The sequence below is a fragment of the Ensifer sp. R-19 genome, assembly GCF_049905105.1.
GTDB lineage: Bacteria > Pseudomonadota > Alphaproteobacteria > Rhizobiales > Rhizobiaceae > Ensifer.
This window is the reverse complement of record NZ_CP184570.1, coordinates 1,716,780-1,773,619: the sequence shown is the minus strand read 5'-3', so window position 1 is coordinate 1,773,619 and position 56,840 is coordinate 1,716,780. Positions and strand designations below refer to the sequence as shown.

The 56,840-nt window shown below is 62.9% G+C and carries 49 protein-coding genes and 1 pseudogene (2 of these 50 cut by a window edge); 18 read left to right on the top strand and 32 right to left on the bottom strand.

What is annotated here, in order from left to right; translation table 11 throughout:
* The 6 genes from ACN9MO_RS27395 to ACN9MO_RS27370 form a co-directional block, all read right to left on the bottom strand.
* Positions 1-50, bottom strand: partial view of a hypothetical protein gene (locus tag ACN9MO_RS27395; protein WP_113133315.1) — the 5' portion only. Its footprint begins 166 nt before the window's first position; the window shows 50 of its 216 coding nt (coding positions 1-50); it begins with the start codon at positions 48-50; its stop codon lies beyond the left edge, outside the window.
* 52 nt (positions 51-102) lie between these two features.
* A complete protein-coding gene (locus ACN9MO_RS27390; RefSeq protein ID WP_162733682.1) occupies positions 103-798 on the bottom strand; it encodes a helix-turn-helix domain-containing protein in 696 nt (231 codons plus the stop codon).
* 92 nt (positions 799-890) lie between these two features.
* Entirely contained in the window at positions 891-1,286 is a 396-nt protein-coding gene (locus ACN9MO_RS27385) for a hypothetical protein (RefSeq protein ID WP_162733683.1), read from the bottom strand.
* Positions 1,287-1,474: 188 nt separating this feature from the next.
* On the bottom strand, positions 1,475-2,980 hold the full coding sequence (locus tag ACN9MO_RS27380; protein ID WP_112994029.1) for a tripartite tricarboxylate transporter permease: 1,506 nt from the start codon (positions 2,978-2,980) through the stop codon (positions 1,475-1,477).
* Positions 2,981-2,990: 10 nt separating this feature from the next.
* Positions 2,991-3,452 carry a tripartite tricarboxylate transporter TctB family protein gene (locus ACN9MO_RS27375; RefSeq protein WP_058322686.1) on the bottom strand — a complete coding sequence of 154 codons (462 nt, stop codon included), beginning with the start codon at positions 3,450-3,452 and terminating at the stop codon, positions 2,991-2,993.
* A gap of 228 nt (positions 3,453-3,680) precedes the next feature.
* Positions 3,681-4,658: a tripartite tricarboxylate transporter substrate-binding protein gene (locus ACN9MO_RS27370; RefSeq protein ID WP_113133329.1), complete on the bottom strand. Its 978-nt coding sequence runs from the start codon at positions 4,656-4,658 to the stop codon at positions 3,681-3,683.
* 332 nt (positions 4,659-4,990) lie between these two features.
* On the opposite strand from ACN9MO_RS27370, the gene ACN9MO_RS27365 reads away from it, so the two are divergent.
* Positions 4,991-6,793 (top strand): adenylate/guanylate cyclase domain-containing protein, encoded by a 1,803-nt coding sequence (locus ACN9MO_RS27365; protein WP_113133318.1) that lies wholly within the window; start codon positions 4,991-4,993, stop codon positions 6,791-6,793.
* Positions 6,794-6,809: 16 nt separating this feature from the next.
* On the opposite strand, the gene ACN9MO_RS27360 is transcribed toward ACN9MO_RS27365, so the two are convergent.
* The 3 genes from ACN9MO_RS27360 to ACN9MO_RS27350 all read right to left on the bottom strand — a co-directional run bounded on the left by ACN9MO_RS27360 (position 6,810) and on the right by ACN9MO_RS27350 (position 11,055).
* Positions 6,810-7,595: a pseudouridine synthase gene (locus tag ACN9MO_RS27360; protein WP_113133319.1), complete on the bottom strand. Its 786-nt coding sequence runs from the start codon at positions 7,593-7,595 to the stop codon at positions 6,810-6,812.
* Between the two features lie 81 nt (positions 7,596-7,676).
* Positions 7,677-9,239, bottom strand: coding sequence for a D-aminopeptidase (locus ACN9MO_RS27355; protein ID WP_113133320.1), 1,563 nt, complete (start codon positions 9,237-9,239; stop codon positions 7,677-7,679).
* Between the two features lie 97 nt (positions 9,240-9,336).
* Entirely contained in the window at positions 9,337-11,055 is a 1,719-nt protein-coding gene (locus ACN9MO_RS27350) for an ABC transporter ATP-binding protein (protein ID WP_113133321.1), read from the bottom strand.
* A 333-nt stretch (positions 11,056-11,388) separates the two neighbouring features.
* Here ACN9MO_RS27350 and ACN9MO_RS27345 point away from each other — a divergent pair, with 333 nt between their 5' ends.
* On the top strand, positions 11,389-11,688 hold the full coding sequence (locus ACN9MO_RS27345; RefSeq protein WP_082615860.1) for a DUF6074 family protein: 300 nt from the start codon (positions 11,389-11,391) through the stop codon (positions 11,686-11,688).
* Between the two features lie 12 nt (positions 11,689-11,700).
* Here the strand turns inward: ACN9MO_RS27345 and ACN9MO_RS27340 are convergent, their stop codons facing one another.
* The 3 genes from ACN9MO_RS27340 to ACN9MO_RS27330 all read right to left on the bottom strand — a co-directional run bounded on the left by ACN9MO_RS27340 (position 11,701) and on the right by ACN9MO_RS27330 (position 15,726).
* Entirely contained in the window at positions 11,701-12,921 is a 1,221-nt protein-coding gene (locus ACN9MO_RS27340; RefSeq protein WP_112994027.1) for an adenylate/guanylate cyclase domain-containing protein, read from the bottom strand.
* A gap of 68 nt (positions 12,922-12,989) precedes the next feature.
* Positions 12,990-15,056 (bottom strand): pyridoxamine 5'-phosphate oxidase family protein, encoded by a 2,067-nt coding sequence (locus tag ACN9MO_RS27335; protein WP_113133322.1) that lies wholly within the window; start codon positions 15,054-15,056, stop codon positions 12,990-12,992.
* Between the two features lie 58 nt (positions 15,057-15,114).
* The gene (locus ACN9MO_RS27330) at positions 15,115-15,726 is read right to left on the bottom strand and encodes a glutathione S-transferase family protein (RefSeq protein WP_057251266.1); all 612 of its coding nucleotides are present in this window, start codon (positions 15,724-15,726) and stop codon (positions 15,115-15,117) included.
* A gap of 146 nt (positions 15,727-15,872) precedes the next feature.
* Between ACN9MO_RS27330 and ACN9MO_RS27325 the strand changes: the two genes are divergently transcribed.
* Entirely contained in the window at positions 15,873-16,766 is an 894-nt protein-coding gene (locus ACN9MO_RS27325; protein ID WP_057251267.1) for a LysR family transcriptional regulator, read from the top strand.
* Positions 16,767-16,794: 28 nt separating this feature from the next.
* Here ACN9MO_RS27325 and ACN9MO_RS27320 read toward each other — a convergent pair whose 3' ends face one another.
* Together ACN9MO_RS27320 and ACN9MO_RS27315 are read right to left on the bottom strand one after the other, a co-directional pair.
* Positions 16,795-17,598 carry a LytR/AlgR family response regulator transcription factor gene (locus ACN9MO_RS27320; RefSeq protein WP_057251268.1) on the bottom strand — a complete coding sequence of 268 codons (804 nt, stop codon included), beginning with the start codon at positions 17,596-17,598 and terminating at the stop codon, positions 16,795-16,797.
* A complete protein-coding gene (locus ACN9MO_RS27315) occupies positions 17,595-18,689 on the bottom strand; it encodes a sensor histidine kinase (protein WP_057251269.1) in 1,095 nt (364 codons plus the stop codon). The genes ACN9MO_RS27320 and ACN9MO_RS27315 overlap by 4 nt, the downstream gene beginning before the upstream one ends.
* Positions 18,690-18,724: 35 nt before the next feature.
* On the opposite strand from ACN9MO_RS27315, the gene ACN9MO_RS27310 reads away from it, so the two are divergent.
* The 3 genes from ACN9MO_RS27310 to ACN9MO_RS27300 all read left to right on the top strand — a co-directional run bounded on the left by ACN9MO_RS27310 (position 18,725) and on the right by ACN9MO_RS27300 (position 22,853).
* Entirely contained in the window at positions 18,725-19,048 is a 324-nt protein-coding gene (locus ACN9MO_RS27310; RefSeq protein WP_162733684.1) for a hypothetical protein, read from the top strand.
* A gap of 188 nt (positions 19,049-19,236) precedes the next feature.
* Positions 19,237-22,314 carry an autotransporter domain-containing protein gene (locus tag ACN9MO_RS27305; protein WP_162733685.1) on the top strand — a complete coding sequence of 1,026 codons (3,078 nt, stop codon included), beginning with the start codon at positions 19,237-19,239 and terminating at the stop codon, positions 22,312-22,314.
* Positions 22,314-22,853 (top strand): invasion associated locus B family protein, encoded by a 540-nt coding sequence (locus ACN9MO_RS27300; RefSeq protein ID WP_112994024.1) that lies wholly within the window; start codon positions 22,314-22,316, stop codon positions 22,851-22,853. Before ACN9MO_RS27305 ends, ACN9MO_RS27300 begins: the two co-directional genes overlap by 1 nt.
* Positions 22,854-22,894: 41 nt before the next feature.
* Here ACN9MO_RS27300 and ACN9MO_RS27295 read toward each other — a convergent pair whose 3' ends face one another.
* Both ACN9MO_RS27295 and ACN9MO_RS27290 read right to left on the bottom strand, forming a co-directional pair.
* Positions 22,895-24,688, bottom strand: a complete 1,794-nt coding sequence (locus tag ACN9MO_RS27295) for a PAS domain-containing sensor histidine kinase (RefSeq protein ID WP_057251273.1) — start codon at positions 24,686-24,688, stop codon at positions 22,895-22,897.
* 203 nt (positions 24,689-24,891) lie between these two features.
* Entirely contained in the window at positions 24,892-25,650 is a 759-nt protein-coding gene (locus tag ACN9MO_RS27290; RefSeq protein WP_057251285.1) for a sulfite exporter TauE/SafE family protein, read from the bottom strand.
* A gap of 239 nt (positions 25,651-25,889) precedes the next feature.
* Here ACN9MO_RS27290 and ACN9MO_RS27285 point away from each other — a divergent pair, with 239 nt between their 5' ends.
* On the top strand, positions 25,890-27,233 hold the full coding sequence (locus tag ACN9MO_RS27285) for a PLP-dependent aminotransferase family protein (RefSeq protein ID WP_113133324.1): 1,344 nt from the start codon (positions 25,890-25,892) through the stop codon (positions 27,231-27,233).
* 36 nt (positions 27,234-27,269) lie between these two features.
* On the opposite strand, the gene ACN9MO_RS27280 is transcribed toward ACN9MO_RS27285, so the two are convergent.
* From ACN9MO_RS27280 to ACN9MO_RS27265, 4 genes are all read right to left on the bottom strand, one after another.
* Complete coding sequence (locus ACN9MO_RS27280) at positions 27,270-27,734, bottom strand: MaoC family dehydratase (protein WP_113133325.1); 465 nt, start codon at positions 27,732-27,734, stop codon at positions 27,270-27,272.
* Between the two features lie 42 nt (positions 27,735-27,776).
* Complete coding sequence (locus ACN9MO_RS27275; RefSeq protein WP_113133326.1) at positions 27,777-29,387, bottom strand: DHA2 family efflux MFS transporter permease subunit; 1,611 nt, start codon at positions 29,385-29,387, stop codon at positions 27,777-27,779.
* A gap of 46 nt (positions 29,388-29,433) precedes the next feature.
* A complete protein-coding gene (locus ACN9MO_RS27270) occupies positions 29,434-30,636 on the bottom strand; it encodes an HlyD family secretion protein (protein WP_113133327.1) in 1,203 nt (400 codons plus the stop codon).
* A gap of 404 nt (positions 30,637-31,040) precedes the next feature.
* Complete coding sequence (locus ACN9MO_RS27265) at positions 31,041-31,733, bottom strand: hydrolase (protein ID WP_425987161.1); 693 nt, start codon at positions 31,731-31,733, stop codon at positions 31,041-31,043.
* A 394-nt stretch (positions 31,734-32,127) separates the two neighbouring features.
* Here ACN9MO_RS27265 and ACN9MO_RS27260 point away from each other — a divergent pair, with 394 nt between their 5' ends.
* The 5 genes and pseudogenes from ACN9MO_RS27260 (at position 32,128) to ACN9MO_RS27240 (ending at position 37,668) form a co-directional block, all read left to right on the top strand.
* Entirely contained in the window at positions 32,128-32,649 is a 522-nt protein-coding gene (locus ACN9MO_RS27260; RefSeq protein ID WP_113132530.1) for a BA14K family protein, read from the top strand.
* A gap of 93 nt (positions 32,650-32,742) precedes the next feature.
* A complete protein-coding gene (locus ACN9MO_RS27255) occupies positions 32,743-33,132 on the top strand; it encodes a MerR family transcriptional regulator (protein ID WP_200964214.1) in 390 nt (129 codons plus the stop codon).
* 98 nt (positions 33,133-33,230) lie between these two features.
* Positions 33,231-33,923, top strand: coding sequence for a hypothetical protein (locus ACN9MO_RS27250; RefSeq protein WP_200964215.1), 693 nt, complete (start codon positions 33,231-33,233; stop codon positions 33,921-33,923).
* A 288-nt stretch (positions 33,924-34,211) separates the two neighbouring features.
* Positions 34,212-35,525, top strand: coding sequence for an MFS transporter (locus tag ACN9MO_RS27245; protein WP_112996514.1), 1,314 nt, complete (start codon positions 34,212-34,214; stop codon positions 35,523-35,525).
* A gap of 652 nt (positions 35,526-36,177) precedes the next feature.
* A pseudogene (locus ACN9MO_RS27240) lies at positions 36,178-37,668 on the top strand (cation:proton antiporter).
* Positions 37,669-37,727: 59 nt separating this feature from the next.
* On the opposite strand, the gene ACN9MO_RS27235 reads toward ACN9MO_RS27240, so the two are convergent.
* From ACN9MO_RS27235 to ACN9MO_RS27225, 3 genes are all read right to left on the bottom strand, one after another.
* Positions 37,728-37,994, bottom strand: coding sequence for a DUF2277 domain-containing protein (locus ACN9MO_RS27235; protein WP_057255194.1), 267 nt, complete (start codon positions 37,992-37,994; stop codon positions 37,728-37,730).
* Between the two features lie 121 nt (positions 37,995-38,115).
* Entirely contained in the window at positions 38,116-39,435 is a 1,320-nt protein-coding gene (locus ACN9MO_RS27230) for a DUF2778 domain-containing protein (protein ID WP_244495732.1), read from the bottom strand.
* Between the two features lie 255 nt (positions 39,436-39,690).
* Positions 39,691-40,581 carry a LysR family transcriptional regulator gene (locus ACN9MO_RS27225; protein ID WP_113132532.1) on the bottom strand — a complete coding sequence of 297 codons (891 nt, stop codon included), beginning with the start codon at positions 40,579-40,581 and terminating at the stop codon, positions 39,691-39,693.
* Between the two features lie 97 nt (positions 40,582-40,678).
* On the opposite strand from ACN9MO_RS27225, the gene ACN9MO_RS27220 reads away from it, so the two are divergent.
* Positions 40,679-41,428 (top strand): sulfite exporter TauE/SafE family protein, encoded by a 750-nt coding sequence (locus ACN9MO_RS27220; protein WP_113132533.1) that lies wholly within the window; start codon positions 40,679-40,681, stop codon positions 41,426-41,428.
* Positions 41,429-41,458: 30 nt separating this feature from the next.
* On the opposite strand, the gene ACN9MO_RS27215 is transcribed toward ACN9MO_RS27220, so the two are convergent.
* From ACN9MO_RS27215 to ACN9MO_RS27205, 3 genes are all read right to left on the bottom strand, one after another.
* Positions 41,459-43,291, bottom strand: coding sequence for an adenylate/guanylate cyclase domain-containing protein (locus tag ACN9MO_RS27215; RefSeq protein WP_162733610.1), 1,833 nt, complete (start codon positions 43,289-43,291; stop codon positions 41,459-41,461).
* Between the two features lie 224 nt (positions 43,292-43,515).
* A complete protein-coding gene (locus ACN9MO_RS27210) occupies positions 43,516-44,700 on the bottom strand; it encodes a glycoside hydrolase family 5 protein (protein WP_112996512.1) in 1,185 nt (394 codons plus the stop codon).
* Between the two features lie 151 nt (positions 44,701-44,851).
* A complete protein-coding gene (locus ACN9MO_RS27205; RefSeq protein WP_113132535.1) occupies positions 44,852-45,742 on the bottom strand; it encodes a LysR family transcriptional regulator in 891 nt (296 codons plus the stop codon).
* A 116-nt stretch (positions 45,743-45,858) separates the two neighbouring features.
* Here ACN9MO_RS27205 and ACN9MO_RS27200 point away from each other — a divergent pair, with 116 nt between their 5' ends.
* The 3 genes from ACN9MO_RS27200 to ACN9MO_RS27190 all read left to right on the top strand — a co-directional run bounded on the left by ACN9MO_RS27200 (position 45,859) and on the right by ACN9MO_RS27190 (position 48,395).
* The gene (locus tag ACN9MO_RS27200; RefSeq protein ID WP_425987160.1) at positions 45,859-46,461 is read left to right on the top strand and encodes a nitroreductase family protein; all 603 of its coding nucleotides are present in this window, start codon (positions 45,859-45,861) and stop codon (positions 46,459-46,461) included.
* Positions 46,458-47,312, top strand: a complete 855-nt coding sequence (locus tag ACN9MO_RS27195) for a DMT family transporter (protein ID WP_112996510.1) — start codon at positions 46,458-46,460, stop codon at positions 47,310-47,312. The genes ACN9MO_RS27200 and ACN9MO_RS27195 overlap by 4 nt, the downstream gene beginning before the upstream one ends.
* 63 nt (positions 47,313-47,375) lie before the next feature.
* Positions 47,376-48,395, top strand: coding sequence for a 2-dehydropantoate 2-reductase (locus ACN9MO_RS27190; protein ID WP_218373018.1), 1,020 nt, complete (start codon positions 47,376-47,378; stop codon positions 48,393-48,395).
* A gap of 97 nt (positions 48,396-48,492) precedes the next feature.
* Here ACN9MO_RS27190 and ACN9MO_RS27185 read toward each other — a convergent pair whose 3' ends face one another.
* From ACN9MO_RS27185 to ACN9MO_RS27175, 3 genes are all read right to left on the bottom strand, one after another.
* Positions 48,493-49,935, bottom strand: a complete 1,443-nt coding sequence (locus ACN9MO_RS27185) for a TRAP transporter large permease (protein WP_113132537.1) — start codon at positions 49,933-49,935, stop codon at positions 48,493-48,495.
* Positions 49,932-50,447 carry a TRAP transporter small permease gene (locus ACN9MO_RS27180; RefSeq protein WP_113132538.1) on the bottom strand — a complete coding sequence of 172 codons (516 nt, stop codon included), beginning with the start codon at positions 50,445-50,447 and terminating at the stop codon, positions 49,932-49,934. Before ACN9MO_RS27180 ends, ACN9MO_RS27185 begins: the two co-directional genes overlap by 4 nt.
* 66 nt (positions 50,448-50,513) lie before the next feature.
* A complete protein-coding gene (locus ACN9MO_RS27175; protein WP_058322285.1) occupies positions 50,514-51,569 on the bottom strand; it encodes a TRAP transporter substrate-binding protein in 1,056 nt (351 codons plus the stop codon).
* Between the two features lie 411 nt (positions 51,570-51,980).
* Here ACN9MO_RS27175 and ACN9MO_RS27170 point away from each other — a divergent pair, with 411 nt between their 5' ends.
* Together ACN9MO_RS27170 and ACN9MO_RS27165 are read left to right on the top strand one after the other, a co-directional pair.
* The gene (locus tag ACN9MO_RS27170; protein ID WP_162733611.1) at positions 51,981-52,160 is read left to right on the top strand and encodes a hypothetical protein; all 180 of its coding nucleotides are present in this window, start codon (positions 51,981-51,983) and stop codon (positions 52,158-52,160) included.
* Between the two features lie 389 nt (positions 52,161-52,549).
* Positions 52,550-53,533, top strand: coding sequence for a TerC family protein (locus ACN9MO_RS27165; RefSeq protein WP_113132540.1), 984 nt, complete (start codon positions 52,550-52,552; stop codon positions 53,531-53,533).
* Between the two features lie 94 nt (positions 53,534-53,627).
* On the opposite strand, the gene ACN9MO_RS27160 is transcribed toward ACN9MO_RS27165, so the two are convergent.
* The 3 genes in view from ACN9MO_RS27160 to araG are tightly spaced (at most 3 nt apart) and all read right to left on the bottom strand, a layout consistent with a single transcriptional unit that may run on beyond the window.
* Positions 53,628-54,512, bottom strand: coding sequence for an aldose 1-epimerase (locus ACN9MO_RS27160; RefSeq protein WP_113132541.1), 885 nt, complete (start codon positions 54,510-54,512; stop codon positions 53,628-53,630).
* Between the two features lie 3 nt (positions 54,513-54,515).
* Positions 54,516-55,466, bottom strand: a complete 951-nt coding sequence (gene araH, locus ACN9MO_RS27155; protein WP_057255208.1) for an L-arabinose ABC transporter permease AraH — start codon at positions 55,464-55,466, stop codon at positions 54,516-54,518.
* A protein-coding gene (gene araG / locus ACN9MO_RS27150; RefSeq protein ID WP_113132542.1) for an L-arabinose ABC transporter ATP-binding protein AraG crosses the window boundary here: on the bottom strand, positions 55,463-56,840 show its 3' portion. The gene runs 137 nt beyond the window's last position; the window shows 1,378 of its 1,515 coding nt (coding positions 138-1,515); its start codon lies off the right edge, out of view; it ends in the stop codon at positions 55,463-55,465. The genes araH and araG overlap by 4 nt, the downstream gene beginning before the upstream one ends.

Below are 56,840 nucleotides of genomic sequence, written 5' to 3'. Positions count from 1 at the left end.
TTCAGCATCCAGCCGAATACCGGCACGTTGTAGACAAGTCTGGCAATCATTGTTCTTCCTTTTCTGGGGCAGTCCGGGTGGGGATGGACTGGTCGGAGATCTTCAGTTCTGGGGTTGCACGCCGCAGGCAGTTCGCTGGCCTGTGAGGCCGGCTGCAGCTTCGAGGCGTTCGGGATCGAGCACGCGCATGGTCTTCGGATGGCTGAAATCGATCAGGCCTTCGCGCTTGAAGCGATTGAGACAGCGGCTGACGGTCTCGACGGTAAGGCCGAGCCAGTCGGCAAGATCTGCCCGGGTGAGATGCAGGTGGAAGCTCAGTCGGGCAGGGACGCCGCTGCGATTGAACAGACGCGACAGCTCGACCAAGGCACTGGCCACCTTCTCGCTCGCGGTCTTGCGACCAAGCAGGGTGGCATGCGTCTGCAGCCGATGCAGCGCCGTCTTCAACTCGCTGGCGACAGCCGGATTGGTTGCGTGAAGTTCGGCATCGCCCAGGGATTCGATACGCGCGATGCTCAAGGTCTCCGCCGTGGCGATGTTGCGTCCATCGACTGTGAAACCGAAAAGCCGGCCGGGACCGAGCACATCGGTGATTTGCCTGCGGCCGTCGTCAAGCAGCTGAGAGAGGACGATACAACCGTCGAGCACGCGAAAGAGCGAGCGGTTGCGGCCACCTTCAAAAAGCAGTGTGAAATTTTCACTGACCACGCGGCTGCAGGCAGGAAGACGCGGCGGTCTGCTCAAGGGCGCAAGGGGAGGGGCCGCGTAGGGCGCGACTGTGGATTGGGTTTCGGGCATTGGGATATGTCCGCACTGCGGATACAAGGAGGAACGACGCCTCGCTGCCATCCGACATCGAAGGATGAGCGTTGACAGCTGTCAACGCGGTTTCAAAGCCAGATGTTGGTTTTGGGCGGTCCACGCGGACTGGAGTTCGGCGAATGAACCTGTGTTGGCGGCCGTACGGCGGTCACCGCAACCGTGGGCGCAAGGCTACCTTGCAGGCGCTCGCCGACGGTGTCATGCGGCGGCGTAAGCAGCGCCCAGAAGAACCGGCAGGCACTGCAGACATGTTTCTGCGCCGGCTTTTCCTTCCCGTCGGCGTCAATGCCGGTTTGACAGAAATCCGGCAGCGAACCGTCGGGAAGCGCGTAGAGCTCGTAATCGGCTGTCGAGGTTGGGGCGGCGAGGGCAGGGCCGAGGTGGACGAAACCCAGCAGGAAAAGAGCCATGGCGCACAGGGTGCGCAGGGCCTTGTCCCATCTTGATTTCGTGCGACGTGTCATCGCTCGGCTTCGTCCTCGTCTCTTTCTCGATGAATGAGAAATAGGCGAGCGGCTTGATAAAGCTCAATGTGGCAAACCGCGCAGGGGCAGAATGCCGCAGTCAAGGGAACGCCGCGCGTCCGGTTGGAGGCGCGGCGTCTTAAGCTATTGATTTATATAGCTAATGGTGCGAAAATGGCTGGCAGCCATCATTCCTCCTCGACAAAGACCTCCTGCCGTTTGGCCTTTACGCTCGGCAGGAAAACGACGACGAGCACCAACGCCGCGATCAGAAGCAGGATCGCGCTGATCGGTCGGGTGACGAAGGTCGTCGGATCGCCGCGCGACAGGATCATGGCGCGGCGAAGGTTCTCCTCAAGCAGCGGCCCGAGCACGAAGCCGAGCAGCAGCGGCGCCGGCTCGCAGCGCAGCTTCAACAGCAGGTAACCGACCAGGCCGAAGAAGGCGACGGCATAGAGGTCATAGACGTTGGAGTTGACGCTGTAGACGCCGATCGAGCAGAACGCCATGATGATCGGGAACAGCACGTAATAGGGGATCTTGAGCAGCTTCACCCAGAGCCCGATCAGCGGCAGGTTGAGGACAACCAGCATCAGGTTGCCGATCCACATTGAGGCGATGATGCCCCAGAAGAGCGCGGGCTGCTCGGACGCCACGTTCGGACCGGGCACGATCCCCTGGATGATCATCGCGCCGATCATCAGTGCCATGACCGGGTTGGCCGGAATGCCAAGGGTGAGCAGCGGGATGAACGAGGTCTGTGCACCGGCATTGTTGGCGCTTTCCGGACCGGCGACGCCGGCGATGGCGCCATGGCCGAACTCTTCAGGACGGTCCGAGACGCGCTTTTCCACCGTATAGGAGGCGAAAGCGGCAAGGATTGCGCCGCCGCCGGGCAGAATGCCGAGCGCCGAGCCGATGATGGTGCCGCGCACGACCGGTCCGAACATGCGCTTGAAGTCATCCCGGGTCGGCATCAGGTCGGTGACCTTGGCCATCAGCACTTCGCGGGTGCGTTCGCTTTCGAGGTTGCGCAGGATTTCGGCGATGCCGAAGACACCGACCGCGAGCGCGACGAAGTTGAGCCCGTCAGCATACTCCCGGATGCCGAGCGTGAAACGCGGCGTGCCGGAATAGATGTCGGTACCGACCAACCCAAGCAGCAGGCCCAGCGCCACCATGGCCAAAGCCTTGGTGATCGACCCATGGGCGAGCGCGATCGATGAGACGAGGCCGACGATCATCAGCGAGAAATATTCGGCCGCGCCGAATTTCAGAGCGATCTCGGTCAACGGCGGCGCGAAGACTGCGACGAGGAACGTCGAGACGGTGCCGGCGAAGAACGAGCCGAGCGCTGCAATGGCGAGTGCCGCACCAGCACGGCCTTTGCGGGCCATCTGGTAGCCGTCGATCGCGGTAACCGCCGAGGAGGATTCGCCTGGCATGTTGATCAGGATGGCGGTAGTAGAGCCGCCATACTGCGCGCCGTAGTAGATGCCGGCGAGCATGATCAGCGACGAGACCGGCTCGAGCTGGAAGGTGATCGGCAGCAGCATGGCAATGGTCGCCGTGGCGCCAATGCCCGGAAGCACGCCGATCAAGGTGCCGAGCAAAACGCCGATCAGGCAGAAGAGCAGGTTGGCAGGGGAGGCCGCGGTTGCGAAACCGAGCGCGAGATTGCTGAAGAGTTCCATCGCGCGTCTCCTAAAACTGGACCCAGGGGCCGAAGCGCTGGAAGGGCAGGCCGAGGCCATAGCTGAACACCGCGACCGAGAAGGCGGTCAGCGCCAGTGAAAGCGCCAGCGCCATGAGCGGTTTCATCCGGCCCGATGCGAAGCAGGCGATCAGCGCGGTGAAGAACAGCGCCGGCACGAAGCCGAGGCCACGGACTGTCAGGCCGAAGAAGATGGGTGCCGGCAGGATGAAGGCCATGCCGCGCAGCGCGATCGGGCCGATGGGCTCGCCTTGGACGCGGGTGGACTGCACGAGGATCACGATGCCGAGCAGCGTCAGGATGATCGCGAGCACCAGCGGGAAGTAGCCGGGGCCCATGCGAAAGGCGGTGCCAAGCTCGAGATTGAAGGCCTGCCAGGTGAAGAACAGCCCGACCGCTGTCAATATCCCGCCGCAGAGCGCATTGGTGGTGTCGAAGGAGAGTGATTTCATCGTGTCCCCATATGTTCTGGGCGGGGCAGCCGGCCGAGGCTTGTCCGACGGCCTCCCGCATTGGCATTGCCGGCATCACGCCGGGTTCGCGCATTGGGCGGCGCACGTTGACAGCTGTCAACAGCGTTTGACGGCATTTGACCCCTCTCCGGGCACCGTCGCTGCTTCCCCAATGTCAGAGGCGCCGCGCTCCGGGGTGAGCCAGGACGCGGCGCGACGAGCCGTGGATCAGTCGGCGTATTGGCCGGCTGCTTCGATCACCGGCTTCCAGCGGGCGATTTCGCTCTCAAGCTTTGCCTTCAGCGCGGCCGGGGTCGCATCGGCGTCCGACGAGGGCTCGGTGCCGAGTTCGCCGAAGCGGGCGACGACGTTCGGATCCTTGAGCGCGACCTGCAGCGATTTCGACAGGCGTTCGGTCACTTCGGCGGGCGTGCCCTTCGGGGTGTAGATACCGTGCCAGATGCCGACCTGAAGGTTCGGTAGGCCGCCTTCAGCGGTGGTCGGCAGATCGGGGAATACCTTGAGGCGTTCCGGTGAGGTGACCGCATAGGCCTTGATCGTGCCGCCCTGGATCTGCTTCGTGGTGTTGGTGGTCTGGTCGCACATGATATCGACCTGGCCGCCAAGAAGATCGGTCATTGCCGGGCCGGTGCCCTTGTAAGGCACGGTCGTCAGCGGTGTCTCAATGGCGCTCATGAACATCATACCGCAGAGATGCGAGGCGGCGCCGATACCGGCATTGGCGACGGTGACGGTGTCCTTGTTCGCCTTGACGTACTCGACGAGACCCTTGAGGTCGGCCGGCTCCAAATCCTTGCGGGCGACGATGGTCATCGGCACTTCGGTGACGAGGCCGACATATTCGAAGGAGTTCAGCGTATCATAGGCGAGCTTGCGGTAGAGCGTAGCGCTGGTCGCCATGCCGATATGATGCAGAAGCACGGTGTAGCCATCCGGATCGGCCTGGGCGACGCGGCCGGCGCCAAGGGTGCCGCCGGCACCGCCGACGTTCTCGACGATGATCTGCTGGCCGAGATCCTTCGACATGGATTCAGCCACGAGACGCGCGACAGTATCCGTCGGGCCACCGGCCGAGAACGGCACGACCATGGTGATCGAGCGTTCGGGATAGGTTTGTGCATTAGCGGAGACGGCGAAAAGCGACAGGGCGGCAACAGCGCCGAGCATGGCATTCAGGGTTTTCATCTCTTCCTCCCGGATGAAATATCGGCCAGCCGGCAAGGTTTCCTCCCGCGCCGGTTCTGGGTACCCCATTTGCAAACGCAATCTTAGAGCAGACAACGGCTTAGCGGGGTGACGGGGCGTATTTGTCGGGCGCGGGCGTTGATTTGGGTGGATTTGGAAACATGCGGCCAATCGCGTGGGTGGATTTCCACCCATCAAGGGCGGCGTGGTACCGCGCCCTTGAGTTCAGGGGCGATCAGGTGTCTTCGCTTGTTTCTTGTGCCTGGGTGTGTTGGACTGCTCTCGGGGAGGCTAAAGCTTCACAGTGAGCGCTCGCCCATGGGAATGGTTGGATGCGCAAACTGGCCGCTGTTCTCTGTATCGATATCGCCGGCTATAGCAAGCTGATGGGACGCGACGAGGCAGGTACACTTGCCCGCGTCAAGGCGGCCTTTGCGGCATTCGATCCGACGCTGGTGCGGCACCATGGCCGTATCGTCAAGCTGATGGGTGACGGCGCCCTGATCGAGTTTGCGAGTGCGGTCGATGCGACCCTATGCGCAATGGCGCTTCAGAGCGTGGCCGCGGCAACCGACCCATCACTCCGCTTTCGCATGGGGCTCAACCTGGGTGATGTGATCGCCGAAGATGGCGATCTCTATGGGGAAGGGGTCAACATCGCCGCGCGGCTGCAAGCTCTCGCCGAGCCTGGTGGGATCATCCTCTCCGAAGCGGTCCGCGAGCACGTCGCCGGAAAGCTGAGCCTTGCCCTGGAAGACCTCGGGCCGATGTCGCTCAAGAACATCGAGCGCGCTGTCCGCGCCTTCGCCATCCACCCTGGCGGGCCGCCAGAGACCGGTGGCAAGCGCGAACGGATCGGCATCTGTGTCCTGCCCTTCACCAATATGAGCGGCGATCCGGAACAGGATTATTTCAGTGCCGGCGTTACCGAGGACATCATCATCGACCTCAGCAAACTCTCGTCACTCTCGGTCATCTCGCGGGCGACCTCCTTCGGGATGAAAGCACAGAGCGCGCGGGTCGTCGCACAACAACTGAACGTCGCCTACATCCTCGAAGGCAGCGTGCGCAAGGCCGGTGACCGAATGCGACTGGCGGCGCAGTTGATCGATGGCGCAAACGAGGCGACCGTCTGGGCCGAGCGCTTCGACCGAGAGATCAAGGACGTGTTGCGGCTGCAGTCTGACCTGGCAAGTGCCGTCGTCGAGGCGCTCCGGCTTCAGCTCCTACCTGCGGAGCGCCAGGCATTGGAGCGCAAAGCGCCGACCGATCCGGAAGCCTACAAGCTGTTTCTCCTGGCGCGCGAATACAATATCACCGGGTCCGAGCGACATCTGCCGCTGATCATCCGGCTCTGCCGTCGCGTGACCGAGCTGGAGCCCGGCAATGCACGGGCCTGGGCCCTTCTTGGCGAAACGCTCAACCGGCTGCGGCGCAGCGTCGGAGGTGGGGAAACAGGCGAGCTGGAAATCGACCGCGCCCTCGAACTCGATTCCGGTCTCGCCAGCGCCCATGCCGCAAAGGCGCTGCTATTTCTATATCGAGGACAGTTTGAGGAGGCGGAGCGGCAATGTGCCATTGCCCTGCAGCTCGAGCCCGACGACTACGCTACCAATCTCGCCGCCGGTCGAACTTTCCTTATGCAGCGTCGCTATGACGACGCCATACGCCACTTTGAGCGGGCCGCGGCGCTGGCCCCCGCGGACTACAACGCCGCTGCCATGGCCATCCAATGCTACCAGGGCAAAGGCGACGCGCAGGCGGCACTTGAGGCCTGTCGCCGCGCGTTAGCCCGGATTGAGCGCATCGTCGCTGCCGAGCCGGATCATAGCGGCGCGATCGGGCATGGCGCCGGTATCCTCGCCCTCCTTGGCGACCGCGAGAGGGCCAACGAATGGGCATCGCGCGCCAGTCTGCTTGAGCCCGACAATATCCAGCTGCAGGCAAATCTGGTTTGTGCCTGGGCGATCAGTGGTGACGCGGAAGCGGCCCTGGACGCGCTTGAGCGCATCACGCCGAAGATGAGCCCCGAATTGTTGGTATGGATGGAAAACGACAACGACCTGGACAGCCTGCGTTCACTGCCGCGTTTTGCGGAGATAATGCGTGTGGCAAGGGCCCGTTTTGGAAACTGAGGTCCGTTGTCTGCCGTCAAAGACCCGTGCGTCGCCTCAGATAGGCGACTTCCTCAGGGGCCAGGCTGCGGCTCGTACCCTTCGGCAAATCGCCAAGAGCGATCGTCCCGATCGAAACCCGCAGCAGGCGCAGCACCTCGAAGCCGAGCGCATCGAGCATGCGGCGGATCTGGCGGTTGCGCCCCTCTTCCAGCTCGACTTCGATCCACGTGTTCTTGTCGCCGCCCCTGAGGTGGACGGCCCGCGCTGCGTGCAAGGTTTCTCCGCCTTCTTCGATGCCGGCAACCATTTGCTTGAGTTGATCGTCACCGATCTGCCCGGCGATCTGCACGTGGTAGACCTTGCCGAGATGGGTTTCAGGATCAAGCAGGCGCTGGGCGAGTACCGTGTCGTTGGTGAAGAGCAGAAGTCCTTCGCTCGCCTTGTCGAGGCGACCGACCGGGGACAGGAAAGAGGTGTCTATATCCCTCAGGCAATCGAAGACGGTCGGCCGGCCTTCCGGGTCGTGGCGGGTCGTGACCAGTCCACGCGGTTTGTTCAGCATCAGATAGATCTTCTCTTCGGCAAGCACCGGCTTGCCGTCGACCGTGATGCGATCCTTGTCGACGGCGACCCAGTGTGAAAGGTCCGTGATCTTGCGTCCGCCGACGCTGACGCGCCCTTCGAGCACGAGCTTTTCGGCCTGCGTGCGCGAACAATAGCCGAGCTTGGAAAGTGCGCGGGCAACCGTCACGCGCTTGCCGGCATCGGCCCCGGCGTGGCGTCCGGTTTCTCGAGCGGCTGTCGGTCGCTTCTGCTTCACGCTGTGATCTTCCGGTTCCTGGTCGTGTGCGGCCCGCTGCCGTACCCCTGCTTAAAATATCCGGTCGCTTCGACCGCGGCGTCAGCCGATCTTCGTGTAGTCGATCCGTCGGGCGAGCCAGCAGCCGATGGTGAGGCCGGCCACGTTGCCTTGCTGGTCGCGTCGGACAAGCACGGTCCAGTCTCCCGGTGCCGGTGCATCCATCGAGCGCTTGCAGCGAAGAAGCCAGACGTCTTCGGCCAGCGGTCGCATGGCGTGCATCGCGCCGGTCCCGAGCGAACCGTCGAAGCCACCGTAGAAGACACCATTGGTGGAAGCGATGTCGAGATGGGCGTCGAGTTCAACTGAGTGATAGCGACCGGCGATATCGGGAAGTGCCGTGCCGGAAACGCGGTCAGCGCTCACCGTCAGATTTTCGCGAGGCCGCTCCATGCGAAGCGAGGCGCCTTGTGCTGTCAGGGTCACTGCGGCCGAACCGGCGCTGCCGTCGGCGCTGACGGAAAGCGACTCGGGGGAGGTAGCAAACTGCAGTTCGACGCGGGACGATCCGCTGGGCCTGGTGACAAGGGCGAGGCCCGTTTCGGCATCCAGATAGTTGCCGGTGCCCTTGGCGTCCCAGCTTCCGGATGTGGTCTCGGTATCCTCGTGGCCGAGGGCGATCTTCATCAGCGCGACCGCCGCCGCATGGGCATCGCCTTCGTGATTGAACATCACCACGACAGAGAGGCGCTCGGCCGGCGCGTAGAGCCTGCGGCAGCGAAAACCGCGAAGCGCACCGCCATGGCCGCTGATGACGGCATCGCCGATCGTCTCGTGTGCGAGGCCGAAGCCGTAGGGTGCCGGGCGGCCATCGGCATAGGTCTGCGGTGCAGAAAGGCGCCGGTAGAGCCCGTCCGCATCGTCATGCGTCCTGTCGATAAAACACTCCCAGGCAAGCATATCGTCGAGCGAGGCGGAAACACCGGCGTCACCGGCCCAGTAGATGCGGTTCAGCGCCTCGAAATAGCCTGTTGTCTCGTTGCCCTCGTAACCGACGACGCCGTCCGGCGGCAGGCTCGTATCCGGTGTCAGGGCGGCGGTCTGCATGGCCGCGGGGCCAAAGACGGAGCGCTGATAGAGTTCCGCCATCGAGCGGCCGGTATGCTCCTCGATGAGATCGGCGAGAATGCGGAAATTGCCATTGGAATAGGAATAGCGGGTGCCGGGCTCGAAGTGTGTCGAGCGCGCCCTGGAGAGCAGCGGGCGTGCATCCTCGCGGCGGAAGACGCCGTCGTGGCTGGCGCCCTGCAGCACCGTCAATGCCCAGTAGTCGCGAAGTCCGGACTGGTTGTGACAGAGATGGGCAGCGGTCGGGCGCTTGCCTTCGAGCAAGGGGAGATAGACGTCGAGCGCCCGATCGAGCTTCTCGGGATCGCCGACCGTATCCAGCAGAACGGCGCAGGTCAGATGCTTGGTGATCGAGCAGATCGGTATCCGCGTCGCCATCGTCATCGGCTTGCGGGCCGTCAGGCCGGCATAGCCCCAGGCGTGGCGAAAGAGGACCTTGCCATCTCTGACCACACCGGCAACGCCACCCGGTCCGGGGTAGTGCTGCGGCAAGGCTGCGAGGGCGCGTTCAAGGACGGAAAGATCAGGAGTGTTCATGGCGCTGAAGGTCTATGGGACGGAGGGTAGGGGACGTTGTGTGCCGTTCGTATCGCCCCCTCCTTCCGCATGCAATGCCTGCAGCTCCGCGGCTTTGTCAGCCGGCGCCTGCCTGGGCGTGATAGAGGCGGCTATAGGCGCCCTTGGCGGCGAGCAGCGTTTCATGCGGCCCCTGTTCGCGAATGCCGCTGCCGTCGACGACGACGATGCGGTCCGCATCGCGGATCGTTGCCAGCCGATGCGCGATGATCAGCGTCGTCCTGCCCTTGGAAAGTTCGGCCAGCGACTGCTGGATCGCCCTTTCCGTTTCGGTGTCGAGCGCTGAGGTCGCCTCGTCGAGGATGAGGATCGCCGGGTTCTTCAGGAACATGCGGGCAATCGCCAGCCTCTGCTTCTGCCCGCCGGAAAGCTTGACGCCGCGCTCGCCGATCACCGTGTCCATGCCGTCCGGCAATGCCTGGATCGTGCCGTCGAGCTTGGCGCGCCGCGCGGCATCCAGGATGTCCGCTTCACTCGCGCCAAGCCGCCCATAGGCGATGTTGTCGCGGATGCTGCCGGCAAAGAGGAAGACATCCTGCTGCACGATGCCGATCTGGCCGCGCAGCGACGAGAGCGTGATGTCACGGATGTCGATACCGTCGACGGTGATCGAACCCTCGCTGACCTCGTAGAAGCGCGGCAGCAGCGAGCAGATCGTCGTCTTGCCGGCGCCCGAGGGGCCGACGAAGGCGATCGTCTCGCCGGCATGGATCGTCAGGTCGATGTTCTGGATGATCGGCTTCTCGGCGCTATAGCCGAACGAGACGCCGCGATAGGTGATGTCGCCCTTGAGGCCGGAGACGTCGGCAGCACCCGGCCGGTCCTCGATATCGGGTTCGGTTTCCATGAGTTCGAGGAAGCGTTTGAAGCCGGCAATGCCCTTGGGGTAGGTCTCGATGACTGAATTGATCTTCTCGACCGGGCGGAAGAACACGCCGACCAGCATCAGGAAGCTGACGAAGCCGCCATTCGTCAGTTCGCCCGTCAGCACGAAGTAGCAGCCGGTGATCATGACGATCAGCTGCGTCAGCCGCATGCTCATGTAGCTGAGCGACGTGCTCGCGGCCATGATGCGATAGGCTTCGAGCTTGGTGCGGCGATAGTTCTGGTTGTCGGTCTCGAACAGGCTGCGCTCATGGGCTTCGTTGGCGAAGGCCTGCACTACTCGCATACCGCCGACATTCTCCTCGATGCGGGCGTTGAAATCTCCGACCCGACCATAGAGGTTGCGGAAATTCCGCGTCATACGGCCACCGTAACGGCTGGTGACCCATGCGGTCATCGGCACCACAGCGGCCGTAATCAGCGCCAGCTGCCAGTGCACCATCAGCATCAGCAACAGCGCGCCGATGAAGGTCATGATCGCTATGAACAGGTCCTCCGGCCCGTGGTGGGCAACTTCGCCGATTTCCTCGAGGTCCTTCGTCAGGCGTCCGACCAGATGGCCGGTCTTCTGGTTGTCGAAGAACGAGAAGGAGAGCTTCTGCAGATGGTCGAAGGCCATCCGCCGCATGTCCGTCTCGATGTTGATGCCGAGCATGTGACCCCAATAGGTAACTGTCGCCATCAGGCCGGTGTTGAGCAGATAGACCAGCAGAAGGCCGGCCGAGGACAGGAGGATCAGCGTCCATTCCTGGCTCGGCAAAAGCTGGTCGACGAACAGCTTCACCGCGATCGGGAAACCGAGTTCGAGCAGGCCGGACAATACGGCGCAGGAGAAGTCGAGAATGAACAGGCCGCGATAGGGGCGGTAAAACGCGAAGAAACGCTTCAACATGCAGGTGCACTCACTGGGGGGCGGCGACCGAGGGTCAGCAGAAATATGATTTCCAATGTCATGTTTTGTGCCGGAAACCAACCCAGAAAAGCGGAAAACCGTGTCGTGTGTTTGACGGGGCCGACATCTTCCGTCTCGCAAAGGATCAATCCGCACCTGGCGGCGTCGGCGGGAAGGAAACGTTAACCATAAGCTTCGTAGAACAGGAATCACCAGAGTGCTTCGCCTTCGATTGGGGACATCGGAGGCATCTGAGGTGCTCGATATCGACAAGCGTAGGGCGTCTTCAAGCGTTCGCGTCAACGCACGAAGTTCCAGGGGGCGAATGAGACGATGGCAGGCAATCAATCAGTGAAAGCCACGGAATCCGATGTGAGCACGATCGTTCCGTTTCCAGTGGCGAGGAGATTGACCGCCATCCGCACCGCTGCCGCCGAGCTCGAGGACCTGCATGGCGCCGAAGCGCTGCAATTCTGGCGCCGCCGGTGCCGCGCCCTTGCCGACGAACTTTTTGCCTGCGGGTGCTCGGAAGACGAGGTACGCCGGCAGGTAATGGACTTCCAGGGTGAAGTTCAGGCCGAACTGCAGCACCGCCACCTCTCGCGTGTCTCTCAAGGCGTGATGAGCCAGTAACGGCGCGCCTTTTCAATTCATCGGCAATTCCGGATCCCAGGTGAACAGTTCCTTTGCCCGGGCGATGCCGCGCAGCGCGAAACGACCCAGCGACACCGCATGAACCTGATGTTCCGGCGGGCAGGCCTCGACGAAATCAGAGGACATGATCATGTGCCGCTCGACCGAACGGCACATCGACGAAATGCGGCTCACTTCGTTGACGGCCGGGCCGACGACGGTGAAATCGAGCCGGGTCTGGCTGCCGATATTGCCGTAGAAGACTTCGCCGATATGGAGGCCGAGATAGACGTCGGTCGTCGGCTTGCCATCCTCTTGCCGGCGTGCGTTGAGCTCGGCCAGCATGCGGCGCAGCTGCCGTTCCGCCGCAATCGCGTTGGCGCAGGCGATTGCCGGATCGTCGGCGTTGAAGATCGCAAGCACGCCGTCGCCGATGAGCTTCAGCACGCTGCCGCCGTGGTCGTGAACGGCGGTGATTACCGTGCCCGAATAGTCGTTGAGGAGCGGGATGATCTCGTCGGGGGCGGCGGTGTCCGAGATGCGCGTGTAGCCGCGCAGGTCTGAGAACCACATGACCGTTTCGATACGTTCCGCCGAGCCGCGGGCAATGCTGCCCTTGACGACGCGCTGGCCAGCGTCGGCGCCGAGATAGACGTCTGCGAGCGTGCTGATGATGCGCACGCATGAGCCGGCCTTCACCGCAAGCGCAAGGGTCGGCAGCAGGATCCGGAGCGCAGCAATGTCATCCTCGCTGAAGCCGCTGTCGCTCCGCGTGGTCCAATAGGAGTAGAAGCAATCCATCTCGCCGACACGGCCCTGCTCGGTGAAATGGTGGATCATGCTGATGCAGTCGGTGTGACCTTCATCTTTCAGTTTGTCGATTATGTTGTAGGTGGTGCCTTCATCGGCTGAGAGCCGGATGCGGCGCTCTGCCGCTCGGTCGCGAAGCATGTGGTAGAAGATCGAGTTCTGCCAGTTCAGCAGCGCTTCGCCCGTGGTCGTCGAGCCGTACTGGATGACTTCGGGCGTGACCTCGCTCTCGTCGTTCCACTGGAAGGCGCGACCCTCAAATTCCGGATGCAATGTGTCGATCAGCCCGAGCGCGCGGGCCAGATCCAGGCCGGCCGCGCGGCATTGCTCGCAGAAGCCGGCAAACAACTCCGGCTCTTCCAGGCCTTTCAGGCCCTGTTCGGAAAGCCAGAGCACGATATCGCGTATCTGTTGGTCGTTCATGGCGCATCCCGCTCGGTCGACGTCAACTGCCTGATGATGTGGTGCATCATCAATAGCCGAACCAGAGCTCAGAGCGAAAGATGCAGTTTGCGTTCCTCGCCGTCCGCCGGAACGGCGCAGCAGATCAGCGCCTCGCCCTCTGCCACCGGGAAGGAGGGCAGCGACGGGTAGGTCACCTTCCCCTCGAGCACCGGCGTTCTGCAGGAGCCGCAACTGCCGTTGCGGCAACCGAACTCGGGCGTCAGCCCGCGCGCTTCGGCGAGATCGAGGAGGTTGCCGTCGCCCGGCTGCCAACGGGTCTCCTTGGCGGATTTCGCGAAGACGACGTGCACGGGAGCGCTGGCGGGCGGTGGCATGATCGGCCCAACACCGCCGTCCGGCCGCCGGGTCAGCGACGAGAGCCCGAAGGCTTCCGCATGGATGCGGGCATCGGCCACATTAAGCCCGCGCAATCCGTCATAGAGCGACTGCGTGAAAGCCGCCGGGCCGCAGAGATAGAAGTCGTAGTCGTCGAAGGGCAGGGTGGACTTGAGGTGGCTGATATCGATCCGGCCGCCGACGTCATAGTCCTGCCCTTCGGTCGCGGTCTCCGGCTGGCTGAGCGCGCGTATGAGGCGGATGTTGCCCTCGCCTTCCTCGACCAGAGCGGCAATTTCCCGGTCGAAGGCGCGTTCGTCTCGGGACCGAGCGGCCTGGAAAAGCCAGGTTGGGCGCGTGCGGCGCTTGCGGCGCCCCTCGTGGACGATGTGCTGCAACATGGCGACCATCGGCGTGATGCCGACGCCGGCGCCGATCAGCACCGCCGGTCGCCGCTCGGTGCCATCGATCGTGAAGCTGCCGGCCGGCGCGCGCGCCTCGATCCGGTCGCCGGGTTTCAGCCCGTGCAGGTATTGCGAGACGGTGCCGTCATTCTTGACACTGATGCGATAGAAGGCGTCGGTCGGGGCGGAAGAGAGCGTGTAGCTTCTGACAAGCGCCTTGCCGTCCGCGTCTATCCTCACCCGAATCGGCAGGTGCTGGCCGGCCTGGTGAGCCATGAGACCGACGCCATCGTCCGGCGCGAGGTAGAGCGAGCGGATCGTCGTGCTTTCCTCTTCGACGCGCGCCACGCGGAATGGGCGCCACTCCTCGGCAAGGGCCGCGGCCTGCAGGTGCACCTTCGCCTGTTCCCAGTCACCCGTTGTCAGCAGGCTGGGCGACCAACCGCCATCCTCGAAGGCCCAGCGGAGCGGCAGGCCGTCCTGGCGATAAACGATCTGTTGGGGACGGAACCGCCACAGGCGTTCTGCGCCTTGAAAGGCGGCGACTTCGGGCGACGACAGGATGACCTCGGCGCTGCCGGTCATCTGCAGCATGTCGCCGGTCGCAAAGTCGACAAACAGCAGGCCGGCGCGCGGATTGACCATGAAGTTGCCGAGCGTGTTGAAGAACAGGTTGCCGGAGAAGTCGGGGATCGTCAGAACGTCATCTTCGCCGAGCTCAACGAAGCCGGCCTTTCCGCCGCGATGGGAGACATCGACCTGCCGCTCGCCGGTATCGCGGTCGACATAGGAGGCGACGAAGAAGGTGTCGGCATTGGCGATGATCGCCCGGGCGCGATCGTCGAGGGCCGCGTAACGGATCGGCCGTTCCGATGCCGGCTCATATGGATCGCGGGAAAAGGAGAACTGCCGGAGCTGGATATACTGCGGGCAGTTGCCGAAGCTCTGACGCACGCGAATGGTGAAACCGTCGTCGCCGTCGCGCAGGATCGCGCCGTTGAGCCGGTTCCGGCGCCGGGTTTCGAGCTGGATGCCGAGCATGCCGATCGAGTGTGCGTCGCCCATGCCGGCATCCGCCGGATCATCTGGATCACGGGGCAGCCGTATGTCGAGGTTCCAGGCGTCGGGCGCCTGCATGAAGCCGGGGGCCGCGGCGCGCATCGTCGCCCAGACGTCACCCTGCGCATCGACTGCGCCGAAGACGGCGAAAGGCAGCATCGGGAAAAACTGCTGGTGCTGCTCGGGCATGAAGCTGCGGACGAAATTGCGCCCCGTCGCATCCATGCGCTCGACGACGCCGAGGCTGCGCTGGATGGCGAGTTCGCCTTCGTGCCAGGGAGACTCCGGCCGTTTCTGTTGTGCATTGTCCGGCATGATCTGAAACCTCGTTGGGGTGAGGCGCGGGGCAGTGTGACCGCCCCGGGCCGGTTCGTCAGGCGGCGAGGCCGACGGCCGTCTTCTCAAAGCCGACGAAGCCGGGCAGACGCTCGATGCGGGCAAGCCAGGCCCGGACTTGCGGGTAGTCGGATAGATCCACATTACCCTCGGGTGCGGCGGAAACGTAGCTGTAGAGGGAAACGTCGGCGATGGTCGGCCGGGCGCCGAGCAGGAAGTCGCGGCCGGTCAGTTCCGCATCGATCTGCGCCAGCACGCGATGGGCCCGGGCGATAGCCTCTTCCGCCCGCAGATTGGCACCGAACACGGTGACGAGCCGGGCAGCCGCCGGACCGAAGGCGATGTCGCCGGCAGCAACCGAAAGCCACTTCTGCACCCTGGCGGCCAAAGCCGGATCTTCCGGCAGCCAATCGATGCGGCCGAGCTTCTTGGCGAGATAGACGAGGATGGCGTTGGAGTCGGCAACGACGGTGCCGTCGTCATCGAGGACCGGAACCTGGCCGAACGGGTTGAGCTTCAGGAACTCCGGCTCCTTGTGCGCCCGGGCCTTGAGATCGACGTCGACCAGTTCGTGCGGTACGCCGAGCAGCGACAGGAAGAGCTGAGCCCGGTGCGAATGGCCGGACAGCGGATGGCGATAGAGTTTCATGGGAGATGTCCCTCGAAGAGCATGAGAACCGTCGCGGCCCTCCGACGGTTCGGGATGAACCGCCTTCGAGATCAATCTATGACTTTCCAATTTTTGGCAGTAGACTGCGGGAACGATAGACTGATTCCCGTTTTTTGGAAGGAAAGATGGATCGCCTCGACGCCATGGGGGTTCTGCTCGCCGTCATCGACAGCGGCAGCCTGTCGGCTGCCTCACGGCAGCTCAAGATGCCGCTTGCCACAGTCAGCCGAAAGGTCTCGGAGCTCGAGGCGCATCTGGGCGCCCAGCTCATCACTCGCACGAACCGCAAGATTCTCTTGACTGAAACCGGCCGCTCCTATGTCGAGGCCGCCAAGGAGATCCTGGCGCGGGTCGAGGAGGCGGAAAGGGTGGCCGCCGGCGAATACAGCGCGGTCAAGGGCGACCTGACGATCTCTGCCCCGATCGTCTTCGGTCGCCTGCACGTTCTTCCCGTCGTCGTGGACTTCCTGAAGGCTCATCCTGAGATCGATATGCGGCTGGCGCTGGGTGACCGGTTTGCCAATCTCGTTGACGACCATATCGACTTGGCACTTCGGATCGGCAACCTTCCCGACAGCAACCTGGTGGCGACCAGGCTCGGCTCAGTCCGCCGCGTGGTCTATGCAAGCCCCGGCTATGTTGCGCAGCACGGCGCCCCCGGGCATCCGAACGAACTCGCCGAGCACGACTGCATCACGTTCGAAAACGTCACGGCCGCCCATGTCTGGCGCTTCCTTGACGATGGACGCGAACTGGCGGCGCCGATCCGGTCGCGGTTGATCGTAAACACGGCGGAATCGGCCGTCGATGCCGCCATCTCCGGCCTTGGCCTGACGCGGGTGCTTTCCTATCAGGTGGCGCGTCCCGTCTCGGAAGGGTTGCTCGTTCCGTTGCTGGAGGCATTCGAACACCCGCCGCTTCCGGTCCAGCTGGTCTATCTCCCGCAGGGCCTCGTGCCGATGAAGCTCAGGGCCTTCGTGGATTTTGCGGTGCCGCGGCTGCGCGGCGTCTTGCGCTAAAGCCGATCCATCGCCCCGGTTTCGGCCCTCAGTCCGCTTGCGGGCGCTCGCCGGTGGTCGGCCGGATATGGCGCGCATAGGTTCGCCCGACGCGAATTTCGCTGCCGTCGGAAAGAAGGGCAATGAGGGCTGCGAAGGGGGCCTGCTTCAGCCCCACGATACAGTCGCGGCGCACGATCGAGCTGCGGTGAAGCCGCAGAAACTCTGCCGGGTCGAGCCGGCGTTCAAGCGAAGCCAGGCTTTCGTGATGCAGATAGGACCGGCCTTCGATGTGGATGCGGACATAATCGCGCTCCGCCTGGAAACGCACGACCCGGTCGAGCGCGACACGAACGAATTCTCCGCGGGATTTGATCCAGAGATCGGCCGACTGGGTTTCGTGTTTGCGCAGCGCCTGTCGCAGCGCCCGCACGGTTTCGTTGAGTTCCACCACACGTTCGATGCTCGTTCTTGCCGCAATCGCCACGCGTGCCCGCTCGATTGCGGTGCGCAGGCGGTTCGCCTCGATCGGCTTGGTGACATAGTCGACGGCAGCCGCCTCGAAGGCGCGAAGCGCATAGTGATCGAAGGCGGTCACGAAGACGACCGCGGGCGCGTTGCTGCCCACTTGCTCCAGGATGTCGAAGCCGGTGCCGCCAGGCATCTGGATATCAAGCAGGATCACGTCCGGCTGCAGCTCGGCGATGAGACTGCAGGCCTGCTGGACATTGCCGGCCGTCCCCAAGACCTCGACCCCTGGCATCGCGCCGAGCAGGCGCAGCAAGCGGCGTCTGGCGAGCGGCTCATCGTCGATGATGAGGATCGAAAGGGAGACTGTCTGGATTTCGTTCATGCAAGCCTCAGGGGCATTGTAATTGCGGCTCTGAAACGCCTGGGCGTCACGAGCCCGGATACACAGGCCCCGACCCCCGGAAACCGCGCCTGGACGCGATCGGCGACATTCTTGAGGCCGATCCCGGTGCCGGAGGACTGGCGCCGCCCACTATTGGTCTCCGCGGCGATATCGTTCTCGACGGCAATCTCAAGCGACTGACCGACCTTGGCGGCGCTGATGACGATCTCGACCTGTTCAGGCGAGCGGCCAACGCCGTGTTTGACCGCGTTCTCGATCAGGGGCTGCAGGATCAGGCTTGGCACCAGTGCCTCTTCCAGGCCGCTGGCAATGTCCATCCTGAGTTTCATCCGGTCGGAATAGCGCTCGCCTTCGATGTGAAGGTAGCCGGCTTGCAAGGCCAGTTCATCCGCCAGCCGCACGTCGTGCAAAGGATCGAGCTCCAGGGTCGTACGCAGAAAGTTGGAAAGCGACATCACCATGCGGGTCGCGGCAACGGTCTGCCCTTCCTCTATGAGCCCGGTGATGGAGTTCAGCGTATTGAACAGGAAATGCGGATTGATCTGGTAGCGCAGCGCGCGCATTTGCGCGGCCAGTGCTTCCTCGCGCGAGATCGCCAGGCGCCGTTCGCGCTCACGCAGCTCGAAGCTGTAGAGCAGCGCGACGAAGAAGAACGACCACCCGACGAACGTCGCCATGCTGTAGACGAGCGTATAACCGATGCTGGTCCAGTCGACCGTGACCGGATCGGCACGCACGATGAGAAGGTAGAGCAGAAAGTCGACGCCGGTGTTGGCAAAGGCGGCCACGAGCGAGGTGGCGAAGCCGACGACGATCTTGACCGCGATGTGCTGGTGCCGCACGCCAAACATCGCCGCGGCGATGCCATAGGAAAAGGTCATGCCGCAGATCATCAGCAGCAGTTTTCCCGGCGCCGACATGATCGGATCGATCCCGAGTATGCCCCACAGGATGCTGCTGATGATGAATTCTACGAACCAGTAGAGGAATCCGAGCCAGAGCGTCGCGCGCCGCACGCTTGCGCTATAGGCGCTTTCGTCCACCGATTTGGTCTCATCCTCTGGTTTCATTCCATTTTTATGGTTCAAGCAAGCGCCGATGTCGATTGCCGTTCGTCGGCGAATTCAAGCCGTTTGCAGAAAGCTCAGGTGCCTCGGTCGCGATTCCGCGCCGTTTGTGGAATGCGGTTATCCCAGGCTTTGCCGGTTTGCCGCTTCGAAGTCGGGATCAGGGGCACAGCACCCGCAAGGGCATGATGATCGATGTGCGAAACCGGCGCGGCGTCACCAGACCCGATATGAAGGCGCCCATCTTGGAGAGCGTTGCCCGGCGAACGTCCGCGACATACTCTGCTTCATCCGCCGAAATCGTGCCATTTGTTCGCGCCATGCAAGGCTTTATCCGCGAAGTCGGCACGCTTGTCGATTGACGCTCGTCGGCGAAATCAAGCCGTTTGCAGAAAGCCACAGCCCTTCAGCGCTGCAATTTGCCGTTTGCAGAAAGCCGAATTCTCCCCCTTCGCGGGCTTGCTATAGCCGGCCCATGACCGCGCTTTCCCGGCGTCACCGTTCGCCTGGGAGTTGTGCGCCCATCGATGCAAAGGAAAAGGGGCAGACATTGAATATCTGTGCAAAGGCGGACGTTTCGAGAATCAACCTTCTGAGTTCGACAGCGCTAGGCCGCGTCGGTCTCGTCTCGATGATGCTGGCGGCGGTGCCGCTCATGCCGTCGCCGGCAAAAGCGGCCGGACTGCTTGTTCCAAACGATGAGACTTGGTCCAGCGATCATACGATCAACGGCAATCTCGTGATCCGCGGCCGTCCCGCTGGCGCGACCCTGACCATCAACAACGGTGCCGTCGTCAAGAGCCTCAACGGCTACATCGCCGACGGGAGAGGTAGCGTAGGTACGGTCGTGGTCTCCGGTTCCGGGTCGACCTGGGACATTGTCGATGCCAATCCGAATGGGTACCGCGTGCTCTATGTCGGCGGTTTTGAGGGTGGCATCTACGGCGGCCGGGGCACTCTGATCGTCGAAAACGGCGGAAAGGTATCGGCCAAGGAGACCCATGTCGGCGCTCTGCAGGAGGGAGACGGAACGCTCGTGGTGCGCGGAGCCGGCTCCATGCTCACCACCGACTATCTGGGTGTCGCCGACGGCGCCCTGACGCTCAACACGGCTGCGGTCAGGATCGAGAACGGCGGCCTTATCAACTCCAAGACGGCTTACTTCGAAAACGGCACGGTTCTGGTGACCGGTGAAAATTCGCGTTGGATCAACACGGGCGAGCTCACGGTCGGCGACAGCCTCACGATCGAAAGCGGCGCCGTGGTCTCGACCAACACTGCTGTCCTGCGCGAGGATGAGAGCGTCGACACCATTCAGGTGTATGTCGATGGCGCCGGCAGCGAGTTCAAGGTCGCCGACAAGCTGACGATCGGCGAAGCCGGACGGGTCAACCTTTCCGTCGCCAACGGCGCCAAGCTTTCGGCCGGCGGCGGCATCGTGCTTTCCGATATCGGTGGCATAAGCAACGAAGGCATGGGCAACCTGACGATTGGCGGCAAGGTCGACCTGAATAATATCGCCGAGCCACGTGCTCGGCAGGCGCAGGCGGCAGGCACGGTCGATCCGTCGACGAAGATCGATTTTGGCCCGCGAAAGGGTTACGTCAACTTCAACCACACGAACACCGGCTATGAGTTTGCCAACACGCTCGCCGGCAAGGGCACGATCAGCAATTTTTCCGGGGAAACCATCGTCAACGGTGACCTGACGAAATTCAACGGCAAGGTGGACGTTTCCGGTGGCAAGCTGGTCCTCAAGAACAACCTCGATACGATCGACAACGATCCGGATAACGGCCCCTTGGACTACAGCGAGACCCGGTTCGAAGTGACCGGTGGCACGCTCATCGTCGATGGTGAGACGGGACGGGTACAGGGTGATCGCTTCTATACCAATGAGGTGAACGTGTTCGGCGAGATGAACCGCATCCGCGATCCGAGCTCGACCTCTTTCGGTAGGCTCGGCGGCTCCGGCACGGTTGGCGACACGTATATCGACTCAAAGGCGATCATTTCGCCCGGCAACAATTCCACCGGCACGCTGACGGTCATGGGCCGACTGGATATGGCGACCGGTTCGATCTACGAGGCGGATGTTGCCGGTGACGGCCGTTCCGACAGGATCGTCGTCAAGAGCATTGGCACCAACGAAAACTCCGGTATCGCCAAGATCGGCAGCGGCACGAATGTCCAGGTGACCGCCCTCGACCCCAACACGAGCTACAAGACCGGGCAGACCTATACGATCCTGACAGCCGACCGTGCGATCGAAGGAAAGTTTGCCGAGGCTATCTCGAAATCGGCGTTCCTTGAGGTCTCGCTTGACCAGAAGGAGAAGCAGGTCGACCTCAAGATCAAGGTCAAGAACGGCGGTACAAAGCCAGGCGAAGAGCCGAAACCCGGCGAAGAACCCAAGCCCGGTGAACCGAAACCAGGCGAGCCGAAGCCCACCGAGCCCGGCGTCTTCGAAGGCGAGGCTGCGACCGGCAACCAGCGGCAGACGGCACTTGCGCTCAACACACTTGCCCAGAGTGGCCCATCGCTCGGGCTCTACAATGCGCTGACCATCCTCGACGGCGACGCGGCACGTCGTGCCTTCGACCAACTGTCCGGCGAAGTCCATGCTTCGGCGCAGACCGCGCTGATCAACGACAGCAGCCTGCTGCGCAATGCGGTGAACGACCGCATCCGCGACGCCTTCGGTGACGTGGGTGCTGCGAGCGTTCCGGTCCTTGCCTATGGTCCGGAAGACAAGATCACGACCGGTGCCGTCGCCGCCGTCAACGCCGTTCCCGCCGCGCCGCCGGCGATGGTCGGCTGGGGCCAGGTGTTCGGCTCGTGGACCAATACCGACGGCAACGGTAACGCCGGCAGCCTCGACCAGTCGACGGGCGGTTTCGTCACTGGCTTCGATGCAGCGGTCTCGGACAATGCCTTGATCGGCATCATGGCCGGCTACAGCCGGACGAACTTCGACGTCGACAGCCGTGCCTCCAGCGGTGACAGCGACAACTACCACCTGGGCGTCTATAGCGGCGGTCGCTGGGGCGATGTCGCGCTCAGGTCCGGCCTCGCCTACACTTGGCATTCGATCAACACGTCGCGCAGCGTTGCCTTCCCCGGCTTCACCGATCAGCTGAAGGCCGATTATGACGCCGGGACGTTCCAGGCATTCGGCGAAGTCGGCTACCGCATCGACCTGCCTGATGTGGCGCTCGAGCCCTTTGCGAACCTCGCCTATGTCAGCCTGCACACCGACGGCTTCACCGAGCGCGGTGCCGCGGCCGCCCTGTCGAGCAAGAGCAACACGACCGACACGACCTTCACGACGCTCGGTCTGCGCGCTTCTGCTCCGCTCAGCCTCGGCGCGACAGATACGAAGGTGCGCGGCATGCTCGGCTGGCAGCACGCCTTCGGCGACACGACGCCGTTCTCGACCATGGCCTTCGGCACGGGCAGCGCCTTCTCGGTTGCCGGTACGCCGATTGCCGAAGACGCGGCAATCATCGAGGCCGGCATCGATTTCGCGCTGACCGGCAATGCCAGCCTTGGCATCACCTACACCGGACAGTTCGGCTCCGGCACGACGCAGAATGCGGTCGATGCCAAGCTTGATGTGCGCTTCTGATGCGTCGGCTCGTCTGGCTATCGACAGTGCTGATGGCGACCTTCGTCGCCATCACGCCGCTTTACGGAGAGGACGCGGCGGCCGGGACGGCTGCCGCGCCCTCTCAGCTTTCTGAAACCTATGAGGACTGGAGCGTCGCCTGCGCCGAGGCCGACGGCCAAAAGCATTGCATCCTGTCGCAACAGCAGTTTCACAAGAGTGGCCAGCACGTGCTGACGCTCGAACTTCGGCCGGCTGAAAACGCCGCTCTGGCGGGGAGCCTCGCGCTTCCCTTCGGCCTCTATCTGGAAAAGGGCGTAACCCTCGGTGTTGATGAGGCGACCGGCGGCAAGCCAACGCCCTTCCGCACCTGCCTGCCCATCGGCTGCATCGTGTCGTTGACGTTTACCGAGGGGACGGTCGCATTGCTGCGCAGGGGAACGGCCCTGAAGATCGGTGCCTTTGCGAGCGATACGGAAAAGAACGTGACATTCTCAGTGTCGCTCAAGGGATTTGCCGCAGCATTGGATCGTGTGCTTGTGCTCTCCGGCAGGGCGTAAGCCGCTACCGGGCACGATGCTCGGGGGTTGCCCATGCGCCGCTAGGGTGCGGTGGGTTCGTCCCACCCACTTTGCAGGGCCGCGTCGACCGAGCACACCAGGCCGGTGGGATGGTAGCTGATCTCCACCTGGCCATTCAGTTCGGCAGCCAACAGCGTTTGAATCAGGCGCGAGCCGAATCCTTTGCGCGATGGCTGCTTTACCAACGGCCCGCCGGATTCCTGCCAGCGCAGCGTCAGCCGGGTCGGCGTGCCGGCCTGGAGCGACCACGTGATGGAGACCCGCCCGTTCCCGGTCGAAAGTGCGCCGTATTTGGCGGCGTTCGTGGCGAGCTCATGCAGCGCCAGGGACAGCGATACGACCATCCTCGGCGGAACCTGGATCGGCGGGCCGGAAACGACGAACGTCTCCTGCGAGTAGGGGGAGATCGCCTGGTTGATGATCGCCTTCAACTCCGCCCTTTCCCAGTTACCATGGGTGAGCAGGTCGTGCGCCCGCGCCATCGAAACCAGCCGCGCTTCAAAAGCCTGCACCTCTTCGGCGTCCGTGCTGTCGCTGCGACCGAGCGTCTGCCGGGCAATGGCCAGGACGGTTGCAAGCACGTTCTTGATGCGATGGTTCAGTTCACCGACCAGGACGGTCTGCAGGCGCTCCGCCTCCTTCCGCACGGTTATGTCGTGGGCCAGTTTCGAAGCGCCGACGATGCTGCCATAGGCGTCGTAGATCGGCGAAACGCTGAGCAGGACATCGACGCTTCGACCGTCCTTGTGGAGCCGTTTGGTCTCATATGGCTCGACCTTGAGACCCGCATTGACCTGCCTGAGGATCGCAGGCTCTTCGTCAATCCGGTCTTCGGGAACCAGCGTCATGACGGAGCGGCCGACCATTTCCTCGGCCGAATAGCCGTAGAGCCTTTCGGCCCCGGCATTCCAGGTCGTAATCCTCATCCGGAGATCGATGCCGAGAATGGCGTCGTTGGAGGATGCGATAATGGCCGCAAGGCGACGCTCGACCTCCTGGGCTCGCTTGCGCTCGGTGATGTCGACGATGACGGCGGCCGCCTCGCGAAAATTGCCGCGCTCATCGCGAAGCGCGGAGACCGAACTCGTCACCCAGACAAGACCACCATCCTTGCGCAGATAGCGCTTTTCGATTTCGTAGCTTTCGCCGGTGCTCGCCATCGTCTTGAACAGGCGAGCGCTTTGGGCGACGTCTTCGGGAAACGTGATGTCGTGCATCCGCATCGTCAGCAGTTCGGCTTCGCTATAGCCGACGATTTCGCAGAACCGATTGTTGACCAGGAGGAAGCGGCCCGTCAGGTCCATCTGGCAAATGCCGGCGGCCGACTGCGAGAAAATGGCGCGAAGCCGCTCTTCGTTGGCTTGCAGCGCGCCCTCGAATTTCACGCGTTCCGTCGTTTCATTGACGATGCAGAACACGCCCCGAACCCTCTCTTCTTCGTCCCGGACGGGCGAATAGGAAATATCGAAGTAAGCCGTTTCGGGATAACCGTGTCGCTCGATGTAGAAGGGACGGTCTTTCGCGACCACCGTCTCGCCGCGTTCCAGCACGCGTCGCAGCAGAGGTTCGAGGTCGCTCCAGAGTTCACCCCAGTTTTCGCGCGCCGGGCGCCCCAATGCGCGAGGATGCTTGTCTCCGATGGTCGGCGCATAGGCATCGTTGTAGAGAGCGACGAACTCCTCGCCCCAGAACATCACGATCTGCGCCTGCGCCGGCAACATGATGTCGACCGCAGCCGCCAGGCATGGCGGCCAAGCCTCCATGGGGCCGAGCGGGCTGTCGTCCCAGCGGTAAGACTGGATCAACCGACCCATCTCTCCTGCTGCTGTGAAAGGGGCGCTGCTCTGCAGGGTGAAGTACCTCGCTTGAATGGCCAGAGCACTTCAACCCTTTGAGAAACTTAGGTCAATACGCAAAGTGAAAAGCTTTGCGGGCGCAGCCTGCGCAATACGCCCCTATGGCGCGAGATGTTGCTCCGTCGCAAGCATCTTCTTTGCGCAGGTGGGCGATACGACGGTTAGACCAGAAAGCCGGAAACGCCGTCCCATAGTAGTTTCAGCGCCACCAGAACCAGCAATCCATAGCAGGCGCGATAGACCTGCCGTTGGTCGAGCATGCCCTGGAGCCGCCAGCCGAGCGTAACGCCGCTTGGAATGGCGAGCAGGCAGATCGCCATCAGCACTCCGAGATCGGCGGTTGGCTTCGCCAGCAACAACCACGGCAGGGCCTTGGTTGCATTGCCGACGGTAAAGAAGAGGCTCGTCGTTCCCGCGTAGACCTCCTTGCTGAGACCGAGCGGCAGCAGATACATCGCCAGCGGCGGTCCGCCCGAGTGGGCGACCATCGTGGTTATGCCTGAGGCGAGACCGGCAGAAATCGCCTTCGGGGTCGAGCGTGGGCGTGCCGTGACCTCTGCGCCCCTTGCCAGCCACAGGCCGACGAAAAGCAAGGTGGTTGCCGCCATCACGATCGCGACGGTGCGGTGATCGAGAAAGCGGAACAGCAGATAGCCGAGCCCGATGCCAATCACGAGCCCCGGAAGCAGCAGCGCGAGGTCGGGGCCAGACCAGGTTGCCCGCTTGAAGTAGCGCAACCCATACAGATCCATCGCCACGAAGAGCGGCGCGAGAAGGCCGCCAGCGGTGACCGGGTCCATCACGACCGACAGCAGCGGGATGCCGACTATGGAGAAGCCTCCGCCAAACGCCCCCTTCATGAAGCAGATCAGGAATACCCCGGCAAAGGCGACCAGGATCGTCGGGACGGTCAGTTCCATCGGAGTGCCTCCGCATTCGCGCGCGTTGAACGCGACAGTGGTCGGTTGGTTGAGAAATACAGGCATTGTCTCGTTTCCAGCCCTTGCTCCGGGCGTGCGATGCCGCCAGCCTGAGCGCGCTTCGAAAAGAGCGCTCGGGCCTGCGAAACCGTCGCGGTTCCGGGCGAATGGGATTTGATGAGAATAGAATGTTCCGATATAATTCTCGGTGCAATTGAAACATTGTACTCGGTGCAATAATGTCGAGATCGGAATACCTGAAGCTTGCCGACACGATCGCCGCGGAAATTGCGGTTGGGTCGCTCAGGCCGGGCGACCGCCTGCCGCCGCAGCGTAGCTTTGCTTATGAACGCAAGATTGCCGTATCCACGGCAAGCCGCGTCTATGCCGAGTTGTTGCGCCGCGGTCTCGTCGTCGGCGAAGTGGGCAGGGGCACCTTCATCTCCGGGGAGGCGAGGCGAGGCGTGGCGGCGCTCGCAGAGCCGCGTGGTGTCCGTACCGACTTCGAGTTCAACTACCCGATCTTGCCCAACCAGACAGCGCTTATCGCAAGAAGCCTGGAGGGGTTGGCTGCTCCTGCCTTGCTCGACGTTGCATCGCGCCAGGCGATCAGCATCGGAACGCCGGCGATCAGAAACATTGGAGCAGCGCATCTCTCCAAGGGCGGCTGGTCGCCCAGTCCTGAACACCTCGTTTTCACAGGCAATGGCCGGCAGAGCATTGCTGCGGCTCTCGCGGCTGTCGTTCCGGCGGGTGGTCGCTGCGGTGTCGAGGCTTTGACTTATCCCTTCGTCAAGGGCATTGCCGCTCGGCTCGGAATTGCGCTGGTGCCGCTTTTGATGGACGAAGGCGGGGTGCGCCCCGATTCCGTTGAAAAAGCGCATCGCGAGGCGCATCTATCGGCCATCTACATCCAGCCGGCGGTCCAGAATCCGCTGGGCGCGACGATGAGTGAGGCGCGCCGGGCCGATCTCTTGCGGGTGGTCGAGATGCTTGACCTTCCGGTTATCGAAGACAATGTCTATGGGTTCCTTGACGACGAGCCGCCGCTTGCCGCCCTCGCACCGGATCGCTGCATTGTCGTCGACAGCCTCTCCAAGAAGGTGGCGCCCGGCCTGGCGCTCGGCTTCATCGTGCCGCCCGAGCGGCTACGGAAAAGTGTGATCGCCTCTGTGCGTTCGGGGGGATGGACCGCGACGGGATTTGCCTTTGCGGCGGCCGAGCGGATGATGGCCGATGGCACCGTTGCCGCGCTCATGACGATGAAACGCCTCGATGCGCAGGCGCGGCAGAAGCTGGCCGCCGCTCATCTCCAGGGCTTCGAGGTCAAGGCCAACCCAAAGTGCTACCATCTCTGGCTGACGCTGCCGGCGCATTGGCGTTCGCAGACGTTTGTTGCGGCTGCCGCCAGGCGCGACATTGCATTGACCCCGTCGACGACCTTTGCCATCACGCCGGGCCACGCGCCCAACGCGGTCCGGCTCGCGCTGGCCAGTCCGGCAGTGGATCAGCTCGACATTGGCCTCCGCACGCTGGCAGCGCTGCTGAACTCTCGGGAGGACGATTTCGTCTCGACGGAATGAACGTCGCCGCCGCTGCATATTCGGGCTAGATCGGCGTCAACCCGCCGCTTTTCGCCGGAGGACGAGTTTGGCCTTGAGGTTCTGCACTACTTCCCCGTGCTGGTTGATCGTGCTGCTGAGAACGACGGCGATGCCTCGATCAGGCTTCGAGCGGGAAGGTATGATCTCCACGACCTCGCTTTCCACATGCAGCGTGTCCCCGGGGCGCGTCGGAGCCGGCCAGTTGATTTCTCCGCCTGCGCCAATGAGCCCACCGGCAAATGGCAGGCCCGTCTCGACATTGAGACGCATCGTGATGGCGGCGGTGTGCCATCCGCTTGCAGCCAGACCCCCAAAGAGCGTGTCCTGGGCCTTCGCCTCGTCGATGTGAAACGGCTGCGGGTCGAACTGCAGAGCGAAAGCCTTGATCTGTGCTGCGTCGATCGTGTGGGTCCCGCTTGTAAAGCGTTGGCCCACATAGAGGTCGTCCAGAAAGAGACGACCGGGCGTCGAATTGCTCATAACCTGTCTCCTCTGAGTACACGTCTTTTGACCTGCAGGCTTTCAATGGGCGCCACCCGCATCTGCGCCGCCAAGCTGGATCTTCCGGGTGAAAAGCAGGGCGACGGCGGCGAGCGCCAACACAGTGCCGATCACCGCGAAGGTATCACTGAACCCCAGGATAAGCGCCTGGCGGTGAACCGTCGCGCCGATCACGGCGATCGCCTTGTGTTGTGCAACCGCGACGTCGGATACGCCATGGGTCATGAAGTGCTGGGTCAGATCGCTGATCCGGTCACGGACCTCATCGCGGGAAAGCGTGACGGACTGGCCGATGATGTTAGAATGGAACTGCTCCCGCTTGGTCAACACAGTCGCGAGCGTGGCCGTTCCAACCGCGCCGCCGAGATTGCGCAGCATGTTCGACAGGCCGGAGGCGGCGGCCGCGTCGCCAGGCGCGATGCCGGCGGTCGTGATCACCGTGATCGGCGTCAGCACCAGTGCCTGGCCGATGGCGCGCACGATATTGGGCACGAAGAACTGGTCGCCGGCGCTGTCGAGCGAGAGCGTCGTGTTCATGAAACAGCTCGCTGCGAAGATGCTGATGCCGACGAAGCCGACGTAGCGCGCGTCGAACCGCTTCATCAGTGCCGGCACGAGCGGAATGATGAGGAGCTGCGGCAAGCCGGTCCAGGCCAGCACGAAGCCGATCTGCTCGGCATTGTAGCGCTGCACCTGGCCCAGATACTGCGGCAGGATGTAAACGGTGCCGAACAGCGCCACGCCGACCAGCACGTTGACGAGAACGCCGACACCGAAGTTGCGCTGCTTGAGCAGGCGTAGCTTGACCAGCGGCTTTTCGACCTTTAGCTCGATGATGACGAAGGCGGTCAGAAACACGGCTGCGATCATGGCGAGCTTGACGATGAACGGCGACTGGAACCAGTCGTCCTTATTGCCTTCCTCGAGCACGGTCTGTAGAGCCGAGAGCCCGATCGCCATGGTGACGATGCCGGCCCAGTCGCCCTCTTTGAGCAAGGACAATTGCATCGGCTTCTTCTCGAGCGTGAAGTAGAGCGCAACCACCATGATGATGCTTGGGGGCGTGTTGACGAAGAAGATCGACTGCCAGCCGTAGTTCTCGGTGAGGTAGCCGCCGATCGTCGGGCCGATCGCCGGCGCGAAGGTGACGGACAGGGCGAAGAGTGCCAATCCGAACGGCTGCTGCGTCTTGGGCAACCGGGTCAGGATCATCGTGAAAGCCATGGGGATGAGCACGCCGCCCGCAACGCCTTGCAGACCGCGCAGCACGATCATCGAGCCGAGGTCATGGGCGAAGGCGCAAGCCGCGGAAAAGATCGGGAACAGGATCGCATTTGCCAGGATATAGCGCCGGAACGAGAAGACGCGGCTGAAGTAGTCGGTAAGGGGGATCACCACGATCTCGCCGATCAGGTAGGAGGTCGATATCCAGGCGCCGTTGTCGACGCCGGTGCCGATCCCGCCCTCGATGTCGAGCAGCGAGGCGTTGGTGATCTGGATGTTCAGGATCGCCATGAAGGCACCGATCAGGCCGGCGAGCACTGCGATCCATGCCGTCGTGCTCGCCTTTTCCGATGGCTCCGCAGCGGCTGGCAGCGAACCGGGCGCAACCGTATCAGCAATGGTGGACATAACACCCTCCTGCCTTGTCTATGCGTTCACTTGAACGCACGGCGCTCTAGTAGATCTTTCCCGACTTTGACGCGACCTCGGTCGCCGTCGGGTTGGTGTCGATGGTCGGGTAGACCGACATGCCGGGCCGCAAGGTCACCGATCGTGCGGTCCCGCGGTCGAGCACGATCTTGACCGGGATGCGCTGCACCACCTTGGTGAAGTTGCCCGTCGCATTGTCCGGCGGCAGCAACGCAAATTCCTGGCCGCTCGCCGGCGCGATGCTGTCGACGTGACCCTCGAAGACCTGCCCCGGGAAGGTGTCCACTTCGACCGTCACCTTCTGGCCGGGATAGACGTCGGTGAGCTGGGTCTCCTTGTAGTTGGCGACGATGTAAGCCGCCTCCGTCGGGACGACCGCCATCAGTTGGGTGCCGGCCTGCACATATTGACCGACCCGCAGAGTGCGGTTGCCGATCACGCCATCGATGGGGGCGGCAAGCGCAGTGTAGGAGAGGTTCAGGCGGGCCTGGTCCTGCGCCGCCTTGGCGCTGTCGAGTGCTGCCTTCGCCTGGGCGACCTCGGCCCTGATCACGTCGAGCTGCTTGGTTTCATTGGCAAGTGCCGCCGTGTCACGCGTTACCGCTGCACGGGCGGCCATGATGCGCGAGGCCGCCTGCTGGGCATTCTGGATGGTGCCGAAGCCCTGTCTTGCAAGCTCGGAGTAACGCTTGTCGTCCTGCCCGGCAAAGGTCTGGTCGGCCTTGTCGGCCTCGACGGTCGCCCTTGCCGCGTCGATCGCGGATTGCTGAGCCACCAGGGCCGACTGCTTGTTGGCGATGTTGGCTTCCGCTGCCTCGACCTCGGCCATGGCCCGTTCGAGGCTTACCTTGAAATCGCGGTCGTCGATGCGGGCGAGGATCTGTCCTGCCTTTACCCGCTCGTTGTCGGCCACGAGCACCTCGGCGATATGGCCGGAGACCTTGGGCGCAATCGTCGTGCTGTCAGCCTTCACATAGGCGTCGTCGGTCGACACCTGGAAGCGGCCTGTCGTCCAGTACCCCCACCCGAAATCGGCAGCGGCCGCCACGGCCGCGACGGCCACGGAGGCGAAGAGCAGGCCGCGCAGCCACCGCTTTGCAGGCATGTTCGAGGCCGGAGTCACGGCAGGCAAGATCGCAGGCAGTTCCTCGGGGAGCCGAATGGTCGGCATTGTCTCCGCAGTAGGCGAGGGGTTTTCGATGATGGCGATTGGCGTGTGCTGGTTCATGGCCGGTTCCTTTCCCCGGTGTGGCGGGGCGGTCTAAAACGCCCGTCGCCAAATTAGGAAAACTATTGTTTTCTAAAATGCGCGCGAGGATCCAAATTGTCAATCGAATTTGGAAAGCAGTTGTATTCCTTAATGCCAAGGTCGCAATCGAGCGCCCGCGACGGGGCTTGCGACACGAGGTGACCCAAGCTGGATCACCACCAGAAAGCCCTAGCCGCTGTCCTGCTGCTGCGCGATCCCAGGCCGCAGAACCAGGGCGGGCTTCCGCCCCAGGTGACGCTCGCGAGCTTCCTGCATCTTCTTTTGACGATGACATCGCATAAACGGAGAGGCCGGCCCCCTGCGGGGCCAGCCTTGCCATTCACGCCGAAGCGATTGCGGATGTTCGCTGGTCCGGGCCGGGATCACTTCGCCGGGTTGGGGCCGATCGTCTTGCCGTGGCTGACGCGTTCGTCGCCCTTGTGAACCATGGTGACGGCGTAGTCGATGCCCATGCCGTAGGCGCCGGAATGCTCCTTCACCAGCGAAGTGACGGCATTGTAGGTTTCCTTGCGGGCCCAGTCGCGCTGCCATTCGAGCAGGACCTGCTGCCAGGTCACCGGGATGACGCCGGCCTGGACCATGCGGTCCATGGCGTATTTGTGCGCATCGGCCGAGGTGCCGCCGGAGGCGTCGGCGACCATGTAGATCTCGTAGTCCGGGACGTCATGGAGAGCGGAGAGCGCGAAGGTGGTGTTGCAGACTTCGGTCCACAGCCCGGAGACGACGATTTTCTTGCGGCCGTTGGCGGCATTCCTGGCGAGCGCGTCGCGGACGTTCTGATCGTCCCAGGAGTTCATCGAGGTGCGTTCGAGAATGTCGTTTTCCGGGAAGACGGCGAGCAGTTCGGGATAGGTGTGGCCGGAGAAGGACTCGGTTTCGACGGTGGTGATGGTCGTTGGAATGTTGAAGACCTTTGCGGCCTTGGCGAGACCGACGACGTTGTTCTTCAGCACCTGCCGATCGATCGACTGAACGCCGAAGGCCATCTGCGGCTGCTGGTCGATGAAGATCAGCTGGCTGTTTGCGGGGGTCAGGACTTCGAGTTTGCTGGACATGGGCTTTCTCCTCTTTGAGCTGGTTGGCAAGCGGGGCGTCGGTGCCCGGCCTTGGCCGGTCTGGGGTGAACTGGTTTGGTGAGAACAGGTGTAGCCGACCGGGTTGCGCTGCTGAATTGCAATAATGATTTCGATTGAATTGCGGATAATGAAATAATTGGTGATGACTCGCGGGTTTGTGTATCCGCCACGGTCAAGGCGGCAGCCGGCGGGGCGTGGGGATGCCGGCGACCCGATCCGTCGTGTGCGGCCAAGCGGATGCCGCGTGCGGTTGTTCGAAAGAGGCGCGTCGGGTTGCGCGCCATACCCGGCGTCGCGCACCGTCAAAACGCAGTGCTTCTGCGCCTTTTCCGATGTATACTTCAGGACAAGCGGGGAAAATGGAGGTAAGCCAATGAATAGGCTAACGATCATTGCCTTGTCCATGGCGTCGGCGCTGACCAGCGTTTCGCCAGCCATGGCATTTCCCACAGCAGCGGACGTCCCGAAGATCGAAACGACGCAAGCGCAACTGGTTCAGTACAGACGATACGGTGGCGGTTACCGCGGCGGTTACCGCGGTGGTTACCGAGGTGGTTACGGTGGCGGTTACCATCACGGGCACCACAACGGTGGCGACGACGATTGGGCCTGGGCGCTCGGCGGACTGGCCCTCGGTACGATCATCGGTGGAGCGCTGGCGCAGCCCTATTATGGCTCGGGCTACTACGATCAGGGCTATTATAACCAAGGCTATTACGGCCGCCCGACCTACTATCGCCCGCGTTACTATGCGCCACGCTATTACCGGCAGACCTATTATGGCGGCAACGCGCATACGAGCTGGTGCTATGCCCGCTACCGGTCCTACAGGGCTTACGACGACACGTTCCAGCCCTATTACGGTCCGCGGCAGATTTGCATCTCGCCCTACTGACGGGTCAAAGGCCTTCGAGCGAAGGCCAATATTTGACGAACATAGGCCTATATCCTAGATCTACACCCAACGTCAGGTTTAGGTGGGTGCCATTTGTCGTCCCTCATGCAGATTGGAGAACTGTCGGAACGTGCAGGCGTCAGCCACCGCACGATCCACTATTACGAGCGCCTCGGGCTGGTGAAGCCAGCCGAGCGTGAGGGCACGGGCTATCGCTACTATGACGAAGTGGCCGTCAAGCGGCTGGAAAAGATCGCCGCACTCAAGCGACTCGGCCTGCGCCTCGACGAAATCGCCGCCGTCATCGACCTCTATTTCGAGGATGCAAACGGCATCAAGGGCAAGGAAAGGGTACTGGAAATCCTGGAGGCCCAGCTCGTCAACGCCGATGCCCAGCTTGATGAACTCACTGCATTCAAACGCGACCTGGAATCCAACATTACCCGTATGCAAGAGCTGATCGCGCAAGCGAGGCGGACCTAGAGCAAGGCCGGCGGGGACAATTGCGTCCACGATCTACACTTAACGTCAAGTTACATATTGCCTCACCCGGTCTCCAAGCCAACCGAAGGAGTTTTGACATGCCTCGCATACGCCCCCTCATTGCGCTCGCTGCTCTCGGTCTCGTCTTCTCGCCAACCACGGCCAGCATTGCGCTTGCGGAAACTCAGAAGGGAACGTCCATGAAATCGGCAACGCTTTCGGCGCAGTCCGTGGCGACCGTCATCAGAACAGTCATGCCGGTTGGCTACGATGAGGTCGCTCGACGCCCTGCCACTCTGGACGGTCAGGGCGCCGAGCTTGTGCGCTATGAGCGAACGGATGGCCGCAACGCGGCGCTTGGTGGCGAGCATTTCAGCACCGTCATCGCCGCGGATGGCCGGCTCAAGGGGTTCGCTCGCATCGACCTTGCTCTGGTTGGCGGTCAACTGCCGACGCGCGAGGAGACGCAGGCGATCGCCATCGATTTCCTGCGCGACGCGGCACCTGATCTCCTGCCGGTGCTGAAGATCAGCTGGATCGACCCCTATGACGAGCCGCTGCGGGTCGCCCGCAATGGGCGCACGGAAGATCTGACCCTGACGGGCATGAAAGTCAAAATGCGGAATACGGCCGATGGCCTCTGGATGTGGGTCATCGTCGGCGCGGACCGCAAGGTCATGGTGTTCGAGCGCGATATCAACTGGATCACATTCCCGGGCCATCGCGGCACGGAAAAGTGGCTTCACGACTCGTGGCTCGTCGAAAACGGACACGATGTTGACCGAGGCTGACCGTCGTCCTCCGATCGGCCGGGACGCCGCCTCTATGCGCTCGCGACCAAGATGCCGGCTGACGACCTCATCCTCCAGTTAAGAGCGCGAAACCGGTCTCTGATGACGATCTTTCCGTGTGTGATGTCCGCGCGGATACCACTTCGGATTTCTTCCGAAAGAATCCTTGCAAGGCGGCGCGAACCGTTTTTGGCGCGGTACAGCCGATCCGATGCCGCTTCGAGGGCCGCTGTTCAAGTTCGATCTGCCGACGTAGTGTCCGCGCATTGATTTCTAAGGCAGGACGGAATGACGACGATCACGATGAACGAAGCGCTCGACCGTGCCGGCACGGGACCCTATCAGTACCGCTTGATTGGCATCTTCGGTTTGGTCTGGGCGGCTGATGCCATGCAGGTTCTTGCCGTTGGTTTCACGGCAGCCTCCATCGCCGCGACGTTCGGTCTGACGCTTCCGCAGGCACTGCAGACCGGTACCCTGTTCTTTCTCGGCATGCTGATCGGAGCGGTTGGTTTTGGTCGGCTTGCCGATCGCATCGGTCGGCGGCGGGTGCTGATTGTCACCGTGGCCTGCGATGCCATCTTCGGCATGCTATCGATCTTCGCACCCAGCTTCGGCGTCCTTTTGTTCCTGCGGTTCCTCACGGGTGCTGCAGTCGGCGGTACCCTGCCGGTCGACTACGCCATGATGTCGGAGTTCCTGCCCGCCCGAAGCCGCGGTCGCTGGCTCGTCATGCTCGAAGGGTTCTGGGCCGTGGGAACGTTGATCGTGGCGGTGGCGGCATGGCTCGTCGCGCTCGCGGAACTCACGGACGCATGGCGCTATATTTTCGCGATCACGGCCATCCCGGCGGTGCTCGGCCTCGGCCTGCGCTTCCTCGTTCCGGAGTCGCCGCTCTATCTGCTTCGTGCGGGCAAGGCTGCCGAGGCAAAAGCCATCGTCAACCAGATGCTCGTCACCAATCGTCACCCTCAGCTCGAAACGACCGTATCGATCGCACTTCCTGCGGCCTCACCGGGTGCCGGCATCTTCTCTGGGGATCTGCGCCGCCGCAGTCTTCTGATCTTGGCCGTGTGGTTCCTCGTTTCGGTATCCTACTACGGCGTCTTCACCTGGATGCCGCCGCGGCTCGCGGGAGAAGGCTTCGGCTTCGTCCGCGGTTATGGTTTTCTCGTTCTGATCGCTTTGGCGCAAATCCCAGGCTACGCGCTCGCCGCCTATGGCGTCGAGACATGGGGACGCCGGCCGACGCTGGTCGGCTTTTGTCTTCTCTCCGCCTTGAGCTGCCTGCTTTTCGTCGTGGCAGATGGGGCGACGATCATCGCAGCGTCGCTGCTCATCATGAGTTTTGCGCTGCTCGGCACCTGGGGCGCGCTCTACGCCTATACGCCGGAGCTCTATCCAACGGAGTCTCGAGCAACCGGAATGGGTGCGGCGGGCGGCATGGCGCGCCTCGGCGGTCTGCTCGCTCCTTCCTTGATCGGCATCCTGGTGACCCAGAGCTTCGGGCTTGCAATCGGCACCTTTGCCGGTTTGTTGCTGGTGGCTGCGATCGCGGCCTGCCTGATCGATGCGGAAACCCGGCTTGCATCGCTGGCGTGAGGTCACGGACGAATACGCCCATTGCTCCCGGTGAAAAGGGCACTAATCACAGAGGTGCGGAAATGGCAGATCTGCCAAGGTGTTGGGACACGATCGGCCTGTGCACAACCGGTGGATAGAATGCGGACAACTCGGGGAGCAATGACGTCGGGCTTTCTGATCGAGAAAACCGTTCTAGCATGCACATGCGGCCGATCCCACGGTCGCTAGTGTAGCAGCTATATCATCGGGACCGGTGCATTGCGCCGGTCCCGATCCTCTATCCAGATCTTTCTTCGGCAGCAGGCGCCGTTCCGCCACGGTTCTGCAACACGCCGCGCCGAGTGCCCGGAGTCAACCGCGTATCACGTGCGCCTCCTCATGTGCGGTGCACGCATAGCTGCATTGCACAATAATTGTTTTCCAGGTGGTCAAAAATCAGGCATAAAGCACACAGCTGATGCATATGGCGGTTCTCCTCCCAATGCCGCCGCAGCAGCTGTTCCCCTCTGGAGGTTTATTGACCTTCACACCTTATGGGCCGCGGTCTTCCGTCGGCCCTTTTTTCTTTTCTGGCCGCGCCTGTTTTCTCCGCTCAAACCGCCGCGCCAATTGCGTTTCGGCAAAGCGCGTTCTGTAATGCCCTCATCCTGGAGGGGTGGAGGCAGAGCGCGTGGAACCGACACATTTGTTCGAGCTGGTGATTGGCATGTTTGTGGCGATCATCGCCCTGCACTATGTCGCCGACAGGTTCGGGTCACCGCCTTCCGTCGCACTGCTGGCCGGCGGCGCATAGACGATCGCCGTTGGCCGACTGCGCCGGCATCTGATCGGCATCGCCTCGCTGGCGATCGGCGCGGTGTTCTTCACCTGTGCCGTGGTCGCCGTGGTCACGCATCTGCTTTTCCCCTCGCTCCCCTGGGCCGCCTGCGCGGCGCTAGGGGCGATCGTGTCGCCGCCCGACGCGGTTTCGGCCCGTGCCGTGCTGCAGCGTGTGCGGCTGCCTCGGCGGCTGCAGATCCTGCTCGAGGGAGAAAGCCTGCTCAACGACGCGAGCGGCCTAGTCCTCTTCCGCTTCGCGATTGCCGCCGGCGTCACCGGGGCCTTCAGCGCGAGCGAAGCGGTCGGCAGCTTTTTCGTGCTGGCGATCGGCGGCGCCCTTGTCGGTACCGCCATCGGCACGGCCTGGGTCCTGCTTGCGCGCCGTCTTGGCGACGAATACCTGATCATCGCGGCCACGGCCCTGCTGTCCTGGACCTCCTACCTGCTCGGCGAGTTCCTGCATGTTTCAGGCGTCATTGCCACCGTCACCACCGGCCTGATCGCAAGCTGGCACCAGCACACCGTGCTCACGGCGGCAACGCGCATGCGCGGCTCGTCGTTCTGGACCGTCATCGTCTTCCTGATGGAGGCTGCCGTCTTCATTCTGATCGGCCTGTCGCTTCGCGGCGTCGTCGAGCGCGGAGGCGGCTTCGATGTCGTCGCCGCCACCATGTGGTGGCCAATCCTAGCAATTCTCGTGGCGCTCTCCGTCGCGCGCTTTGCCTGGGTGTTTGGCTCGGATTTCGCCATCCGCCTCGGAAACGCCCTTGGGATGGAGCGCTATCGGCCGCTTGGGGCACGCGCGGCAACGGTGGTCTCCTGGGCAGGTGTGCGCGGTGTTGTCACGCTGGCCTTGGCCCTCAGCATACCGGAGGGCTTTCCCGGTCGCGACTTCATCCTGGTGACATCCTTTGCCGTCATCTTGGGGACCGTGCTCGTCCAGGGCACCACGCTCGGGCGGGTGATCGCATGGGCGGGGCTCGTCGAGCCGCCATCGGAAAAGGCGCGCCTCAGCATGAGCCAGGCCGAGGCGGCCATGGCGCAGGCGCAACTCGTGACCATTCAGAGCCACGCTTATGATGGCGGAGGCACCCTCATCCATCCGCAACTGCTCGATAGGTATCAGCGCCGGGCGGTGTCGATCGTCGATTACGCCGAGCGCACGGAGCACTACGCGCCCATTCTTCATGCCCATTTCGACGTCGTGCTCGAAGCGGTCGCAACCGGACGGCGCGAACTCATCCGGCTTCATCGCGCCGGCGAGATCGACGACGAGACGCTGCACGAATTGGAACGGGACCTCGACCTTGAAGAATTGAGCGCGCTCGCCGCCAAGGCGTGAGGAGCGCTCCCAGTGGATAGGGAACAAAGCGCGTCGGCTATTGCCGGCGCCGTTTTATCTCAGGCAAACCGGATCGCGTTTCGGGCGCGGGCCTTGGCCGCTTCTTCTTCGCGGTTGCGCGGCGGCTGCGACGTTTCGAGTGAATAGAGCAATTCCCGGGCGCAGGCCGCGATCGAATTGACGGCGTGCTCGAAGGCCGCCTCGTTGCGCTTGGCCGGTTTGGTTGTTCCGCTCAGTTTGCGCACGAACTGCAACGCGGCGTCATGGATCTCCGCGTCCGTCGCCGGCGGCTCGAAATTGAACAGGGGTTTTATGTTTCGGCACATGACGGGCTCCCGGTCCTCTTCGTTCTCGCTCCTGTAGAGGCCCGGATCTTAATGCTCGTTCCCCATTGGCGAAAGACCTTTGCCGTCTCTCTCCTGCAATCCGACTGTTCGGCGCCTCCTGTCAGGAGCTCCTGCCGTTCGATGCCAAGCGCGTGCCGGCCGCGCGTCCGCCGCTCGGCACCACGACGATCTGCTTGACCTTGCCTTGTTTGAAGGCGGTCAGGAAACGCGGATAGTCGGCGAAGGCGACGCAGCCATGGGATTCGGCGCGCTTGCCGCGCAGCAGATAGCTGTGGGTCAGGAAGCCGTCGCGGCCGTGTTTGTTCTTTCCGTCGATCGGCAGCATGCGGATCGCCTCGACCCCATGGAAGCGCGTCTCGCGCATCTTGAGATTATAGATGTGCGGCGGGGTCGGCCCGGTCATCTTGACACCCACGTAGCGCGGATTATCGGCCATCTTGCCGATGCCGGAATGGGCCTCGAGCACGCTGCCATCGGGCATGTAAACCTTGGCCGCGGTGATGTCGTAGACGGCGACGCCATTTCCTGCCTTCGCTCCGCTGCCGAAAATGTTGCGCAGCGCCTGGCCGAAGCCGGTGCCGGAACTGTTTTCCGTCGGATCTTCCGGCCGGGCATAGGCGAGCTTCGGCTTTGCCGGCGCTTCGCGTTCGCCGGTCTTCCCGGTCTCTTCGGTCTTTGGCGCAGCCTCGACTTCGGCCTGCTCGGCCTCAGGTTTCTCGGTTTCCGCAACAGGCTTCTGCACTTGTTCTGTGCGCGGGCGGAACTGCGGCATGGGACCGACAGACGGCGTGTCCTCATGGCTCGGCAGTGTGGCCGTGTCGTCAGCTGCGTCCGGTTCCGGCTGTTCGGCGAGATCGTCCTCGACGGGCGCGGTCAGCACGGCGGAAAACGCGCTGCCTTCCACATGGCTCTGAGAGGGGGTGGCATAGGCGAGCTGGACTGCCGGCTTGTCAGCGAAACCGCCGGTCATCGGGGCGAAGCGTTCCGACGCAGGCACGCTCAGCGTTGCGGCCTGGTGGCGAGATTGCGCGGAAGCGGAGGGGGCGGAATTGCTGGCGAGCTTTTCCGACGCCAATACCGCTTGCTTCACCGCCGCCGCCAGGCGCGCGCTCTTGCCGAGCATTTCGGCATCTTTCGGAAATTCAAGATCGCGCGCGAATCTCGCTTCGCTGGGCGTCAGGCTTGCGACCACGGCCGGCTGCGTCGCAGCGGCCGCGACGAGCCGCGTCGCCTGGTTGACCCTGGCGTGTTTGTCCCAGGCGCGCTCCTTTGTCTTCTCGGCCAAATGGAGCTGCGGTTTGGGCAGCAGGCGGCCCGAACCATGCGTGAAGGAACTGTTCATCGCGACCATACCGACGAGCGACCACGCAGCCGCGCCGACAAGAGCGGTGCCGCAGCAAGTGATCAGCAATGGACGCAACAGACGATTCAAAGACTGTGGGCGAATGATCTTACTCAACAACGCAAATCAAGCCAGAAATTCACGCAAAAGGCCCTCAGGCCGGCGAGCGACCACCGCTGCGCGACTTCCGGATTGTCCCCTTCTTGACGACTGATGGACAAAAGATGGAGAAGTATGGTTAAATTTTGCTTTCCAACCGGCGAAAATCAGCATTTTTTCGACGCTCGCCTCAAATCGGCGAGCGAGCCTGCTCGTAGAGGTGGCTAAGGCGCTTCAGGGCCGTCCACTGCGTGCGAGATGCTCGAACAGGCTAAGCGCGGGCGGCGTCAATTGTCCGTCACTGTGGATGCACACCGACAGCCGCCGAACGGCCCATTTTTCCTGAAGGTGAATGACAGCGATCTGAGCGGGCCGGCGGCATCGGCGAGCCGCTTTTTCCGGCACGATGCCGATCCCCACGCCAGCGCCGGCCATGCGGCAGATATCATCGAAGGTGCGCAGTTTCACGCGCAGCTTGAGCCTGGCGCCGAGCTTGGCCGCCTGCCCCTCGATGTGATCCTGCAAGGCGCCGCCCGCCAGGCCGATGAAGCGTTCGTCGAGAAGGTCGGCGAAGCGGACCTGCGTTCTCTCGACGATCGGATGGTCGTGCCGGGCCACCACGACGAGCCGGTCGGTTGCGAAGGGGCTGAGCGTCAAGCCGCTTGTCTCCACCGCATCAGAAAGAATGCCGATCTCGGCGAAGCCGGCAGCGATGCTCCTGGCAATCTCGATGCTTTGCCGCTCCTTCAGGTCGATGTCGATCTGCGGGTTGGCTGCCATCCAGGCCGCGAGCCTTTCAGGAATGAACTCGGTCATCGCTGCGGTGTTGGCGAGGACGCGAACGGTGGCGCGCAGCCCCTTCGCATAGCTTCCCAGTTCACTGCGCATCTGCACCGTCTGGCGGATGATCATGCGCGCATGGTGGACGAGCGCCTCGCCCGCCTCCGTCGGAGTGACACCGCGTCGCCCCCGCGTGAGCAGGGCAACGTCGCCCGCCACCTCCATGGCGCGCAGCCGTTCGCTTGCCGCCGGAAGGGAAAGCCCAACCTCCAGCGCGCCATGGGTGATGCTGCCGGCATCCACGACGGCGAGAAACAGGCGAAGATCATTGAGGTCGAAGGACATTCAGCAAGGATAATCGATAAACAGCCTTCGGGCCAGCCGAAGTCTGGGATCGGGACTTCCGCATTGTCTATGCCGCCGAACCGGCTATGCCGTTCACATGTTCGATGCGTCGTTTTCTTTTCTGTTAGCCGTGGCCGCGACATTTTTCGTCGCCGGTCTCGTCAAGGGCGTGACCGGAATGGGCCTGCCGACCGTGGCGATGGGCGTGCTGGGTGCGCTGATTTCACCGGTCGTGGCGGCAAGTCTGCTGGTTGTTCCGTCCTTCGTGACCAATGTCTGGCAGCTTCTGGCGGGACCCGGCATCCTGTCGCTCGCGCGAAGGTTCTGGTCGATGATGCTGGCGATTGTCGTCGGAACGCTGCTCGGCTCCGCATGGCTGGTGAGTGGGGATACACGGCTGACCACCGCCGCGCTCGGGGCCGCGCTCGTCATCTATTCCGACTACGCGCTGCTTGCGCGGCCGTTCCGTATAGCTGAACGACAGGAACGGTGGCTCTCGCCGATTGTCGGAACGCTGACCGGCGTGGTGACCGGCTGCACCGGGGTCTTCGTCATTCCCGCCGTGCCCTATCTGCAGGCCCTCGGCCTTGCGAAAGACGACCTCGTGCAGGCGCTGGGACTTTCCTTCACCGTTTCGACTGTCGCATTGGCGGCCGGGCTTGGCGCCCAGGGTATCTTTCAGGCCGAAACCCTTGCACTTTCCGTGATTGCAGTCGTGCCCGCGCTTCTCGGAATGTGGGTGGGGCAACGGTTGCGCGGCAGAGTGGGCGCGCAGGCGTTCCGCCGCGGTTTCCTGTTCTGCCTGTTCCTCTTGGGCGCGGAGATGGCTCTGAGACCCGTGTTTTGAAACCGAGGCATGGATAAACTTGGCAGCCGCTTATCCCGCTGTAGTCGGCAACCGGTAGATTTCGGTCTGTTCCGTCCGACCGGAAAGGCAGTGTTTGCCAAGCGGCGTGAGGTCGGAGCGGCCTTCGGTCAGGAAATCGACGGTTTCACCGCTCAGGAGCACGACGATCTCTTCGCTCGGCGCCACCGACTTGCCGAGCTGCTCGATGCGGTTGCAGACATTCACCGCATCGCCGACGATCGTATAGGCGGACCGCCCGCTCATGCCGATATTGCCCGAGACGACCGGACCGGAATGGACGCCGATGCGCACTCTGAGGGGAGCTAGCCCCTGCCGGCGCCGATCCGCGTTGTCCTTAGCGACCGCAAGCGCAATGGCGCGGGCCGCGCGCATGGCGCGATCGGCATGATCCGGCTGGTCGTCCGGAGCACCCCAAAACGCCATCACGCAATCGCCGATGAACTTGTCGATCGTGCCGCCCTCGTCCTCGATGCATTGGCCGAGTAGATCGAAATGCCTGTTCAGGAGTGCGGCGACTTCGGCAGCGGTGGTCTTTTCGGCCGTGGCGGTGAAATCGACCACGTCGGTAAACATGATGGTCACCGTTCGCTGCGTCGAGACGAGATCTCCGCTTCCCAGCAGATGGCGCACCAGTTTCTTCGGCACGTAGGTTTCGAGCCAGCGCAGCCCGGTCAACATCGTATTGTAGGCGCGCGCCTGTTCGTTCAGCTCCGTGAACAGGCTGCCGGGCAGGGGGCGAAGAGCCGCGAAGTCGAGCATGCCAACGGCGCGGACCTCACGCGCCATGCTGGTGACTGGGCGAACGATCAGACGGCTGACGACCCATGCAATGACGATCGCCGCGAGAAGCACTACGAGACCGGCGACGCCGGCGCGCAGCAGGTCGGAAATCGGTTTCTCCAGGGCTTCGATCGGCACCTCGACGCCGACGATGAGAGGAGCGGGTGCGTAACCGCTGACCTCGCGGGTGAGAATGACACGACCCTTGTCCCCCACTTCCACGACACGAGCCTCCAGCGCCGAGTCGTGGAAGGTCTCGGGTTCCCCGTCCCACAATGCGGCAAGGAACGGATCGCCAAGTTCGCCAAGCTTCGGCAGCCGGTGCTCTGCGGACAGGAGCGGATGGCCCGATGCCATCATCGGATGCGCGAGCACCTGATCGCGGCCGTAAAGGACGAAGGGTGTCGTCCCGGGATTCGAGACGGCGATCTGGCGCAGGAAGTCCGAAATGGCATCGACCGTGATCGTTGCCCTGAAGACGCCGGCAAACTGGTCGCCGGCGCTTGCCGGTTGCTGCAGGTTTGTGACCGACGTGCGTATCGCCGGATCTGGAACGAAGTAGACCGGCCCCCATTCGGCCTTGCCGCTACGGCGCGCCTCGTCGATCTCCGTTCGCTCGTTGTCGGTCCTGATCGTGTCGGCGAAGGAAAAGACGCCCTTGGGGCCCTGGGTCACGCCGAAGATTTCGCCATTTGGCTTGACGAAGGAGAGCACGCGCACCTGCGGGGTCGCCGCGAGCGCGCCCGTCATCACCCGCTCCAGAGCCAGCGTGTCCGCCGGATCGAGGCGCCCGGCCCCGACTTCCTTTGCCAGGAACGCCAGCTGGTCCTCAACCGGGGCGAACCGGCTGCCGATTTTCGTCTGGACGGCGTCGAGGCCAAGATGGGCCGATTGGGCGAGCAATTCGCGCGTAGCACCGGCCGACATGTACCAGACGACGGAGAGGATGACGGCGGCTGTCAGAGCCACCAGTGCCGCCATCACGATCGCCAGCGTGCGCGACAGGGATATGGTTCGCTTTCGTGTGTCGGCGTCGACCGCCCCGGTTGTCTGCAAAGACATGCCCCAAGTTGGAAACGGCGCCACATACGTCATGGCGCTCGTAAGGATGATAGTTCTTCTAACGATTCCTGCCCTTTTTTCAAACAGACCGGGGTCCGCTTGGGTAGGCGAAGGCTGCGACGTGATGTGCATCGCAATCGAGCGCTTTTGTGACGCCCGCGCGGAAACTAGTCACGCCTGACGGCCGGTACGCCCCGGTTCCAGGGCGTACCGGCGGGACGCGGTCACTGATCCTCGGCGAGCCGCCGGCTGATGGGCGCAAACTCCGGCGTCGACTTGCGCGGCGTCGTGTCGCGCTCATTGGCTTCCATCTGCTGCCAATATTTCCAGCCGACGGTCTTCGAGCCGAGCTCGTAGTCCATGCCATCCCAGGCATCTTCCCGGAAGCTGTAGAAGGCCCAGTGCAGATCGTCCTCGTCGAGGGCGGTCAACACGTCCTCGAGATAGGTCTTGCAACCCGACCAGCGTCGCATGCAGCCAAATTCGCCGGCGACGAGGCGGTTGAGCGGCACGCCCTTGTCCTTGGCCCATTGTACAGGCCTTGCGAGGTAAGCGGCCGCCCTTGCCCGGTCCCAGGTCTCTTCGCCTTCGCCAAAGGGCACCTTGCCAGGATAGGCATAGGGCTTGTCGCGCTTGATGTTCGGCGCACTGGTCGCCGCATAGGGTTCGTACATATGAAAGCTGTAGAGCACCTTCTGGTCCGTGAGCCCCGATGGCCAGTAGGAAAACGCATCGGCCGCCGCATACCAGCCGGCATCCGCGATGATGGGGGTCGCTGGATCGACCTCGCGGATCGCGGCGATGACGGTCTCATAGAAGGCTTTGAGATCCGAAGCGCTGCCTTGCTTACCGTCGTACCAGGCCTGCATCGCCTGCGGATCGGCGTGCTCGGCAAGGCCATTGTTCTTTTCCGGTGCCGGTTCGTTGACGATGTTGTAGGCGGCGACCGCCGGGTGGTCCTTCAGTTCGCGCGCCAGATCCTGCCAGAAGCTTGCCGCCTGGTCCCACCAGGCCTTGTCTCGCCAAAGCCGGCCGTCGAACTTGTTGCCATTGTTCTGGGCCCAGCGCATGCCCGGCAGTGACAGCGGCGCGATGACCACCTTGAGGCCCGCCTTGTCGGCGTCGTCGAGCGTCTGTCTGAGCGTCTTCAGATCGGCGGCAGGAATACCGTCGTATTTGTCCGCGTCGCCGATCAGGTAGTCGCGTTTTGCCGGTTTCCACTTGTCGTAGGAAAGGCGCACCCAGGTGGCGCCGTAGCCTGCCAGCGCCTTGAAATAGGCCTCGTCCGGCGGCAGCCGGTTGAAGCTGTTGCCGCCATGCTGGGGCTTGTCCCAGAACGTCATGAGATCGGCGGCATCGGCCGAGCCGGCGAGGCTGAATGCGAAGAGGGTGGCGGCAATCAGGCGCATGAATCGGTCCTTCGGGCTCTGGTTTAAGTGCCGCTAACCTACTGGCGGATCGCATCGCCGGTGTTCCCCAGGGAACAGTGCCAGATTTTGTCGGCTTGCAACGGTTCGATCGTATGCTCGTCCCGCGGCGTGACATGGGTGGGGCGCGAGATTACGGGCGGCTGAATGTTTCGGCGAGAAAATCAAGAAACGCCCGGATCTTTGGCGCGACGTGCTGCCGGGACGGATAGATGGCGTAGAGCGTGGTTTCGACCGTCTCCCAGTCGGAGAGTACGCGCTGCAGTCGACCGCTCTTCAGGTCGTCTTCGACATAGGGACGGGGTATCAGGCTCAGCCCGAAGCCGGCGCGCAGTGCGTCGCGCACGGCAAGGCTCGATGTCACCGAATAGCGAGCCTCTACGGCCACTTTCTCCGTTCGGTTGCCGTTGCGAAACTCCCATAAGTCCGCATGTCCCGAGAGACTGAAGCGGACACAGTTGTGCGATTTCAGGTCGGCGGGCTCCAGCGGTTCGCCATGGGCCTCGAAATAGGCGGGGGCCGCGCAGACGACGTGCGGCATGACCGCGAGTTTTCTGGCGATCAGGCTTGAATCCTCCAGCTTGTCGCTGCCGCGAATGGCGAGATCGAATCCTTCCCGGACGATATCGACGCGCCTGTCGTCGAGATGCAGGTCGAGCTTGAGGTCCGGGTAGCGGGACAGGAACTCGGGGATGACGGATGAAAGCCGCATCAGCGTCACGGTCATCGGAGCGGCGACGCGCAACGTCCCGCCAGGCGTCTGCCGGACGGGCGAGAGTGCTGCGTCGGCATCCTTCAATGCATCCAGTCCGCGCACGACATGCTCGAGATAGAGTTTCCCCTCGTCGGTCAGCGCCATGCGTCGCGTGGTCCGGTTGATGAGCCGCGCGCCGACGCTGGCTTCGAGTTCGGCAACGTTCTTGCTGATCGCCGCCGGTGACAGGCCGAGCTTGCGCCCCGCCTCTGCGAAGCTGCCGAGTTCGGCCACATGGCGGAAGACCTGGAGGGCGGTGTAGCGGTCCACGATAATTTTCCAATGGTGAATGATGTGTTGCAAAATGGCAATATTATCAATGACAGGTGAATTCAATACGGTCGGTCCGACAGACATTCGATCGGATCGGAAGATTGACACATCCCATGATCGCTCTCATCGAACAGCGCGTGTCCGCCAATCGGTTCGATGCGAGCCATGAACTGGCAGACGCGGAAATCGAACAGCTGGTGCGTCTCGCGACCCGCGCACCGACGGCCTACAATCTTCAGAACTGGCGGTTCATCGCCGTGCGCACGCCGGAAGGAAAAGCCAGGCTGCGCAATGTGGCGCACGGGCAAGCCAAGGTCTCGGAAGCTGCCGTGACCTTCATTGTCTGCGGCCTGCTGCCCGATTACCAGACGCTGCCTGCAAGGCTGCGCCTTTTCGTCGAGACCGGCTACATGCCAACCGAAATGGTCTCCGGTTGGCAGGAGGCGGTGCGCGCCCAATATGCCGATGCCAAGGTTGCCCGCGACGAGGCCATGCGTTCGGCCAGTCTCGGCGCCGCGACCTTGATCTATGCCGCCGAGGCGTTGGGATTGGCGACGGGCCCTATGGGCGGGTTCGATGCCGAGGGCGTCGCCCGGGAGTTCAACCTTGGGCCGGGCGAATTGCCGGCAATGCTTCTCGCGGTTGGCCGTGCCGTTCCCGGAAACTGGCCGCAAAAGCCCCGCAGGCCGCTTGGCGAGGTTCTTCACTTCTCATGAAAACAGGCGTTTCCGATATCGCCCTGACGGCGATTGCTCCCGTCATCTGGGGCAGCACCTATATCGTTGCCACCGAGTTTCTGCAGGGCTTCTCGCCGCTGACGGTCGCCCTGTTGCGGGCATTGCCGGCCGGGTTGCTACTCCTCCTGATCGTCCGGCGATTGCCGCACGGCATCTGGTGGTTTCGCGCCATTGCACTCGGCGCGCTCAACATCTCGATGTTTCTGAGCATGTTGTTCGTCGCGGCCTATCGCCTTCCCGGCGGCGTCGCGGCAACAGTCGCGGCGGTCCAGCCCTTGATCGTCGTTTTCATCGCAGCGCTTCTCATGAAGGCGCCGATCCGTCCCGTGTCCCTCGTCGCGGCCATTGTCGGCATTGTCGGCGTCGCGCTGCTGGTGTTGACGCCGCAAGCGGCGCTCGACGAAATCGGCATTGCCGCAGGCCTCGTCGGTGCCGTTTCCATGGCCTTCGGCAACGTCCTGGCGCGAAAGTGGAAGTCGCCGGAATCGTTGCTCACATCCACCGCATGGCAACTGACGGCCGGTGGCTTGCTTCTCGTCCCCGTGGCCCTTGCCTTTGAACCGGCGGTGCCATTCCCGACCGGTCTCAACCTGCTTGCTCTCGCCTGGTTGAGCCTGATCGGCGCGGCGTTGACCTATGTTCTCTGGTTTCGTGGCATCGCGCGGCTGGAATCGGCGGCGGTGTCGGCACTTCTCTTTCTGAGCCCGCTGACGGCGGTTTTGCTCGGATGGGTGTACCTGGGGCAGTCTTTGAGTGTGCTTCAGATTGTCGGCGTCCTTTTGGTCATCGGCAGCATCTGGCTCAGCCAACGCGTTTCCGCTCGATCGTAAACGGCGCGTTGGAAAGCGACGATCCCGGCCTATACTCCCTGGCGTGCGGAGGGGGCGGGTGTCGTGAAAATCGGAGTGTTCGGTGCCGGCGCGGTCGGCGGTTTTGTCGGCGGCTGCCTTTTGGCCGGTGGCGCAGAGGTGATCTTTGTCGGCCGGGCGGCGCGCGGTGCCGCTTGGCGAAAGGACGGGTTGCGCCTGACCGACCTGGATGGGCGTGACGATTTCGTCGCGCCCGAGCGGATCGTTTACTCCGACACGGCTTCCTCCCTGGCGGATTGCGATCTCGTCCTCCTGACGGTCAAATCCGGGCAGACGGGCGGTGCCGCGACCGAGCTCTCTTCGGTGCTGCGCTCCGGCATCCCGGTCCTCAGTCTGCAGAACGGTGTGAACAACGCAGCGACCCTACAGCAGTTGCTGCCGTCTGCCAAAATCCTGCGCGGCATGGTTCCCTTCAACGTGACGACCCCCGGCCCCGCCCATCTGCATCGTGCGACGGAAGGCAATATGGCCGTCGCGGATGACCCGGTTGCGGCTGCAGCCGCACCGTTCTTCACGGCTGCGGGACTGGCTCTCGACCTGCGTCGTGACATGGAAGAGGTGCAATGGGCGAAGCTGCTGATGAACCTCAACAACGCAATCAATGCGCTCTCCGGCCTGCCCTTGCGCGAGCAGCTCCAGACACGGGGCTTTCGTCTTTGCCTGGCGCTCGCCCAGCGGGAGGCACTTTCGCTGCTGGCCGCTCAGGGACGCCTCCGGCCGGCGCGCCTGACACCGCTGCCACCGGGTTGGTTGCCGTCCGTTCTCAGCCTGCCGGATGCCCTGTTCCGTGCCATTGCCGGTCGCATGCTGAAGATCGACGCCACGGCGCGCTCCTCGATGGCCGACGACCTTGCCGCCGGCCGCTTCCCCGAAGTGGATTGGATCAACGGCGCGGTCGTCGCGCTCGCCACCAAGCTCGGCCGTCGGGCGCCGGTTAATGAGCGGCTTTGCACGCTGGTCAAAGACGCGGCCGCCTCCAGGCGCAAGACATGGGAGGCAGATGCGCTGCTTGCTGAGCTCAGGCAGAGCGTGCGCTCAGGATAGAAGGGTACCGGCTTGCGTCTCGTGGGCGCCGGACGTTTTCACACAAAGCCGCTTGTTGCGCGTTAAAACTTGAGAGCGCCGCCCGGGAACGGCCCCGTCAGTTCAGCAATCGGACCAGCGCCAGCGCGACGCCCGGGGAAACCGTGACGATGACCAGCCTGATGAGGTCGGCGATCACGAACGGCATCACGCCTCGGTAAGTCTGCGCTATCGGCACGTCGGTCGCCAACTTGTTGATGATGAAGACATTGAGGCCGATCGGCGGGGCGGAGAGGCCAATGCCGACGACAATCAGGACGAGAATGCCGAACCAGATGGCGACGTCGTCCGGCGGCATGCCGAGATCGAGCGTCATGACGATCGGGATGAAGACGGGAAGGGTCAGCAGGATCATCGCCAACTCGTCCATGACGGCACCGAGCACGATATAGATCAGCAGCATGCCGCACACGACGGCGTAGGGCGGCAGCCCGGACTCCCCGATCATCGAGGCGAGCATCATCGGCATCTGGGTCAGCGCCAGGAACGCCCCGAAGACCTCCGCTCCGAGAAGGATCAGGAAGATCATCCCGCTGGTTTCAGCCGTCTGCAGCAGCGCGTTCTTCAAGGCTGCCGGGCTCAGCGTCCGTTGCAGCAGGCCGATCGCGAGCGTCACCGCGGCACCGACCGCAGCACCTTCCGTCGGCGTGAACACCTCGCCATAGATTCCTCCGACGACCGTGACCGCAACGGCGGCGGCGGGTACGACGGCGAAATCCGCGGCGAGCAGAAGCAGGCCGAAGATTGCCAGCAATATCGCACCGACGGTGCCGAGCGAACCCAACAACCAGCCGACAGTACCGCCGACAAGCAAGACCAGCCCCGCCGGCCGCGCCCAGAACGGACGCTGCGTCTTTGCGACTTTGACGACCGTCACTGGTGGCGCGAGATGGGGCTTGCGCCGCACGACCACGGCAATCGCGATCAGATAGAACGCCGCTGCCAGCAACCCCGGCACCAGGGCGGCCTGGAACAGCTTGGCGATGTTCTGCTCGGCGGTGATTGCATAGATCACCAGGATGACCGAGGGCGGAATGAGGATGCCGAGGGTACCGCCGGCGGCGATGGTGCCGGTTCCAAGCCCGGCATCGACCCGCGCGCGGCGCAGTTCCGGCAGTGCCGCGCGTCCGAAGGTTGCGGTCGTTGCGACCGAAGAGCCGCAGATCGCGCCGAAGCCGGTGCAGGCCGCAATCACTGCCATCGGCATTCCGCCCTTGAACCGCCCGAGCCTGCGCTCGGCCACACGGAACATGGTCGCGGCGATGCCCGATTGTTCGGCAAGCGCGCCCATCAGGATGAAGAGGGGAATGACGGATAGCGTATAGCTGGCAAACTGGCTGTAGGTGTTGGTCTGCAGGTAATAGACCAGCGCGTGCGGGCCGGAGAGATAGGCATAGCCGGCGGCGCCGACTGCCAGCATGGCGAGCGCGATCGGCATTCTGATGGCGATCAGGACCAGCATCGCAGCGAAGCCCAGGCAAGCAATGGCAAAGCCGCTCATCGAGGGCCTCCGATCTTGAGAATGGCGACGGACAAGCCGATGACGGATGCGAGCGCTGCCAGCGCGGCGCAGGTCAGATAGACCGGCCAGATCGGCCAGGGCAGCTGGATCAGCGTCGTTCCGTACAGACGCGCCTCCAGTCCGCCAGTGAGAAGACCCCAGGCGAAGAATGCCAGGCAGGCCGCCAGCACGAGGTCCCAGGCACCATCGATGACCCGCGTGACGCGTGACGGAAGGGCGAGCGTAAAGGTATCGACGGCAATATGGCCGTTGCGCGCCTGGGTGTAGCCGAGGAATGAGAAGATCGCGACACCGATCGCGACCTCCACGAGTTCGTAGTCGGCCGGTACGGGCCGGTTGAAAAGCCAGCGGCCGAGGACGCTGATCGTCACCAATTCGGCTGCGAGGCAGATCAGCGTTCCGCCTATGAGTGCCAATCCTGCCGCAAGCCGCTCAACCTCGCGGCGTCGCAGCACTGTCACGGCAGCCTCGTGTGTTGCTTCTTCCGTCATCCCGGTTCCAAGCTCTCGAATTGTCGGATGGCGCCAAGTTCAGGCGCGCTGGGCTCGCAGTCGCACTCAGGCGTTCGCGTATTTCTGAACGAGCCCCTGGGCGGCATCGATCAGCGCCTGGCCGTCGAGGTCCTTGGCCTTCATGTCCTCGATCCACTTGTCGTGGACGGGCTTGGTCGCCGCGACCCACTTCGCCTTTTCGTCTTCGCTGATGGCACTGATCGTTCCGCTTCCGGATGCTTCGATCGCGGCCCGCACCTCGACACCGACGCTATCCCACATCTCGCCGGCCTTCTTGGCGAAGGTCATGCCGCTGTTGGCGTCCAGCACCGCCCTCAGGTCGGCCGGCAGCGCTTCATACTTGCCCTTGTTCATCGCCAGGAAGAACGTCGCCGTATAGAGCGTCGGTGAACCCGGGATTTCGGTATGGAACTTGGTAAGCTCGTTCACCTTGATGGACGGCACCACTTCCCAGGGGATGACGCAGCCGTCGATCGCGCGCTGGGCCAGCGCTTCCGGCACCTGCGGGATGGGCATTCCGACTGGGGTCGCGCCCAGCGCTGCCAATGCCTCACCGGCAAGGCGGGTCGGATTCCGCAGTTTCAGGCCGACTAGATCGGCACCGGACTTCACTTCCTTGTTGGTGTGGATCAGTCCGTGGTCGTGGGCCCAGAAGCACAGCAATTGCGTGTCACCGGTCTCTTTCAGGACATGCGTCTGTCCGTATTCCTGGCACGCCTGTGCGTTGACGGTGGCCTCTTTCGCGGCGACGAAAGGAAGCTCGAACACCTCGGTGGAGGGGAAGCGCCCAGGCGTGTTGCCGGGCAGGGTCCAGACGATATCGACGACGCCGTTGGCCGCCTGATCGTAAAGCTGCGGCGGCTTTCCGCCGAGCTGCATGGCCGGAAAGATGTCGACCTTGAGCGCGCCCTTGCTCTGCTCCTCCAGGGTTTTTGCCCATGGAGTCAACAGCCGCTGGTGGACGTTGGACGCCGGCGGCAGGAAGTGGTGCAGCTTCAGCGTAACTGCGCTCTGGGCGCGCGCGGCACCCGTTCGCAAGATGAGAGGCGCCGCAAGCATGGCACCACCGGCTTTAATAAGGCTCCGTCGGTTCAGTATCATAGATCCCTCCCATTGATCCGTGTCGCTCCACCCGGAAACAGGGCATGCCTGTGCCGCTCCACGTCAATTCAAATGACGGCGATCCGACTGTGATGCAGGCCCTCCTCGGCGGCTTGAATCTTCCTCTCGCTCCTCATCGGGAATATTCAATCCATTAACATGTTAAGTTTATTTTGAACCGACTGTCAAGCGAGGTCGCGCGAGGCGGCCGGGCGCCGATTAGGCCGTCCACGCCGCGGCTCTGGGCTTGCACCTTGGCTATCGAAAAGCGGCCGATCGCGGTCTGGCCGAGAAAGTGAATTGTCCCCCACGCCAGTCGGTGTGGAGGACAATTGTTTGTGGGATTGACCCCTTCCTCTGCCTCTCAAGAGACCGTCTCAATCGTCGTCGGACGAGGAGTTCGAGGAGGAATTGGAGGAAGAGTTCGAGGAGGCGTTGCTGGAACTGTTCGAACTGGAGTTGCTCGACGAATTGGAACTGCTGTTCGAATTCGAATTCGAATTCGAGCTGGAGTTCCGCGAGGAGTTCGACGAGCTATTGGAACTGCGGTTGGAACTCCAGCTTCCGCGTCCATCGTCGTTCCGGCTGTAGCGCGCGTGGCTTGATTTGCCGTTGCCGGTCGCCTTCTGCAGGAAGCGGGTGACCGGGTCGTCGGCGACGGCAGGTGCCGGTGTTGCCGCGCCGACCACCAGGAATGCACTCAGAACTGCGAGGACCTTTTTCATGACGTTTCTCCTTTGCGGGCGCAGTCTCGTTGACTGCAGGGGGAACGTCGGCCGATTGTGGTTATTAGCCGGGCAGTGGGGGCCACAGGACGTCCAGAAATTCTTGAAATATTTGCAGTTCCGCCCCCTTGAACCGCGAAAATCGAGATCCCATCTCTCCGCCAACCCGCTGGTCCGGGCCCCTCTGGCAAGAGCTTCGGCACTCTTGCGATGTCGGACCTTATTCCGACACCAAGTGCCGCAAGAGGATTGTCTGTGGACCTCTCTTTTATGTCTGTGGAGTGGCTGGGAACGCCGCTCTGGATGTGGTCGAGCTTTTTCGCCCTCGTCATCGCCATCCTGTCCTTCGACCTCGGTATTCTCCATAAGGAGAACAAGGAGATCGGCGTTGCCGAAAGCGTCAAGCTTTCGGCTTTCTACATCGCGCTCGGCCTGACCTTCGGGGGCTGGGTGTGGTGGTACCTCGGTTCCGAGTCCGGCCTCGCCTACATGACGGGCTTCGTTGTCGAAAAGACGCTGGCGCTCGACAACGTCTTCGTCATCGCCCTGATCTTTTCCTTCTTCGCCGTGCCCCGCATCTACCAGCACCGGGTTCTCTTCTGGGGTATCCTCGGCGTCATCGTGCTGCGCGCAATCATGATCGGCGTCGGCGCGACGCTGGTCGCTGAGTTCGCCTGGATCCTCTATATCTTCGCGGCGTTCCTCATCGTCACCGGTGTCAAGATGCTGGTCATGAAGGAGGCCGAGCCCGACGTTTCGAACAATATGCTGGTTCGCTTCATGCGCAGCCGCTTCAACGTCACCGAAGAGCATCATGGCGAACGCTTCTTCGCGAAGCTCGTAAACCCGAAGACGGGCAAGATGATCTGGTTCATCACGCCCCTCTTCATGGCGCTGGTGATGGTCGAGGTGGCCGACGTGATCTTCGCTGTCGACTCGGTTCCCGCGATCTTCGCGATCACCACCGACCCCTTCATCGTCTATACGTCGAACATCTTCGCTATCCTCGGCCTGCGCGCCCTTTATTTTGCCCTTGCCGCGATGATCCATCGCTTCCGCTACCTGAAGCCTGCGCTCGCCGTCGTCCTGATCTTCATCGGCTCGAAGATCTTCGTCGCCGATCTTCTGGGGCTTGAGAAATTCCCGGCGGCTCTCTCGCTCGGCGTCACCTTCGCGATCATTGCCGCTGGCGTGGTCTGGAGCCTCGTGAAGACGCGCGAAGAACAACAGCCCGCATAACACCGCTTCGGTGGGTCCAAGGATAGCAAAGGCGGCGCTCCGAAAGGGGCGCCGCCTTCGTCTTTTGGGAAGAACGACAGCCGCACCCGGGCGGTCACTGCCCGAGTGCATGGAGCCGCAGTGTGGCGGTGCCTTCCAGGGCTTCGCCCGGGGCCAGTCTGACGAGGCCGCCGGTCTCGGGCTGGCGGTGTGCGTTCGGTCGATGGCTCATCGGCTCGAAGCAGAAGAAGTCGGCGTCGGTGGAAGGAGAATAGAGGACGAAGAAGCGAAAGCTCTCGTCTGCATCAAGCGAAAGCGCAAGACCGGTTTCCGGCCACTCGATGCGCATCTTTCCGTCCCAGCCGTCGAAGGCATTGTTCAGCCAGCCGGGCGGCAGTGGCGCGCCGGAGGTAAAGTCCGAATCCTGCGGAATTGACTGCGCCGCACCCGGCAAGTGGTTCTCCCGCTCCGTCCAGTAGCGATCGGCGTGGGCAAAAAGGCGGGTTCCCGGCGTGCGCGGAAAATGGGGATGAAAGCCCAGTCCGTAGGGGAGCGCCTGCGCGGCCCGGTTGGTGACGGTGAGCGAAAGGGTCAGGTTCGCACCATCGATCGTCATGGTCTGCACCGCCTCATAGGCGAAGGGCGTGGATGCGTTTGCCTCGTGCCGGTAGTGCAACGCAAGCGAATGACGGTCCTGGTGAAGGATCGACCAGCGCCGAAGCCAGCCGTCGCCGTGGAGCACCAGCGGGTCGGACGTATTGGATGCGAGCGTGTAATCGCGACCTTCGAAGTGGAAGCCATTGTCCTCGATGCGGTTGCCGAAGGGCACCAACGGAAAACACGCTTCGGCGCAGAGCACCTGAGAGGCGAGACCTGGCGCCGGCGTCGGCGCGAGCACGGGAATACCGTGCCAGCGGGTCGAAAGGATGGCGCCGCCGAGCGGACTCACCTCGACGGTGAGCCCTTCGTCATTTTCGAGGACGAGGATGTCTTCCGCCATTCGCTAGCTGCGGCGGCCGGCGGCGGCCGAGCGCAGATTGTCGAGCAGCACGGCGAGCAGAAGGATCAGGCCGCGCACGACATACTGGTAGAAGGCCTGGATGTTGAGCAGGTTCATGACGTTTTCGGCAATGCCCATAATCAGCACGCCGACGATAACGCCGGTCATCGCCGCACGGCCGCCGGCAAGCGAGACGCCGCCGAGCACGCAGGCCGAGATGACCGAGAGTTCGAGACCGGTCGCTGCGTTCGGCTGGCCGGAGGTGATGCGGGAAGCAAGCAGGACGCCGGCAACGGCGCAGACGAGGCCCTGCAGCGCGAAGATCCAGATGCGCATATTCGAGACGTTGACGCCGGCAAGGCGCGAAGCCTCGGGGTTGCCGCCGATCGCCAGTGTGTTCTTGCCGAAGACGGTGCGGTTGAGCACGAAGCCGAAGACGACGAAGAACGCGCCCATCACCCAGATCGGCGTCGGGATACCCAGGAACTTCGACAGCGCCAGCTGATAGAAGCTCGGATCGTTGATGCCGACCGCGCGGCCGTCGGACGCGATCAGCGCGAAACCGCGCACGATCTGCATGGTGGCAAGCGTGGTGATCAGAGCGTTGATGCGGAAATGGGCGATGACGACACCGTTGACGAGGCCGACGAAACCGCCGCACAGGAGCGCGGCAACGAGGCCGATAAGGATCGAGCCCGAAGCGTTCGACGCCATGACGGCGGCCATGCCGGAAAAGGCGACGGTGGAGCCGACCGAGAGATCGAAGTCGCGCGAGGCAAGGCAGAACATCATCGTGCAGGCGACGATGCCGATGGTGACGACCGATTGCAGCAGGCCCAGCATGTTGCGTTCGGTCAGGAAGTTTGGAACCGTCAGCGCGACGATGGCGAAGGCGACGGCAAAAATGACGACCAGACCCTGTTCGCCGAGAAGAAGTTTTTTCAAGGAAGTCATGACGGCTGAACCTGCTCGGTTGGAACATCGGGAAGGGCGGCGGCGAGGATGCGGCGCTCGTCGAAATCGGCGCGCGCAATATCGGCGGCAATCCGGCCCTGGCACATAACGAGGATGCGATCGGTGATGCCCATCACCTCGGGCAGCTCGCTGGAAATGACGACGATCGCCATGCCCTGAGCCGCGAGTTCGTAGAGAATCTCGTAGATTTCCGATTTCGCGCCGACGTCGATGCCGCGCGTTGGCTCGTCGATGATGAGGACCCTTACGCCCTGTTCGGACAGCCAGCGGCCAAGGATCACCTTCTGCTGGTTGCCACCGGAGAGATTGATGATCTCCTGCTTGCGCGATGGCGTGCGCACCCGAAGCTTGGCGATGAAACGATCCGCAAGCTCGGCTTCCTTTTTCAGGTCGAGGATGCCGAAGGGCGAGAAGTGCCGGCGGGACGAGATCGCCATGTTTTCTTCGATGCTGCGCCCCTGGACGATGCCGTCGAACTTGCGGTCCTCCGGACACAACACCATGCCGGCCCTGATCGATTGTGGCGGACTGTCGGCCGGCACGGTCGCGCCGTCGATTGTCACCGTTCCCTGGTGGCGTCTGTCTGCACCATAGACCAGCCGGGTCATCTCGCTGCGGCCGGCGCCGATCAGGCCGAAGAAGCCGAGAATCTCGCCGCGCCGGACGGAAAAGCTCAAGGGCGTTTTCAGTTTCGGACCGGAGATGGTGTCGACGCGCAACCGTTCGGTTCCGAGGTCGCGTGTCCGCCAGCCCCAGATGTTGGAGATCTCTCGCCCGACCATCTCGGCAATGATCTGGTCGCGCGTCACTTTGGAAATATCAGGATGATGGGCCGCAAGCTTGCCGTCGCGCAGTACTGTCAGGCTGTCGCAGAGCCGGAAGATTTCGTCGAGACGGTGCGACACGTAAAGGATCACGGTGCCGTTCGAACGCAGGCGCTCGATGAGCGCAAAGAGGATTTCGCTTTCCCGCGACGACAGCGACGATGTCGGCTCGTCGAGCGCGATGACCCGCGCATCGAGCATGACCGCCTTGGCGATCTCGACCATCTGGCGCTCGCCGATCGAGAGCGAGGCGATCTTGGCTGAGGGATCGACGTCGATGCCGATTTCGGAGAGCTTCTCGCCGACAATGCGGATCAGCCGGCGGCGATCGATCACCCCGCCCCTGCCGGGAAAGTGGCCGAGCCAGAGGTTTTCGGCGACCGTCAGCTCCGGAACGAGCTGCAATTCCTGATGGATGACGATCACGCCGGCGCGAAAGGCGTCACGCACGGAACGATAGCTCTGCGCTTCGCCATCGATCAGGATCTCGCCCTCATCGGCCGACTGGTCGCCGGAAAGCAGGCGGATG

What these genes read in the sequence shown, in the direction of transcription:
- ACN9MO_RS27390 (WP_162733682.1), bottom strand. Translation starts at nt 798, where the DNA reads ATGCCCGAAACCCAATCCACAGTCGCGCCCTACGCGGCCCCTCCCCTT.
- ACN9MO_RS27385 (WP_162733683.1), bottom strand. Translation starts at nt 1,286, where the DNA reads ATGACACGTCGCACGAAATCAAGATGGGACAAGGCCCTGCGCACCCTG.
- ACN9MO_RS27380 (WP_112994029.1), bottom strand. Translation starts at nt 2,980, where the DNA reads ATGGAACTCTTCAGCAATCTCGCGCTCGGTTTCGCAACCGCGGCCTCC.
- ACN9MO_RS27375 (WP_058322686.1), bottom strand. Translation starts at nt 3,452, where the DNA reads ATGAAATCACTCTCCTTCGACACCACCAATGCGCTCTGCGGCGGGATA.
- ACN9MO_RS27370 (WP_113133329.1), bottom strand. Translation starts at nt 4,658, where the DNA reads ATGAAAACCCTGAATGCCATGCTCGGCGCTGTTGCCGCCCTGTCGCTT.
- ACN9MO_RS27365 (WP_113133318.1), top strand. Translation starts at nt 4,991, where the DNA reads ATGCGCAAACTGGCCGCTGTTCTCTGTATCGATATCGCCGGCTATAGC.
- ACN9MO_RS27355 (WP_113133320.1), bottom strand. Translation starts at nt 9,239, where the DNA reads ATGAACACTCCTGATCTTTCCGTCCTTGAACGCGCCCTCGCAGCCTTG.
- ACN9MO_RS27350 (WP_113133321.1), bottom strand. Translation starts at nt 11,055, where the DNA reads ATGTTGAAGCGTTTCTTCGCGTTTTACCGCCCCTATCGCGGCCTGTTC.
- ACN9MO_RS27345 (WP_082615860.1), top strand. Translation starts at nt 11,389, where the DNA reads ATGGCAGGCAATCAATCAGTGAAAGCCACGGAATCCGATGTGAGCACG.
- ACN9MO_RS27340 (WP_112994027.1), bottom strand. Translation starts at nt 12,921, where the DNA reads ATGAACGACCAACAGATACGCGATATCGTGCTCTGGCTTTCCGAACAG.
- ACN9MO_RS27335 (WP_113133322.1), bottom strand. Translation starts at nt 15,056, where the DNA reads ATGCCGGACAATGCACAACAGAAACGGCCGGAGTCTCCCTGGCACGAA.
- ACN9MO_RS27330 (WP_057251266.1), bottom strand. Translation starts at nt 15,726, where the DNA reads ATGAAACTCTATCGCCATCCGCTGTCCGGCCATTCGCACCGGGCTCAG.
- ACN9MO_RS27325 (WP_057251267.1), top strand. Translation starts at nt 15,873, where the DNA reads ATGGATCGCCTCGACGCCATGGGGGTTCTGCTCGCCGTCATCGACAGC.
- ACN9MO_RS27320 (WP_057251268.1), bottom strand. Translation starts at nt 17,598, where the DNA reads ATGAACGAAATCCAGACAGTCTCCCTTTCGATCCTCATCATCGACGAT.
- ACN9MO_RS27315 (WP_057251269.1), bottom strand. Translation starts at nt 18,689, where the DNA reads ATGAAACCAGAGGATGAGACCAAATCGGTGGACGAAAGCGCCTATAGC.
- ACN9MO_RS27300 (WP_112994024.1), top strand. Translation starts at nt 22,314, where the DNA reads ATGCGTCGGCTCGTCTGGCTATCGACAGTGCTGATGGCGACCTTCGTC.
- ACN9MO_RS27295 (WP_057251273.1), bottom strand. Translation starts at nt 24,688, where the DNA reads ATGGGTCGGTTGATCCAGTCTTACCGCTGGGACGACAGCCCGCTCGGC.
- ACN9MO_RS27290 (WP_057251285.1), bottom strand. Translation starts at nt 25,650, where the DNA reads ATGGAACTGACCGTCCCGACGATCCTGGTCGCCTTTGCCGGGGTATTC.
- ACN9MO_RS27285 (WP_113133324.1), top strand. Translation starts at nt 25,890, where the DNA reads ATGTCGAGATCGGAATACCTGAAGCTTGCCGACACGATCGCCGCGGAA.
- ACN9MO_RS27280 (WP_113133325.1), bottom strand. Translation starts at nt 27,734, where the DNA reads ATGAGCAATTCGACGCCCGGTCGTCTCTTTCTGGACGACCTCTATGTG.
- ACN9MO_RS27275 (WP_113133326.1), bottom strand. Translation starts at nt 29,387, where the DNA reads ATGTCCACCATTGCTGATACGGTTGCGCCCGGTTCGCTGCCAGCCGCT.
- ACN9MO_RS27270 (WP_113133327.1), bottom strand. Translation starts at nt 30,636, where the DNA reads ATGAACCAGCACACGCCAATCGCCATCATCGAAAACCCCTCGCCTACT.
- ACN9MO_RS27265 (WP_425987161.1), bottom strand. Translation starts at nt 31,733, where the DNA reads ATGTCCAGCAAACTCGAAGTCCTGACCCCCGCAAACAGCCAGCTGATC.
- ACN9MO_RS27260 (WP_113132530.1), top strand. Translation starts at nt 32,128, where the DNA reads ATGAATAGGCTAACGATCATTGCCTTGTCCATGGCGTCGGCGCTGACC.
- ACN9MO_RS27250 (WP_200964215.1), top strand. Translation starts at nt 33,231, where the DNA reads ATGCCTCGCATACGCCCCCTCATTGCGCTCGCTGCTCTCGGTCTCGTC.
- ACN9MO_RS27245 (WP_112996514.1), top strand. Translation starts at nt 34,212, where the DNA reads ATGACGACGATCACGATGAACGAAGCGCTCGACCGTGCCGGCACGGGA.
- ACN9MO_RS27235 (WP_057255194.1), bottom strand. Translation starts at nt 37,994, where the DNA reads ATGTGCCGAAACATAAAACCCCTGTTCAATTTCGAGCCGCCGGCGACG.
- ACN9MO_RS27225 (WP_113132532.1), bottom strand. Translation starts at nt 40,581, where the DNA reads ATGTCCTTCGACCTCAATGATCTTCGCCTGTTTCTCGCCGTCGTGGAT.
- ACN9MO_RS27220 (WP_113132533.1), top strand. Translation starts at nt 40,679, where the DNA reads ATGTTCGATGCGTCGTTTTCTTTTCTGTTAGCCGTGGCCGCGACATTT.
- ACN9MO_RS27215 (WP_162733610.1), bottom strand. Translation starts at nt 43,291, where the DNA reads ATGTCTTTGCAGACAACCGGGGCGGTCGACGCCGACACACGAAAGCGA.
- ACN9MO_RS27210 (WP_112996512.1), bottom strand. Translation starts at nt 44,700, where the DNA reads ATGCGCCTGATTGCCGCCACCCTCTTCGCATTCAGCCTCGCCGGCTCG.
- ACN9MO_RS27200 (WP_425987160.1), top strand. Translation starts at nt 45,859, where the DNA reads ATGATCGCTCTCATCGAACAGCGCGTGTCCGCCAATCGGTTCGATGCG.
- ACN9MO_RS27195 (WP_112996510.1), top strand. Translation starts at nt 46,458, where the DNA reads ATGAAAACAGGCGTTTCCGATATCGCCCTGACGGCGATTGCTCCCGTC.
- ACN9MO_RS27185 (WP_113132537.1), bottom strand. Translation starts at nt 49,935, where the DNA reads ATGAGCGGCTTTGCCATTGCTTGCCTGGGCTTCGCTGCGATGCTGGTC.
- ACN9MO_RS27180 (WP_113132538.1), bottom strand. Translation starts at nt 50,447, where the DNA reads ATGACGGAAGAAGCAACACACGAGGCTGCCGTGACAGTGCTGCGACGC.
- ACN9MO_RS27175 (WP_058322285.1), bottom strand. Translation starts at nt 51,569, where the DNA reads ATGATACTGAACCGACGGAGCCTTATTAAAGCCGGTGGTGCCATGCTT.
- ACN9MO_RS27160 (WP_113132541.1), bottom strand. Translation starts at nt 54,512, where the DNA reads ATGGCGGAAGACATCCTCGTCCTCGAAAATGACGAAGGGCTCACCGTC.
- araH (WP_057255208.1), bottom strand. Translation starts at nt 55,466, where the DNA reads ATGACTTCCTTGAAAAAACTTCTTCTCGGCGAACAGGGTCTGGTCGTC.